Here is a 53,323-nt window from a genome sequence, read left to right as displayed (position 1 = left end):
GCTTCGACCGAGCGCGGCCCGTTCATCCGAACCGGGGGAAGGTTATTTGCCTCCGCCGACATACCGTCTTATCATGCGGTTCGTTATCATTGGTGCTGGACGGGTTGGGCTGCGCACCGCTCGCGTCCTCCGCGAGGAGGGTCACGACATCGTCCTGGTGGAGTTGGACCGCGACCGGGTCAAACGGGCCCGCGAGGCGAACTTCGAGGTGGTCGAAGGCGACGGCTCCCGCGAGGAGGTGCTCGTCGACGCCGGCATCGAGGCGGCCGACGCTCTCGGCGCGCTCACCGCCGACCTCAACGTGAACTTCGCGGCCTGCATGATCGGCAAGCACTTCGGTTGTCGGACGGTGCTCCGGGTCGACGAGGACTACCGCGAGGAGGTGTACCAGAAGTACGCCAAGGAGGTCGACGAAATCGTCTACCCCGAGCGCCTCGGCGCTATCGGCGCGAAGAACGCGCTGCTCGGCGGCTCTATCCGCGCCATCGCGGACATCGCCCAACACTTGCAGGTCATCCTCGTGACGGTGACGGAAGGGTCACCGATGAACGGGTACAGTATCGAAGAGGTTGCGCTCCCGGCGAACGCCCGCATCCTCGCGTTCGGGAAGAAAGACGGGCCGATGGGCATCCCGCTTTCGGACGACTCGCTTGAGACCGGCGACCGCGTGGCCGTCCTCGCGGACTTCGACGTACTCAACGACGTGCGACAACTGCTCGTCGGCGACGAGGTCGTCACCGCGACGGGGGGTGCGTGACGATGGTCTACGCCTACATCATGGTCAAGGCCGCGCCCGTCTCCGACGGCATCGACCAGCTGAAACAGGACCTCTTGGCCGTCTCCGACGGCATCGTCAGCGCGCACATCGTCGCCGGCGACGTGGACTTCATCGTGAAAGTCGAGGTGGACTCGCCCGCCGACGTGAAGGGCATCGCCGGCGGTATCCAGTCGGTGGCGGGCATCGAAGACACCCAGACGTACATCGCGATGGACTGAGTCGGCGCGTCGCCACGCGGCGGTCCGCCCCGACCCGCCCCGACCGACTGTCACCGACTTGTTCTTCAGAACCCAGCGCCGGCGGCGTCTTTCGCGTTCCGAATGAGGCTCGTCACCGGTTCGCCGTAGTCGTAGCCGGGGATGACGCCCTCGACGAACGTGCCTTCGACGTAGTCGATGACCGCGCCGGCGTCGTCGACGCCGCGGCGCTCGTTGATGTCGGCAAAGCTCGCCCGGACGACCGCCTCGTCGCCCGCGCGAGTCACGTCGGGGTCGAGGTCGTGGTCGCCGGCGACGACGCCGCCCACGTCTTCGAGGCGGAGTTCGAACGTCTCGTACCAGCCGTCTTCGACCACGGGGGCCACGTCGTCTGCGACCGCCGAGAGCATCGGGACGCGCACCTCCACGTCGAACTCGACGCGGCCACTGTCCTGCGCCGCGACGCCGACGGTGCCGTCGAACGGCGTCGTCACGGACTCGAAGGTTCGGTCATCGACCCGCTCGAACGACCCGTGGTCGCCGAACGCGCGGCGGACTCGACCGGGGATGTCGTCTTCGCTCATGCCCGGACGAAGGTCCCGACGGGAGAAAAGCCCGTTGCGTCGCGAGCGCCCCCGAATCGCCCGCCTTCGGCGGTTTTGGTCGAATGGCGGCACGTTTAAGTATCTCGCGGCACTCCGTTCAGGTGACGCTTCGCTTTGGAGGGCCGAAGCGTCAGCGGGGACCAATCTAGGGCGGCATTTGCCGCGCGGGCCGCTCCCGTGCGGCTGCCTATCCCTTTCTCGCGAAACTCACACCGGAGAGCCGCCGGCTCGTATTCGCGCGCGCTCGAATCGAACATCGACCCGAGCGACAGCCGACCAACAACAGTTCGACAGCGACGCGACCGCGTCAGTTCTCGTCCGGACTGTCGCCGGCGGCTTTGCGTTCTCCCGGGTCAGGTCCGTCCTCGACAGACTCGTCTCCGCCCGAGCCGTCGGCCGCGAGGTCGGCCACCGTCGGCGACGACCTCGACTCGGAGTTCGTCCCGTCCGCGAGCGCGGTTTCAGTATCCTCGCCCCCGAGTTCCACCGCGTCGCCGACGCCGTCTCGCTCCACCTTTTCGCGCACCTCGAACCGGTCCGCGAGCGCCCGCAGTTCGTCGGTCGCCGACGACAGTTCCTGCATCTGCCCGGCGACGGTGACCATCGCGTCGTTCTGCTCGTGGGCCGCGCCGGCCGCGTCGGCAGCCTCGTCGCGCGTCTCGTCGGCGATGTCGGCCGCCTCGTCCGCGAGGCGCGCGACCGACTGCGCGGCCGACGCCTGCGAGGTGGTCGCCTCGTCGACGGCGGCGACGCCGTGGTCCACCTCCTCCAGTCGGTCGACCGCCTCGTCGATGGCCGTGACGCCGGCTTCGACCGTCTCGGAGCCCTGCGAAACGCGCTCTCGCGCGGCTCTCACCGCAGCGACCGTCTCGTCGGCCGTCCCCTCGACGGACTCGATGGACGACTCGATTTCGGTCGTCGCGTCGGCGGTCTCCTCGGCGAGCGCCTTCACTTCGTCGGCGACGACGGCGAAGCCGGAGCCGGCCTCGCCGGCGCGGGCGGCCTCGATGGAGGCGTTGAGCGCGAGCAGGTCCGTCTGCTCCGCGATATCCTCGATGAGGTCGACCACCTCGCCGATGTCCGCTACCTCCTCGCGGAGCGCTTCGACGCCCTCGGCCGCGGTCGCGACGCGCTCGTCGATGTTCGCCATCTCGTCGTGGACGGCGGCGCTCGCGTCGCGGCCGGCCTCGCCGCGCTCCGCGGCGTCGCCGGCGAGGTCAGCGAGTTCGTCGGCGGAGGCGGCGACCTCCTCGACCGTCGCCGAGAGGTCCTGCATCTCCGCGGAGACCTCCGCGAGGAGCGACGCCTGCTCGGCCGCGCCCTCGGAGATGTCGGCGGTCGCCGTCTCGACCCGCTCGGAGGCGGCGCTGACCTCCTCGGTGCCGGCGGTGACGCGCTCGCCCGCCGCGTCGACGGTCGCCGCGAACGACGCGACCCGCCCGATAGTCGCTTCGAGGTCGGAAAGCATCGCGTCGATGCCGTCGCCGACGGCCGCCATCGCCTCGTCGTCCGATTCGACAGACGTGCGCACCGTCAGGTCGCCCGTCGCCGCGGCGTCCATCGTCTCGCGGTAGTCCTCGGCGGCGCGCGCGAGGTCGCGGCGGGCGTCTTCGGCCGCTTCGATGCGTTCCCGTAGACCGTCTCGCATCTCGGCGAACGCCTCGGTCAGCGCGCCGAACTCGTCGACTCTCCGGGTTTCGAGGTCAACGTCGAGGTCGCCGGCGGCGAGCGCCTCGGCTTTGGCCCGGAGCCGCCGGAGCGACAGCACCGTGTTGCGGCCGATGACGGTGCCGACCAGCGCGAGGCCGGCGAGCGCCACGCCGATGAGGACGGCCACGTCGCGCTCGACGACCTGCGCGACCGCGTAGGCGTTGGTCTGCGGCGCTTCCACGAGGACCGCCCAGTTCGTCCCCGAGACGGGGGCGTAAGCAACGATGTCGCCGCCGGCGTCCCCGTCGCTCTCGCGTTCGACGACGCCCGTCTCACCGTCGACCGCAGCGTCGAGCGCCGGCGTTGCCGCCCCGTCGCGGTACGTCGTGAGGACGTTTTCGCCGTACTTGTCGAAGGCGATGACGCCCGTATCGGTCACCACGCGGGTTTGGGACCCCTCGACCGGTTCGCTCAGCATCTCGGCGTGCTTCGTCGCGTCCACGACCACCATCACCGCACCATCTCGGCCCTCAACGGGACTGAGGAAGGCGAGGCGCTCGCTCCCGCCGTAGCGGTAGACCTCGGAGATGGCCACCGCGTCGGAGTCGGCCAGCGTCAGCGACCCGGTCGTCCACGACAGGTCGAGGGCGGAGACCGATTTGGTCTCTATCACGCCGTCGGTGCTGCGGACGATATCGCGGCTCGACGGGTTCACGTAGTGTATTGCCACCACCTCGGCGGGCAGGGTGCCTTTCTCGCGTTCGAGCGCCTCGTCGATGGCGTCGGGGTCGCCCGTCCGGACGGTCTCGTACTCCGAGAGCATCCGGGCCGTCCGGGCGTAGCCGTCCATCCAACTCGACAGCCCCTCGGCCTCCAGTGAGGCGACCATCTCCAGGTCGCTGTGCGTGTCGGCTCTCACCTCGGTCCCGACCACGTCCGAGACGTACAGGCCGAACCCGCCCATCACCGCGGCCACGAGGAGGATAACGAACAGGAATTTCCGAAGGTAACTCCGCCTGAGCACCCTCGGAACCAGCGTGGCGAACTTCATGTCACTCGGTAGCAAGAGACCGACGTAAAGCGTTGTCCCGCTAGCTATCAGTTCTGATATCAGAGAAAAAACCGATATGCGCCGCTCTCACCGAATTACGAGTTCCGAGAATCGTTACAGTTCGCTCACGGTGACCCCGAGCGCGAGGGCGGCGGCCCCGGTCGCACCGCCGCCCGCGGCCAGCGCCGTCGGCAGCGCGGACAGGACGCCGGCGACGGCCCCGGCGAGGAGGCAGACGGCCATGCCGAGGAGCGTGGCGTCGAAACGCGTGATGAGGAGTCCGGGTGACACGGTCTAATTACATCTCATTATTCGAACTGTCAAAATATTTGCGGGTGCGGCCCTACTCGCCTCCCTCTCTCACGCCCGGGCGTCAGAGGCGTCCGCGTCGCGGGCGCGGTCCGATTCGGGGACCTCCCGCACTTCGGATTCGGGTTCGGCTTCGGGTTCAGATTCGGTCTCGGTCTCGGTCTCGACGGCGTCTTCGAGGAACGCTATCGACCGCTCGCGTTCGCCCCGCACGGAGGCGTCGCGCAGTCCGACCTCGACGAGCGCCGCCGGGTCGACCGCCTCGGGGTCGATTCCCGCCGCGTCCACGAACTCGCTGAGAACGTGGTCGTCCATCGGGTCGACGAGTCGCCCGTTGACCCGATACGTCGGCGGGTCGAGGCCGAACCCGTCGTAGGGGTCTCCGAATCCCTGTCCCTCCGAGTAGCGGTGTCTACGCGTCGAAGCCATTCGTACCAATTGGCGGGGAACCGAGATAACGTGGTCGGCGGTCCCACGACGGGCCGGGCGACAGAGACGAAGCGGGAACGCGTCGCTCGGTTCACTGTCGCTCGGCGACGAAAATGCGGGGGACGAGATTCGAACTCCACTCGCTCCGCTCACGCCGTTCGCTACGCTCCCTAGTTCGAACGCGTCGTTCTGTTCTCACGCCTCGCTGTCGCTCGGCGACGAAAATGCGGGGGACGAGATTCGAACTCGCGAACCCCTACGGGAGCGGATCTTAAGTCCGCCGCTTTTGGCCTGGCTCAGCCACCCCCGCGCACTCTCCCGTTCTTCGAGGGGGAGAAAAGTGCTTTCGCTTTACCAGTCGACCGAGAGCGTCCCGTCGCCGTGGGGGTCCGGCGAGAGCTCCTCGTCGGTTCGCCGGTCGATGACGTGGATGACGCCGCGGCCCTTCTTCGCCGGGCAGACCTCCGCCGCCTCGACGTTTTCGTCGAGTTCGTCCTCACCGACGAAGTACGATTTGGCGCGGGCGAGGCCGGTTTCGAGGTCCATCTCCCAGTTGTCGGCGACCTCCGCGCACCGGCCGGCCCCGAAGCACTTGTTCGCCTCGAAGATTATCTTGTAGGGCTTTTCGTCGACCGGCGGGGCGTTCTCGTCGGTTCCGAAGTCGCTCGGCTTCGGACGGTCGGACTCCTCACTCATCGTCGGCCCTTACCGCGCGGTGGTCTTTGCGCTGTCGGTCGCGCGGCGACGGCGCGCCCCGGAACCCGCGAGACGCCTCGAACTTCTGGTACATCTGTCGAAGCCCGCTCGTCGTGCTTCGAATCCGAAATGCGGCGAGCGGTCGTACCGTATTCTAGCCGTGGCATCACGTAACAGTGGGGCACTCCCGTCACATGAATTATCGACAGACACAGTACCAGTCACGAATTCGTTCTCAGATGTGATACTCGAGAGCGTGGTCTTATCACTCACCAGAAATCTTCTGGACCAATGGACGACGACAGCCAGCTCCGGAGACGAGCGTCGTCGGTTCGCGCCTCCGTCCGGGCCGCGCTCGGCGCACGCGCGACCGACGACGAATCCGAATCGGACGCCGCAGACGAGACGGCGCGCGCCGATGACGCGCGAAGCGATGGCGGGGGCACTCCCTCGGTCGCCGTCGAATCGGGACGCGGGGAGTCTCCCGCCGACGATGTCGCCGCGTCGTCGGCCCCGGACGCCGCCGCGCTCGACGGTCTCGACGACTTCTCCGCGGCCATCGAGCGCTGCATCGAGGGCGACCTGACGGTCCGCGTCGACGTTCCCGACGACCCGGCGCTCGCGCGTCACGGCCGCCTCCTCAACGAACTGTTCGAGGAGTGGCAGACCGCCATGCGGGACGTCGACGCCTTCGCCGACCAGGTCTCGGCGTCGACCCGAATCGTGGCCGACGCCGCCGCAGAGAGCCGCGAGGAGAGCCGGTCTGTCGCGGGCTCCGTCGACGACATCGCCGCGGGCGCGCGCCGGCAAAGCGAGAGCGTCGAGGAGGTCGCAGACGAGATGCGGAACCTGTCTGCGACCATCGAGGAGGTCGCCGCCTCCGCCGACGAAATCAGGCACGCGACCGACGAGGCCGTCGAGCGCGGCGACCGCGGCAAGCGCGCGGCCGAGACCGCTATCGACGAGTTGGCGGTCATCGGCGAGCGGACCGACGCGACCGTCGAGCGCGTCGCGGAACTCGACGACCACATCGACGACATCACCGGCATCGCGACCAAAATCTCCGACATCGCGGAGCAGACGAACATCCTCGCGCTCAACGCCTCCATCGAGGCCGCCCGCGCCGGCGAGGCCGGCTCCGGCTTCGCCGTCGTCGCCGACGAAGTGAAGGCGCTCGCCGAGGAGACGCAGGCCGCGACCGCCGACATCGAATCGACCATCGAGACGGTTCGGACCCGGTCGGCCGCGACGGTCGAAGACATCACCGACACGAGCGAGCGCCTCGACGAGGGCAGCGAGACGATTCAGGAGGCGCTGTCGGCGCTCGACGGCGTCGTCTCCGACCTCGAAGAGACGAACGGGAGCCTCCACGAGATTTCCGACGCCACGGATTCGCAGGCGGCGACCTCCCAAGAGGTCGTGAGTCAGGCCGACGGCGTCGGCGAGATAAGCGACGAGACCGCGGCGCTCGCGGCCGACGCCGCGGGGTCGGCCCGCCGACAGACCGTCTCGCTCTCCGAGGCGGTGACGAAGATAGACGCGCTTTCGGACCAAGCCGACCACCTCCGGGACTCCATCGACGACTACCGCCTCCACGCCGAGACGACCGACTCGGGCCAGACCGTCGTCCAGTTCTGGCACGGCATGTCCGGCGACAAGGCCGAGGTTCTGGAGTCGCTCGTCGACGAGTTCAACGCCGACCACGACGGCGTCCGCGTCGACACCGCGTCGAAGGGGAGCTACCGCGGCACGTTCGACGCGACCCTCGCCGCGGCCCGGTCGGGGACGCCGCCGACCATCGCGCAACTGTACGAGGTCGGCACCCAGCGCGCCCTCGACAGCGGGGCGTTCACCCCCGTCGAATCGGTGCTCCCCGACGGGGCGTCCGCGGGCGAACTCGTCCCCGAAATCGCCAACTACTACCGCCACGACGGCGCGCTCTGGTCGATGCCGTTCAACGCCTCGAACCCCGTGTTGTACTACAACGCCGACGCGTTCGAGCGGGCCGGCCTCGACCCCGACGCCCCGCCGGCGACGTTCGACCAAGTCACCTCGGCCGCGGCGACGCTGAAGACGAGCGGGGCGGTCGACTACGGCGCGACGTGGGCGAATTACAGTTGGTTCGTCGAGCAGTGGTTCGCGGCCGCCGGCGAGTGTCTGTTCGACGCCGACAACGGCCGGAGCGGCACCGCCCGCACCTCGAACCTCGACGGCCCGGTCGGGACGCGCGTGTTCGAGTGGTGGCGCGACCTCGAACGGAACGACTTGCTGTTCGACCCCGGCGTCGAGGCCCGGCGAGACGCCCGCGAGGCGTTCCTCGACGGTCGCGCCGCGATGCTCGTGGACTCCAGTTCGAGCGCCGCGTCGGTCGTTCGCGGTGCCGCCGAACGCGGGTTCACCGCCGAAGTCGGCCGGTTCCCCTCTCCCGGGTCCGCCCGCGAGGGCGTGGTCGTCGGCGGCGCGTCGCTGTGGGTCGCAGACGGCGTCGAATCCCGGAAGCGGGCCGCCGCGGGCGAGTTCATCGCGTGGCTGACCCGCCCTGAACAGCAGCGACGCTGGCACCGGCAGACCGGCTACTTCCCGGTCCACCGCCGGACGAGGGACCTCCTCCGCGACGACGGCTGGTTCGACGAACACCCCGGATTCGCGGTCGCGTTCGACCAACTGGCCGAGACCGACGACACCCCGGCCACCCGCGGCGCTCGCGTCGGCCCCTTCACGACCGTCAGGACCATCGTCTCCGAGGGCCTGTCCGAACTGTTCGACGGCCGCGACCTCGACGCCGTGTTGGCGACGATGGACGAGCAGGTGTCGGCCCGGCTGTCGGAGTACGAGCACTCAGCGAACCGCTGACGCGACGTGACGGAGTCGGTGCGGTGCGGTCTGGTCTGCCGCGGTGCAGTCCGGTGCGGTCCAGCGCCCCGACGAACCTCGTCGCACCGTCGCACGCCCGGTGATTCTTTCGCCATCGAGCCCTAATCCCGAGCGATGCGGCAGTCCCGTCGCTCGCGCTTCGGCGACCTGATTCGCACCGCCGATCCCAGCGACCGCCACCGGTTTCTCGCCGACCTCTGGTTCGCCCGCGGATGGGAGACGACCGTCGAGGGGTCCGTGGTCGTCGCCCGCCGCGGCGACCGAACCGAGCGACTCGCGGTCGTCTCTCGGTCTCGGCTCCGTCTGTCGCCAACGGTCCCCGCCGAGGCGACCGTCGTCGTCGCGCTCGGCGACCCCACGCGAACCCGGCGCGCGGCCCCCGACGACGCCCGGGTTCTCTCGGTTGACGAGTTCTACGACCTCGTCCGGTACGGTCTCCCGGCGGGCCGCGGCGACGACCTCGTCGCAGACCACTTCGGCGTCCGCCTCGACGACCTCCCGGCCGATGACCGCGGCGTCGGTGCGAAGGGTGCGGACGAGGCGGGTGGCGCAGTCGTCGCTCCGCTTTCTCGCTCGCTTTCGTCGCTCCCGGTCGCGCCGCTCGTCTTCATCGCGCTCCTGCTCGCGGCGGTCGTCGTGACCGCCGGGCCGGGCGGCGTACCGGTGCTCGGCGAGGCGCTGGGCGGTCATGGGTCGTCGACACCGACGCCGGCCGCGACGACTCCCGAGCCGACGCCGACGCCCGAACCGCGGGCGGTCGCCCCCGGCGTGACAACCGCGGGCGTCGAGAACGCGACGCGCCTCGCGGCCGCCCATCGCCGGGCCGCGGCGAACCGGTCGTACCGGTGGACGCTCCGATACCGCGAGTCAATCGCCGGCGACGAGACGGGCCGCGAGGTGGAGGTCGTCCGCGTCGAGGCCCCGAACGTCTACGTCTCCGAGGTCGAGCGCGCCGGACAACTCAGGGCGTTCCCGCGCCCGACCGCCTCGGAGGACGCCTACGCCGACGGGACCACGCGCTACGCCCGCCGGCCCGCCGAACCGGACGGCGTCGCCGCCCGCGTCCTCGACCCCGATGTGCGCAATGGACCGGGGCGACAGGCCTCCCGCGCCGCCCGCTATCTCGACTGGTATCTCTCGACCGACGAGACGAGCGTGACGCGCGTAGAGAGCGTGACCAACGCGACCGCCGAAAGCGGGACCGCGCTGTACCGAGTTCAGGGCCGCGGCACCGACTTCCCGCGGTCGCGCGACTATCGGGTCGAAGCAATCGTCGAAGAAGACGGGTTCGTCCGCTCGATGCGCGTCACCTACGAGACCCGCGACGGCCTCGGCGTCGAGGTCTGGTTCGCGTACGACGCGGTCGGCGGGACGACGGTCACGCGACCGGCGTGGCTCGACCGCGCCGACGGCTCGACCGGCGGTCGGACCGTGGTCCCGACGAACGCGACCGGGTAGCGTTCGAGGCGGAGACGGACGTTCGATTCGCCCTGGTGACGGTCGAGGCGCTTACTGCTCGACGTCGACCGATTCGAGGACCACGTCGGACACCGGCTTGTCCTCGCGGTCGGTCGGGACCGAGCCGATGTCCTCGACGACGTCCATGCCGTCCGTGACCTTCCCGAAGACGGCGTGCTTGCCGTCGAGGTGGGGCTGGGCGTCGAGCGTGATGAAGAACTGCGAGCCGTTCGTGTTGGGGCCGCGGTTCGCCATCGAGAGCACGCCGGGGCCGTCGTGGCTGAGGTCCGAGTGGAACTCGTCGTCGAAGGTGTAGCCGGGGCCGCCGCGGCCGGTTCCCGTCGGGTCGCCGCCCTGAATCATGAAGTCCGAGATGATGCGGTGAAAGAGGATGTCCTCGTAGAGGGGTTCGCCTTCCACCGTCTCGTCGGTCTCGGGGTGGACCCACGTCTTTTCGCCCGTCGCGAGGCCGATGAAGTTCTCGACCGTGTTCGGAACCTTGTCCTCGAAGAGTTCGACCGTGATGTCGCCCTTGTTCGTGTGGAGCGTGGCCGTTGGGTTGTCGCTCATACTCGACCCGTCGGGCGGGCGAGTGAAAACCGTGCCGCCTCGGGGTCGGTCGCCGGCGACGCGCCGCTTGGTTCATCCTCGGTGACACGACTCCGTTCGGTCCGCGTCTTTCGGTCGGCACCGCGGACTGTCACACCGACAGACGTTTTTCTCCCCCGCGACCGAGTGGTGTGAGATGACATCACAACTCGACGGAGGGCGGTCGGAATGAACGCCCGCTCGACGCTCGAACGCCTCTCGGAACTCGCAAACACCTACTTCGTCGGCCTCGTGCTCCTCGCATCGGCCGCCGCGTTGGCGCAGCCGGGGCTGTTCACGTGGATTGCGCCCTACATCTCGCCGCTGCTCGGGCTCATCATGCTCGGGATGGGGCTGACGCTCCAGCCCGCGGACTTCCGCCGACTCGCGGAGCGCCCCCGCGACGTGGCCATCGGCGCGCTCGCCCAGTGGCTCGTCATGCCGACCGCCGCCTACGCGCTCACGGCGGTTCTGTCTCTCCCGCCGGAGCTCGCCGTCGGCGTCATCCTCGTCGGCGCGGCCCCCGGCGGCACCGCCTCGAACGTCATGGCCTACCTCGGGAAAGGTGACGTGGCGCTGTCGGTCGCCATCACGACCGTCACCACGCTGGCCGCGCCGCTCGTCATGCCCGCGTGGGTCGTCGCGCTCGCCGGCGAACAGCTTCAAGTCGGCTTCGTGGACCTGTTTCTCAACATCGTCCAAATCGTCTTCATCCCGGTCGTCCTCGGCTTCGCGCTCCGAGTCGTGCTCGACCGCAACGCGCCCGAGGTTGCCGAAGTCGGCCTCGACGTGTTCCCGCTCGTCTCGGTCCTGAGCATCGTCGCCATCGTCGCGGCCGTCGTCGGCCTCAACGTCGAGACCATCCTCGGCGCGGGCGCGGCCGCCATCGGGGCCGTCGTCCTCCACAACGCTATCGGCCTCGGCACCGGCTACGGCACCGGCCGCCTCGCCGGGATGTCCGCGGACCGCGTCCGAACGACCACGTTCGAGGTCGGTCTCCAGAACAGCGGGCTCGCGGCGGCCCTCGCGTTGTCGTTCTTCTCGCCCGCCGCCGCCCTGCCGCCCGCGCTTTTCAGCGTCTGGCACAACATCACCGGGCCGCTCCTCGCGAGCTACTTCGCGCGAACTGCGAGCGACTCCGCCGGTAGCGCGCCGGCTGACGACTGAATCGCTCGTCGCAGTCGCGTCTTTGCGCCCAGTCTCGACGGGCCGGAACCGATTCGGGGTTAAATTATTGTTGAGAATAACCATTACTGTCTGGTTCGAAACGTCGGCACGCTCGACCGGACTGGTCGCCTCGCGCTCGGCCCGCTCCTCGTCGGCGTCGGAAGCTACGCGGGGCTGTTCTCGCTCGGGTTCGGCCCGGTGCCCGCGGCGCTCGGTGCCGCGTTCGTCGCCGTCGTCGGCGTCGTCCTGCTCGTAACCGGGCCCGGCCGGACTTGCCCGCTGTACCTGCCGTTCGGCATCGACACGTTCGACGACCGGGACTGACGCCCGCGACTCGCCTCGCCCCGCCGCGCTCCGCTCCGTCCGCCTTTCTCGCTCCCCTAACTACAAGACACCCCACCGCGATGCGTCGGATATGCACACCGCGGAGACCGTGACGCTCACTCGCCTCCCCTCCGGCGTCCCGGTACAGACGACAGTTCACACCTACGAACCAGCCGACGGGACCGACGGTCCCACGCTCTACGTGCAGGCCGCCCAGCACGGCCGGGAAATCAACGGCACCGAAGTGCTCCGTCGACTCCACAGTCACCTCGAACGCGCCGACCTCTCGGGTCGCGTCGTCGCCGTCCCCGTGGCCGACCCGCTGACGTTCGACCGCGTCTCCTACGTCACGCCCGAGGTGCTCGACTCCGTCAACTCCAACATGAACCGCGTCTGGCCGGGCGACCCCGACGGCTCGCTCCACCAGCGCATGGCCGCGACGCTCTGGGAGTACATCAGCGAGTCCGACGCCATCGTCGACCTCCACACGGGAAGCCCGGATATGCTCACTCACACGGTTTACCTCCGGGGCGACGAGGCCTCCCGCGACCTCGCGCGGGCGTTCGGCGTCGATATCCTCCTCGCGGAGGCCGCTGGCGACGAGGCCGACGACGAGTGGACCGAGCGGAGCTTCGACGGCAAACTCCGCGTCGCGGCCACGAACGCGGGCATCCCCTCCATCACGCCCGAACTCGCCCACAACAAACAGCTCGTCGAGCCGGCCATCGTCGCCGGCGTCGAGGGCGTCCTCAACGTCTGCCGCGACATGGGCATCCTCTCGGGCGCGGTCGAGCCGTGGGACGGCCGCACCTACCGCAACCACCTCGGCCGCGTGCAAGCCGCCGCCTCGGGCCTGTTCGTCGCCCGCGAGGACGTGGCACTCGCCCGCGAGGTCCGCCCCGGCGACCACCTCGGCTGGGTGTACGACCCGACCACCTACGAGGTGCTACAAGAGGTCGAAGCCGAGCGCGCGGGCATCGTCTACTCTATCGCCCGCGAGGCGACCGTCACGGCCGGCGAGACGCTCGTCGGCATCGCGCTCCCGCTGGACGACGGCGAGGGCGACACCGAAGGGGACGACCCCTTCGACGAGGCCGACGGCGACCTCGACATCTAGAAAAAAGCCGGTCGGTCGAACGGGAGGGACCGGCGTGTCGAAGCGAAAGCGTTCGAGTCGACTGCGACTTCAGAAGTCGCGCAGGTCTTCGAGCACGGCTTCCGCGTCGCCGGAGGCGATGGTCTCGCGGGCCATCTCCAGCCCCTCGTCGATGGTTTCCGCGTCCTCGCGGGCGTAGATGCGGAGCGCCGCGTTGAGGGCGACGGCGTCGGCGAAGCGGTCCTCGCGCTCGCCGGCGAGCACGGCTTCGGTGATTTCGGCGGAGTCGCCGGCCACGTCGTCCTCGTCGACGCCGAGGTCGTCGTACTCGAAGTCCATGCCGTACTCGGCGGTCTCGATGTCGAAGTCGTCGAAGGTGGCGTCGCCGTCGTCGCCGGCGGTCCACTCGGCGACCTTCGTGTAGCCGGGGCGGATGTCGTCGTAGCCCTCCATGCCTTGGAACATGAGCACGCGGTCGAGGTCGTGGTGCTCGCTCGCCTCGAAGGTGTTGACCATCTTCTTGGCGAACGCGAGATGGTAGAACGACCCGAGGTGAACCGAGGCGTTCGCGGGGTTGGCGATGGTCTCGATGGTGTTGACGAACGTCCGAACGCCCATGTTGTCGCGGCGCTCCCAGAGCGCGTGGATGGCGGGGTTGAACCGCGGCTGATAGTAGAAGCCGAAGCCGGTGTCGTCGACCATGTCGGCGGACTCCTCGGGGTCGAGTTCCGTGCGGACGCCGAGTTCGTCGAGGACGTGCTTGTAGGCGTCCTGCTTCTGTGTCGGGACGCGGTCGCCGGAGTGGACGACGACGGGCGTGCCGGCCGCGGCGGCGACGACGCCGGCGGCGACGCCGAGGATGGCGGTCGTGCCCTTGCCGTCGTAGTTCGCGCCGCAGTCGACGGGGTCGGCGTCAGGTTCGGCGTACTCGACGTGCTCGGCCATCACGTCGGCGTAGGCGGCGAGTTCCTCGGCGTTGTTGTGCTTCCAGCGGTTGGCGAGCCAGAACGCGCCGAGCGTCGTGTGGTCCGGTTCGCCGGCGAGGATGCGGCGCATCGCCTCGGACGCCTGCTCGCGGGTCATGTCCTCGGCGGACTTCGTGCCCGTGCCGACGACTTCCGTCATCAGACGCTTCAGCGGCCATTCCCCGAACTCGCTTTCGACTACTGCCATGCCCCTGTGTTCGGGCGAGCGGTCAAAAAACGTCCCGTTCGGTCCCGTCGCCCGGGAGCGTCGACACCATCCGAAAGCGATAGGCTTCCCGACTCCTAACGCCGGATAATGAGCGCGTTGTCGGATGATTGGCGGGACGCCATCGACGAGGTCGATGCGGCGCTTATCGACGGCTACCAGAGCGGCTTTCCGGTCGAGCGACGGCCGTTCCGCGTCGTCGCCGCGGAGCTAGGTATCGACGAGGACGACGCCCTCGACCGCGTCCGCCGGCTCCGCGACGACGGCATCTTCCGGCGGTTCGGGCCGGTGCTCAACCCGCCGGTCATCGGGAGTTCGACGCTCGCGGCCGTCGCCGCGCCCGAGGAACGCTTCGACGAGGTCGCGGAGATTATCAACGGTTACCGGCAGGTGAACCACAACTACCGCCGCGCCCACGACTGGAACATGTGGTTCGTCGTCACCGCCGGCTCCCGCGAGACGCGCGACCGCATCCTCGACGAAATCGAGGAGCGCACGGGCTGCGAGGTGCTGAACCTCCCGATGCTCACCGACTACTACATCGACCTCGAATTCCCCATCGTCAACGACGACCGCTTCGCCCGCGAGAGCCTCGGCGCGACCGACGTGAGCGCCACCCGCATCTCCGAGGACGCGACCGGCGACCTCTCGGACCTCGAAGCCCGCCTGCTCGTGGAGATTCAGGGCGGTTTCCCGCTTACGAAGACGCCCTACCACGACGTGGCCGACGCCCTCGACGCCGCGGTCGACGACGTGCTCGTCGCCGTCGAGCGCCTGCTCGCGGACGGCTGTATCAAGCGCATCGGCTGCGTCGTCAACCACATCGTCACCGGCTTTCGGAACAACTGCATGGTCGTCTGGAACGTCCCCGACGACGAACTCGACGCCCGCGGCGAGGCCGTCGGCAGCCTCCCGTACGTCACGCTCTGTTACCACCGGCCGCGCCGCCCCGAGCAGGGCTGGGAGTACAACCTGTTTACCATGATTCACGGCCGGGACGCCGACGCCGTCGACGAGAAGATAGACGAACTCGCCGCCGACCACCTGCCGTTCGACCACGAGCGACTGTACTCGACGGCGAAACTCAAGCAGACCGGCGCGCAGTACGAGAAACTCGTGGGTTCTGACGACTGAGGACAGAACAAAATTCGCGTTTCGACGCCCGCGCCGCCGCGCCGCCGTCCGCGCCGAATCAGGGCGCTACCGCGAGAGCGGCGACAGCCGGTAGAGCATCCGAGCGGCCTGCGCGACGCCCGTCTTCGCCACCGACCCGCTTTTGAGCGCGCCGAGTTTCGCGTAGTAGCCGGACTTGAACGCGCCCTTCTTGGCGAGAAGCGCGCTCCCGAGCGCCCCGCGCTTGGCGTAGTACGCGGACTTCCGGCCGGCCGCGCCGGCGTAGTGTTTGGTACTCGTCGGAATCGGCGTCCGGCGGCCCTGCACCTCGGTCGAGCCGCTTCGGATGGCGGTCAGGATGTCGTCGGCGGTGAGCGAAGCGCGCGACACGTCGGGGATGTCGATTTCCGTGTAGGCGCGGCCGACGTACCCGACCTTGTGGGCGTCGCTGCCGGCGACGCCGGGGTACTGGCGCTTCGCCGCGAACCGGCGGGCGCGGCGGTTCTTGTAGCCCGTGAACAGCCACGAGTTGTACGTCTCGATGGCGTCGAAGGCGTCGCCGCCCGCGGCGTCGTGATACCGGCCGAGCCGACGGCGACCGATGCCGTGTCGGCTCCGCTGGAACGGGTGGGGGACGATGGCGACGCCGCCGCGCTCGCGCACCCAGCGCGCCGTCTCGTCCAGCGGGCGACGCCGCGGCGGTAGCTCCTCCACGCCGAGCGCGAGCAGGTGGCCGTCGGCCGTCGAGACTTCCACGCCGGGGATGCCGACGAGACCGTACATGGGGGCGAGTTGCGCCGCTCGGAGCGACTCGTCGATGACGTCGTGGTCGGTGACGACGACGGCGTCCAACCCGATTTCGGCGGCCTGCTCCAAGATGAGCTCCACCGGGTCGTGCGCGTCGTACGAGCCTTCCGAGTGTACGTGGGGGTCGATGCGGACGGTCAGCGCGGACACGACTCCTCGTTAGGCTTCGGCAACGAAAAAGACACGCCCGAATCGTGCTAGCTCGCGGCACTCCGAGCCGATGGCGTCTCAGCCGGGGCGGCCACGGTACTCCGGCGGCGGAAACGTCGAACTGTGTCCGTCGGGCGCTACTGCTCGGTGATTCGCTCGCCCGCGTCGATACCGCTCCAGAGCGCGGCGTGGACGCGGCCCTCGCCGACCGTCCAGTCGCCCGCGAAGTAGAGGCCGTGGGGCTCCCCGCGGCGGAGTATCTCGCGGTCGGCGACGCCGTCGGGAAGCGCGTACCGCCACCCTTGGTCGTCCACCCAGTCGGGGTCGCGCAGGCGCTCGTCGTCCAAGAGTTCCGCGACCATCCCGGCGACCTCGTCGGCCGCGTCGTCGAGGGGGTCGTCGTAGTGTTCCTCGGACCACTCGGGGCTCGGTTGGACGACGAGCAGGCTCTCTCCGTCGGGGACGTGGCCCTCCTTGCACTCCTCGCGGGCGACCCAGCCGACCGGATGGGTCTTGTCGGGGTTGACGAGCGCGTACCACGGCTCCTCGCGCTCGAAGGGGTAGTGGAGGACCACGGTTCGAACCGTCCGGTACTCGACGCTCCCGATGGCCTCGCGGAGCGCGACCATGCACTGGTCGCCCCAGCCCATCTCGGTGAGAATCCCGGCCGTCTGCGGGGCCGGCGGCGTCAGGAGCACAGAGTCGAACGGGCCGTGGCGCGTCCCCGCCTCGTCGACGACGGACCAGTAGCCGCTGTCGGGGTTGTGGTCGATTGCGACGACGCGCGTCTCCCGCTCGACGGTCGCGTCGGTCTCCGCGAGCAGGCGCTTCGCCAGTTGGGTGATGCCCTCGGTCCACGTCCACTTGTGTTGGTCGCGGTTGTCGCCCTCGGAGATGACGCCGTCGCCGTCGAACGTCCAGATCGGCTCTTCGATGTCGACCAGGCCGTCCGCGCCCAGTCCGCTGACGAGCTGCGCCGTGCGGCGGTCGTAATCTTTCACGTAGTTCGCGCCGTGGTCGTACCGACAGCCGTGTCGGCGGCGCGTCGCGGCGCGCCCGCACACGCCGCGGCTCTTCTCGAGAATCGTGACGTTCGCGTTCGCCTCGCGGAGCGCGTAGGCCGCGCCAGCCCCAGCGGCCCCGGCTCCGACGATGCACACGTCGCGAGTCATCTCGCCACCCCGCGTGTGAGTCCAGCCAGCATCGGTCAGACGTGAGGCTTCGAGGCGCTAAAAGACTCGCAACGCGGCGGGATTGGGGACCGTGTTCGCGCCCGCGGCCGCGGCCGGAGGCGAAAACGATTCACGTCGCGCCGCCGGAGTCCGGGTATGTACGACTCGGTCATCTTCGACCACGACGGCGTGTTGACGACGCTCGTCGAACTCTCGCCCCTCCGCGACGCGACGTGGGACGCCTTCGACGAACTCGGCGTTTCGGACCCCGACCCGGACCACGTCGAGCAGGTGGTCATCCACGTCACGCCCGAGGACGTGCGCGCCGCCGCCGAGCCCTACGACCTCGACCCCGAGACGCTGTTTCGCGTCCGCGACGAACGCCAGTCGGCCGCCCAACAGCGGGCCATCGCCGACGGCCGGAAAGTCCCCTACGACGACTTCGACGCGCTCCGCCGCATCGACGCCCCGATGGGCATCGTCTCCAGCAACCAGCAGGCGACCATCGATTTCGTCGTCGACCACCTCGACGCGGCGGACCTGTTCGGCACCGCCTACGGCCGCGAGCCCTCGATGACGAGCCTCCACCGCAAGAAGCCCGAACCCTACTACCTCGAACGCGCCATGGCCGACCTCGGCGTCGAGTCGCCGCTGTTCGTCGGCGACAGCGACAGCGACATCGCCGCCGCCGAGGCCGCGGGCGTCGATTCCGCGTTCATCCGCCGGGGACACCGCGCCGACCACACGCCGACGCCCGACCCGACCCACGAAATCGCCGGCCTTGACGACCTGCTCGAACTCGATGGCGTCCCGGTCGTGACCGGCGAGGCGGGCGCATCCGCCCCGTCCGGCCCCGCGGCCGACGGCGGCCGCGAGGGCGGAGCGTCGTCCCGATGACCGCCTCGCTCCCCCGCATCGGCCTCGGGACGATGGGCCTCGACACGCCCGACGAGGCCGCCGCCGTGACGACGGCGCTGGAGTTGGGTTACCGACACGTCGACACCGCGCAGATTTACGGGAACGAGGCGGTCGTCGGCGACGCGCTCGCGGCCGCCGACGTGCCCCGCGAGGACGTGACGCTCGCCACCAAGGTCTGGGCGGACAGCCTCGCGCCCGCCGACGTGCGTCGTACGACCCGCGAGAGCCTCGAAAAGCTCGGAACCGACTCCGTCGACCTCCTGTACGTCCACCGCCCCATCGACACTTACGACCCCGAGGCGACGCTTGCGGCCTTCGACGAACTCGTCGACGACGGCCTCGCCCGCGGGGTCGGCGTGAGCAACTTCACCGCCGCCGAGTTGGACGAGGCGCTCGACCTGCTCGACGCGCCACTCGTCGCTCACCAGACGGAGTACCACCCGCTGTTCCAGCGCCCCGAACTCCTCGACCACGCCGAGGAACGCGGCTACGACGTGGTCGCATACGCGCCGCTTTCGGGAGGCCGCGTCCGCGACGTGGACGAAGTCGTCGCGGTCGCGGAGAAACACGACGCGACGCCCGAGGCGGTGACCCTCGCGTGGCTGGCCGCGAAGAGGCTGTGTCCCATCCCGAAGGCGTCGAGCGAGCGCCACCTCCGGGCGAACCTCGACGCCGTCTCGCTGGAACTCGACGCGGCCGACGTGGCGACCATCGACAGTATCGAATCTGAAGTCGAGCTGTTTCCTGAGTGACTATTCGGCCGCTCGGTGCCGTCTCGAAGTCTCAATTTCGATACCAGTCCCGGAACGATTATAACACGGCGGGCGAGTGTCCGACCATGCGGATTCCGAGTGGGGTAAGCGGGTTCGACGAGCTCATTCAGGGTGGCTTCCTTCCGCGCCGACTGTACGTCCTGAGCGGACCGCCGGGGAGCGGAAAGACGACGTTCACGGCGCAGTTCATGGCCGAGGGACTTCGCAACGGCGAGAAGTGTATGTACATCACCATGCACGAGACCGAAGACGAACTCGTCAACGACATGTCGAGCTTCGACTTCGGCTTCGAGACGCTCGCTAGTTCCGAGGGCTTTCGCTTCATCAACCTCGTGAGCCCGAAGGGGAAACACATCCTCAATCAGTTCTCCCAGACCGGGGGGTCGTCGAGCGTCCAGAGCCTCACCGACAAAATCGTCGCGTTCGTCAACTCCCGGCAGATCGACCGCCTCGTCATCGACTCGACGATGCTGCTTCGGCTGTTTTTCGCCAACGGCTCCGAGGAGATGACGCGGTTTCTGACGGCGCTCAAGCAGGGCGACGCCACGACGCTTCTCATCTCCGAGATGACGGACCCCTCGTCGTACTCCGACGAGCACTTCCTCGCCCACGGCGTGGTGTTCTTCCACAACTATCTGGAGGCGACGGGGATGACCCGCGGCATTCAGGTCATCAAGATGCGCGGGACGAACATCGACTGCGACATCCGGTCGCTCGAGTTCACCGACAACGGACTGGTCGTCGACCCCCGGTCGAAGGTCGACCTCTGAGGTAACAACAATGTACGAACGGGTCTTCGGAACGGACTGGCGGACGATTTCGGACGAGGAGGCCATCCGCCGGATGTACGCCCTCGGCGTCTCCAGCGCGCTCGGCCACCCGAACCGCGGGGAGTTCGAGCGCATCCGCCGGCAGGCCGGCACCGCCTACGGTCGGAGCGTCCTCCAGCTCGCCTTCGAGGAGGGCAAACAGCGCGTCGCCCGCAACGAGTCGGAGTACGACTCGAAACAGGACGTGTGGGAGGCGCTCGTCGACGAGGAGACGACGCCCGCCACGACGGGTCGCGCCGACGTGACGATGCAGAAGCCGACGGACAAACAGGGCATCCCCAAAGCCGTCGGTCGGGCGTCCGCCCTCGACGGCGGCGGCGACGACTTCTCTCGGATTCGGCTGCCGGAGTTCCTCCGGCGCGGGTAGCCGGCCACACGGCCGATGCGAGTAGCCGACGAACCTTTGGGCGTCCGAACCCTCTCTTGACGCATGAGCGACAGCGAATTTAGCCTCTCCGAGTCCGAGTGGCGCGAGCGACTCTCGGAGGACGCCTATCGAGTCCTCCGCGAACAGGGGACCGAGCCGCGGTTCTCCGGTGAGCACGTCGACCGGAGCGACGACGGCGTCTACCGGTGTGCCGGCTGCGGGACCGAGCTGTTCGACTCGGAGACGAAGTACGACTCGAACTGCGGGTGGCCGAGCTTCTACGCCGCCGAGGACTCGAACATCGAGCTTCGGCGCGACCTGAGCCACGGCATGGACCGCACCGAGGTCGTCTGTTCGACCTGCGACGGCCATCTCGGTCACGTCTTCGACGACGGACCGGAGCCGACCGGCAAGCGCTTCTGTATCAACTCGGTCGCGCTCGACTTCGAGGCGGACGAGCACTAAGCGCCGACAGAACCAGAACGCCGAACCACCGAACACCACCCCGCCTTCCTCACGCCGAACTCTGGTACGTGAGGAACGTCACGGCGACGGCCGCAAATAGGTCGGGCAGGAACGTGAAGGGACCCAGCCCGCTGCCTCTGAACCCGAGGAGGAGCGATGCAAGCGGGTTCGACGTGAGTGCGTACAGGAGCAGCGCCGCCGTAAAGAGGAGTAAGCTCAGCGTAAAGCGGTTCGGCAGCTCCCGGTAGAGCATCGCGTAGGTGCCCGCGAGGAACCCGAGCGCGACGAGGTTGTACGTCGAGACGAACAGCTTCAACTGGATGAACAGGTCCGGGATGGGCGGACCGCCGTGGCCGCCCGGCTTGTGCGGGCCGAACAGGTCGGGGGCGAACCACGCCACGAGGTCGGGCGTGAACCACGTCACGAGCGCCGCGATGGCGAGCGAGACGCCCACGACGACCGCGGTCCGCCGAACCGGGTCGCGGTTGGACGTGTCGCTCACGCGTCGTCACCTCCGACCGTCACGTCGTCTAAGTCGGCCTTTCGAGCCACCTCGTCGAGTACGTCGAGGTTGGCTTCCATCTGGTCGGTCAGAAAGTACGTCTTTCCGTAGTTGTCACCCATAGTCATCAACACGTTGTTCTCGACGAGGAGTTCCAGGTGGTGCTGTGTGGTCTTGTAGTCGAGGTCGAGTTCGTTCGAGAGTTGGTTGGCGTTCATCGGCATGTCGTCGAGCGCGCGGATAATTCGCAGGCGGTTTCGTCCCCCGCGCGACCCGCCGATAAGCCACCACAGCACACGTCGCATCCGGCTAACTCGTCAAATCCGGACGTAATAAAACGGCAGGCCTCGGCTCCGCGTCTTCGGCGGCCCGCAGTGGCGTCGTGTGTGGCAGGGGGGCAGGGATGCGTTCAGCGGGGTGCGTTGGAAGGCGGTCGAGGGGCGTGGCGTGTTGGGGGGCAGTCGTCAGCGGGGGGCTGCGGGCGTCAGTTACCGCGCGGCCCGAAGCCGCCGGGGCCGCCCGCGTGGTGTGGCACACCACCGTCGTCACAGTCGAGCGTCGACGTACCGACGCCGAACTCGGTGAGTTTCTCGTCGACGGCGGTCCGAACCTCGTCGGCTGTCGCGCCGTCGTCGCGGCGGTCTGCGACGAGCGCCACCCCGAGCGTTGTGAGTCTATTCATGGTTCGTTCCTCGTCTGTCCCGTCGTTGAGCGGTTACAAGAGAGTTTTCCGAACTCGAACACGAGTCGGTCGTGAATCCGCCCGGAGTTAGGCCCAAATTACGCCGAAAACCGCTCGCCCGGCGCGGACGAACTACCGGCGCGCGCGACTCATCGAGAAGCCCGCTTTCGCGGCGGTAGGACGGGTCTAACGCACACGCCTTGTGAGTAGCCGACACGTACCAAACTAGGGTGACGACGTACGTGCTGTATGTCTCGCAGCTACCCGGTCAGCCGTCACCCGACACGGCGGAGCCCGCCGTTCACGCCGTACGCCCTCGTCGTCGCTGGCCTCGTGACGTTCTGTATCGCCGTCCTCGCTCCCGTCTCCGACCTCTCGGCGGGCCTGACGGTGATGAACATCGCCACCAGCGGGGCGACCCCGGCGTTCGACGGCGGCACGCTCGTCCTCAGCGGCGGCCTACTGCTCATCAGCGCCGCCTCGACGTTCTTCGGCGTCCTCCTGTTGCTCCTTCGGCTCTGAATCGCGATTTGAGCCCGGGGCACGCGGCGAGACTCGAAGGTCGGTCGAACTCGGGAAACCGCGGAAGAATACGCGAGACGCGGGACCTCGGAACCCGCTTCGGTGGTGCGACGTGTTCGCCCACCCGGCGCGGCCGGATTACTGTCGTTCGATGGGGGTGGCGAGCACGGGTATCTTCGACTGGACGACGACCGACCGCGAGACGCTTCCGAGGATGTTGTCCTCGAACCGGGCGTGGGTGCCCATCGAGATGAGCGCCGCGTCTATCTCCTCGGCGAACGCGAGAATCTCCTCGGCCGGGTCGCCGCGGCGGAGTTCGGTGGCGGCGTCGACGCCGTACTCGGCCATCGTCTCGGCGGCCTCGGTGAGCGCGGCTTCGCCCTGCGACCTGAGTTCCTCGTACACCTCGTCGACGCGCTCGTCGGCGAGCGTCAGGAAGGCTCGTTCGTCGACGACGTAGAGCAGGGAGACGGCGGCGCCGCGCTCTGCGGCGAGTTCCGCGGCGTCTTCGACGACCGGCTGCATCGAGTCGCTCCCGTCTATCGGCACGAGGATTGTGTCGTACATCAATTGGGGATTAGGCGGGGACAGTATCACCCTCTTCGCCAGTTCCCGCGCGATGGGAACTACGCGGGACGAATCTCGACCGGAGAGACGCGATTCCGGAGACGGGAGCGGTGCAGGCGGCTACCCGTCATCGGTCGCGTCGTCGGCGTCAGTTTCGGACTTGGTGGCCGCGTCGCTTTCCGGTTCGGTATCACCGTTCGTGGCTTGTCGCTCGGCGTACCGCTCGGCCCGCCGTTTCCAGTCGGTGACCCGCCGCGCCGACACGTCCGCGGCGGCGGCGAGTTCCTCGTCCGACGCCTCGCGGAGCGCCGTCACGGTGTCGATGCCCGCCGCCCGGAGCCGGGTCGCGTACGCCTCACCGATACCGCGGATGTTCCGCGGGTCCTCGGGCTCGCGTGCTTCTTCGGCCTCCCCGGCATCGACGCCGCCCGCCGAGACGACCCCCGCGAGCTGTTCGGTCATCGCGTCCACCCCGCCGTCGAGACCGTCAACTCGGCCGTCGATTTCGTCGATGCGCGCCGCGAGGTCTTCGTGGGTGTGTTCGGTCTTCTCGCCGGCGACGCCGGTCACGCCGGCCACGTCCGGGTCGACCCCGGCTTCGACGGTGGTCCGGTCGGAGTCGTCGCTGCCGCTGTCGTCTGTCTCGCCGTCGCCGGCCTCGTGTTCGTCTCCGGCATCGGCGGCTTCGCCCTCGTTTTCGCCTTCGTCATCTTCGGACGCGTCGTCCGCATCGGTGTCGGCGTCGTCGTCTTCGGACTCGTCTCCGTTGCCGTCGTCCGCATCGGCGAGCGAGTCGCCCGGTGCCACGTCGTCGGGGAGGACGTACACCAGCGCGTCCGCCGGTACGTAGCCGACGACCTGTTTGCGCTTCCTGTCTGCGGTGAGGACGACCCCCCCGGAGTCGAGCGCCTTGTAACCGCCGCACTCGAAGCTGGTTCCGTCCGTGAGATGGACTTTCATAATCAACCATTGGATTCAGAACAGAATGAGTGTTGCCGCTCCCGTTGTGTGAGAACGAACGGCGGCTTTTCACCGATTCCGCACCGATATTCGGGTATGCTCCGAGCCCTGTTGGCGGCGTTCGGTCTGGTGGAACTGCTCGTTCCGGATAAACTGGTCGCCGTGATGACGCGCCTCGCCTACGAGGACGGCGGCGAGATGACGGCGAAGCCGTGGGTGGTGACGGCGGCGCGCGTCGAGGGAGCGGTGTTCCTCCTCGTCGCGCTGTTCGGCCTCCGCGGTCGGTGCGGCGGTGAGGCCGGTGAGGGCGGCGAGCCCGGCGAAGACGAATAACTGCGTCTCGCGGGCGTCGCGACGGCGGTAATCCGGCCCGCGAAAGAAGCGACCGCGGCGAGAGAATATGAGACTGTGCGCGGAAGTCGGTCGCCGAGCGACTCGTGGTCCGGCGCGTCGGCGCGGCGCGTGCGACCGATTCAGGCGAGTCGCGCGAACGCGAGCGACCCGCTCGTGTTCTTGATGTAGACGCGGACGGTCTGTCCTTCCTGCGCGCCGGGCACGAAGATGGTGTACTTCCCGCGCTGGGCGACGCCGTCGCCCTTGCGGCCGGTCCCGGTGATTTCGACCTCGTAGGTGCGACCCTCTTCGACGGCCTCGCGCTGGCGCTTGTTGCTCACGCTGGAGCGCTTCTGGACCGGGCGGAAGGCACCGCAGGCCTCACAGCGAAGCATGTCGACGCCGTCCTCGGTGACGAGGCGGGTGTCCGGCAGGCCACACTCCGAGCAGATGACGTACTCCTCGACGTAGCCGTCGATGGCCTCCTCGAAGTCGTTGATGGAGAACGACCCGCTGTATCGGGCGCGGTCGCCTTCCAACTGGCCGCTGGTCCCGAGCGTGCGCTGGATGGCGCTGTGGAGGTGCGCGGGCGTCCGCGAGAGCGCGTCCGCGATTTCCCCGAGGTTGGTGAGGCGGGTGAACGCGCCGTCGGTTTCGCCGGACGGGTCCGGCACCGTGAGGCGTTCCTGTTCGACGTTTCGTTCCGGTAGGACGTTGAGCGCTCGGTCGAGCGCAGTCTGATACTCCATAGGGGTTCGAGTGTCTGGCGACGTATAGCCGTTCCGTGACCGTCTTTGCCGCGGCACCGACGCCCCGACTTCGTTTCAGCATCTCTGACGACGGAACCGAACGCCACGCCTTCGGCGCTGGCTCTCGAACGACCCGTCATGGGCTACACGTGGCAGTACTACGACCTCGTACTTCTCGGCATCCTCGGGAGCCTCGTCGCCGGCGTCGTCGTCGGCCAACTCACGCCGATGGAGCCGCAGACGACGCTCGTCGCCTTCAGCGCCCTCGCCGCGGTCGTGATGGCGCACGGCCTGTTCGTCAACGGCCCCGTGGACGAGCCGACCGACCTCACAGACGAGGTCGAGGCGCTGAACTGAGTCGGGCGATTCGCCGCCTGCCGACCGCTGACCGCCTGCCGTTTCCTTACTCGCCGTCGACGACGCGATTCGTGAGCGTGCCGACGCCCTCGTACCAGATTTCCACGTCGTCGCCGGGTTCGACCAGTCCGGGGTTCGCCGGGCTGCCGAACGAAATCACGTCGCCCGGCTGGAAGGTGTAGCGCTCCGAGAGGAACGACACGACTTCGGCGGGCGAAAAGAGCATCCGCTCGGTGTTGGCTTCCTGCCGGAGTTCGCCGCCGACGTGGGTCGTCATGTCGATGTTCGACGGCTCCACGTCGGTCTCTATCCACGGACCGAGCGGCCCGGAGTCGTCGAACGCCTTTCGAGCCGTTCGGCCGGGCTGGTCGAGCGCGTCGAGGTCGTTGAGAATCGTGTAGCCGCGGACCACCTCGTCCACGTCTTCTTCGGCCACGTCCGAGCACTCGCGGTCGATGACGGCGGCCAGTTCGCCGGCGTACGTCAGCTCGTCGGTCCAGTCGGGGTACTCGATGTCCGCGCCGGGGTCGAGCACCGACACCGGCGGCTTGATGAACCAGTCGGGCTGGTCGGGGATATCGTAGTCCATCTGGTCGACCGTCGCCGCGTAGTTCCGGCCCACGCAGTAGAGCGCGGTCGGCTCGCAGGGCGCGAGCAACTCGGCGTCGACGCCGACTTCGTACTCCTCGCCGTCGGCCGTCACGACGCCGTCATCGTACCGGCCCGAGACCACTCCGCCGTCGGTTCGAATCCGTGCCAATCGCATTACTCCCCCCTGCGTCGGCCACTCACTTCAAGCGACGTGTCTCCGCAAGCGGGTACGAGAAAACCGGACGCGCGGGCCGCCGCCGCGACTCAGTCGGACGCGGACGCCCGGTTCATCCGGGGCATCGACTGGTTCTCGCGGTCAACGAGGTTGTGGATGCGCTCGGTGCGCGTCGATTCGAACTGGCGCTGACACCGGGCGACGCCCGACGCGGAGTCGGCGGGGTCGGCAGGGGCGGCGCGGTCGGGGGTGGTGGTCTCGCGTTCGGCGGACTGTTCGCGGTCGGTTCGCAGGGTCGGTTCGTAGGTTGGGGTGGCGTGTGTGCTCACGATTTCGGGTGTTCGGGTCGGTCGGACGGCTGTGCGGCGACGAGAAGAGTTAGCGACGTACGCGTACGACCGACATGTTGTACCCGGCAGTACAGGCCAGTCTATAATAAATATTCATGTTCGAACAGCGGGCGCGTTCTCGGCCCGCGAACCGTCTGCCCATCCGGAGCCGCGCCTTCACTCCCGCGAGTCGTACTCCTGATAGATGACGTGGCCGCAGGACTTGCAGTGCGAGGCGTCGGCGTCGTGGTAGGCCAGCCCGCAGTTCTGGCAGGTGACGTTGACCTTGTCGCGGTGGCCCCACTCCTTGACGATCTTGCTCGCCTGCCACGGGATGAGGATGACGCCCGCGAGGATGGCTGCGACCGTCACCCACCGCCCCGCCTCGGTCACCGGGACGATGTCACCGAAGCCGACCGTCGAGAGCGCGACGACGACGAAGTAGAAGGCGTCTCCGAACGACCCGATGTTGGGATTCACCCGGTGTTCGAACGAGTAGAACATCCCCGCGGCGACGAAGAAGATGGTGAGCACCGTCAACAGCAGTTTCATGACGCGGAGCGTCCCGACCGAGACGGTGCCGAAGAAGAACTCCTCGTCGCGCGTAAAGCGGTAAAACCGGAGGACGCGGACCACGCGAATCGCCCGCAGGAAGCCGATGTTGGCGGCGACCGACGAGACGGGGAGCACGAGCACCGCCAGCGTCGGCAGGATTGCCAGTAGGTCGACGAACGAGTAGACGTTGAGCAGTTCGGCGGTCCGGTCCCGCGCGCCGTAGAGTCGGAGGAGATACTCCGCGAGGAACACGATGGAGACGGCGGCCTCGACGGACCAGAGCGTCGACTGGACCGACGCCGAAAGCGGGTAGGTCTCTGCGACGAACACCCCGACGAAAAGCAAGTTGAGCCCGAGGAGCGCGATGTCGATGGCCTTGCCGACCGCGGTTCGATGGTCGAGGAGATAGAACCTGACCACGTCCCGCGGCGTCTCGCGGCGCGGCCTCCGCGCGTGACCGTCCATACACCGTCTTCGGGGGTGGGCTACTTATACAGTCGTCTACGGGGTGATGTCCCGACGGCGGCGATGCGGCGGCGACCGCCTCAGAGGACGATAGCGCCCTCGGGGAGTAGCTCACGCTCGGTCCGCCGGGCCTCCTTGCCCTCCTCGACGAGCGTCGGCTGGTCGACCGGCTCCGAAAACCGGTTCGGGTCCGGTTCGACCCGCTTGAGCATCGACGAGAACACCGGCCCCTTCCGGCCGCCGGCGGAGGTGATGCCGCCGTACTGTCGCTCCTCGAACGTCGACTCGTCGGGGCTGGGGAACTCCTCGCGGATGATTTCCGCGGTGTCTCTGATGTACTCGGCGGCCTCCTTCTGCGAGTAGAGGCTCTCGTTGTAGTAGCGCTCGGCGTACTCGTCGTCGAGTTCCTCGGTGGAGTGTTCCGGCGACTCGTAGAGGACGGACTCCGTGGTCGTGTGGCCGCTGGCGAAGCGGATGTTGACGGTGAAGCAGTCGGGATACCGCAGGATGATGGGGAAAAACAGCATATCGGTGACGGTGATTCGCTGTTGCATCCGCCAGAGCCCCTCGAAGTAGTAGGCCGTGAGCGCGCCGACGCGGTCGTCGCGCTCCCCGCGGTTGTACGCCATCGCAATCTCCTCGTAGTCGTCGCCGGCGATGTGTCGACAGCGTCGCTTGTAGCTCTTTGCAATCCCTTCGAGTTGCGTCTCGTAGGCTTCGAGCAGGGAGATGTCGGGGTCAGCGAGCATATCCGCCTTCCGCTCTTGGGCGTCCGCGATGTTCATCATGTTCTCGTGGAACAGCCGCTCGGCGTCTTCGTCCGGCAGGGGCGTTCGAACCGCCTGTCGGTACAACACCCGCGTATCCCCGTTGAACGTGACCCGCTGCTCGCTCATCTCGTACACTGGTAAGGTTGCGGACAGAAATGAACTCGTCGGTAATCCGGACTCTTTCCCGACAGTCGTGAGACACGAACTATAACCCACCCATTGAAACCGGAACCAGTTACCATCTGTTCGATGCGTGTTAGTCGTCGGTTGACGCGCGACCGTCCGTGCCGTCGGCGGCGTCCGCGGCGACCGACTCGTCGGCCGCGTCGAAAAGCGGGCTCTGGTCGCCCGGCGCGAGCGTGTTGAGCACGAGCGCCGTCAGCGCGGTCACGATGACCGGCTCCCCGAAGAACGTCGCGGCGGCCTGCGGGAGCCCCGAGAGCGCGTCGGGTCGCGTGGCGACGCCGAGCCCGAGGCCGAGCGAGGCGGCGACGACGACCATGTTGCGGCGGTCGAGGTTCGTGTGGAGGAAGACGAGGCGGACGCCGCTGGCGGCGACCATGCCGGCCATGAGCAGGACCGCGCCGCCGAAGACGGCGCTCGGGATGGTCGCGACCGCCGCGCCGACTTTCGGGCTGAGGCCGAGAACGGCGAGGACGACGCCCGCGATGCCGACGACGTAGCGGCTCATCACGCCGGTGAAGTTGACGATACCAACGTTCTGCGAGAACGAGGTGACGGGGAACGCGCCGAACACCGATGCGACGGAACTCATGAGACCGTCGGTAAAGAGGCCGCCGCGGAACTCCTCGTCGGTCGGGTTGCGTCCCTCGGCGGCGGTGATGCCGGACATGTCGCCGACGGTCTCCATCGCGGAGACGAGAAACAGGAACGCGAAGGTGACGATGGGGACGGGTTAGAAGGTGACGCCGAACGCTCCGGGGCGGGGAATCGCGAACCACGCCGCGTCGGCGACGGGCGTGAAGTCCACCACGCCGAGCACCCACGCCGCGACGTAGCCGACGGCGATGCCGACGAGCGTGCTCAGGAGTCGCGTGATGCCGTCGGTAAAGAGGTTGAGCGCGACGGCGACCCCGAGGACGAGCGCCGCGAGGCCGATGTTGTGCGCCGCGCCGTAGTCGGCGGCGCCGACCCCGCCGGCGGCGTAGTCCATGCCGACCGGGACGAGGTACAGGCCGATGATGACGACGACGAGCCCCGTCACGAGCGGCGGGAAAAACGGTTTGATGCGGTCGAACTGCCAGCCGATGAGTCCCTCGACGACGAAGCCGGTGACGAGAATCGCGCCGAACACCGCGCTCAGGCCGTAGTCGACGCCGATTGTCGTCGCCGCGCCGACGAAGGTGAAACTCGTCCCCATCACGATGGGGAGCCGCGAGCCGACCGGCCCGACGGCGTACGCCTGGACCACGGTCGCGAGCCCCGAAAACAGGAGCACCATCTGGACGACGTAGGCCGTGTCGGCGACGCCGAGACCGACCGCGCCCGCGACGATGAACGCCACGGCGGTCGCCGGGACGATCATCACCGAGACGTGCTGTATCCCGAGGAGAATCGACTCCAGCAACGGTGGCCGGTCGTCGATTTCGTATTCGAGGCCGAGTTCACCGCTCTCGTCTGACATCTGTACTCGCCACGAGCGACTCCCGTTCAATAATAGTTTCGCGTTCGAGCGTATTTCGATCTACCAATTCTCCAAATTGAGCACATTCGTGCATATCTGTGGAGGGAGGAAAAGCCGGCATCGCCGTCGGGTTCTCCTGTGAGCGTGGCCGCTGTGACTCTGCGTTCTCGCTCAGTGAATCTCGACGCCGTCCTCGTCGACGCTGATGTCAACGAGGCTCGTCGCCTCGTAGTCGGTGTCGTCGAGGGCGGTCTCGCCGACCTTCCGGATAGCGACGACGATGTCGGAGATGTCCGCGCCGATGTCGTCGAGCGCGCCGCAGATGGCCGCGAGCGTCCCGCCGGTCGAAAGCAGGTCGTCCACGATGAGCACGCGGTCCCCGTCTTCGATGTCGTTGATGAACATCTCCGACTCGGAGTAGCCGGTCGTCTGGTGGAGCGCGACTTCGCCGTCGAGGCCGTACTCGCGCTTGCGGATGACGACGAGCGGCACGTCCGTCTGAAGGGAGAGCGCGGTGGCGATGTGGATGCCCATCGCCTCCGGGGCGACGATTTTGTCCACGTCGAGGTCGGCGGCGCGGGTGATGCCGACGACGACCTCGCGCAGGAGTTGCGGGTCGAGCATCGGCACGCCGTTGCTGATTGGATGGACGAGGTAGGAGTAGCCGTCCTTGTCGATGATGGGCGCTTCGTGTAGTGACTCCTCGAGTCGCTGCATGGGGTCCGTTTCACGAATCGGCCCAAAAGTGGTTCGCTCTCTCGGAGACCGGCGTCGCCCGACCGCCTCACCGCCGCCCCACTGTCCTCCCGCCGCCCTCCCGCCGCCTCACCGCCGCCTAGAACACGCCGGGGGCGACGACGTAGACCAGAAGCGACCCGACGGCGCCGGCGAACAGCGCGAAGACGACGGTCGGCACGACCACCTTCCGGAGGATGTCGCCCTCGCGGCCCGCGATACCGATGACGCCGGAGATGGCGGCGATGTTGAGGACCGATATCATGTTCCCGACGCCGCCGCCGACGTTCTGAATAGCGACGACGAGCGCGCGGGAGATACCGACGTCGGCGGCCGCGTTGTACTGCAGGGCGTTGAACAGGATGTCCGACGTGGTGTTGCTCCCGGTGACGAACGTCCCGAGGGCGCCGATCCACGGGGCGACGACGGGAAGCGCCGCCCCCGCCCCTTCGGCCAACACCAACGAGAGGACGTTCATCATCCCGACGGTGCCGGTGGGATTGATGCTCGACTGAATCATGACCTGCGTGAGCGAGACGGCGACGACGAGCGTCACCGCCGCCGTCGCGACCTGCCGCCCGGACTCGACCCAAGCGTCGGCCATCTCGCCGGCGTCCATCCGGTAGAACAGGCCGGTCAGGACGGCGACGGGGAGAAACGGCATCGTCCCCGGGAGGTAGAGATACGCCAGCGACCACTCCATCGTCTCGTACCCGAATATCCGGTAGGGGCCGACCGTGAACCCCTGTAAGACGGACACGAGGTCGAGCGTCGGCCAGCGCGTGACCAGTAACACGAGCGCGACGGCGACGTACGGTGCCCACGCCATCCAGACCGGCATCCGCTTTCGCGGTTCTTCGGTGTCGAGCGACGACGGGTCGAGGCCGCCTAACCACTCGTCGAGCCAGCCCCGCCGGTCGGGGAACGTCCATCGCTCGGACGGGACGAGCACGCCCCGGTCGGCCATCACGACGCCGACGGCGAGGACGGCGAACCCGGCGGCGATATCGGGGAGCGCCGGGCCGATGAACCACGCGACGGCGAGCTGCACCGCGCCGGTCAGCCCGCCGAGGACGAGCGCGAACGGCGCGATGGGCGCGGCGGCTCGCGCGGCCCCGCGAACCGACCGCTCGTCGTCGTCACCGAACCAGTAGACCAGCAGGAACACGCCGAGGAGCCCCCAGAACGCGAACGTCAGCCCGGTCATGACGCCGGTCCACGCCGAGACTAACTGCCGGAACGGCCCGCCCGCCATCGCCGCCGGGAGAATCGACTCGATTTGGCTGACGCCGCCGATAATCGGCGTCCCCGCGGCCCCGAACTGCGGGTTCGGCGCGTTGAAAAACAGCCCGAACACCGCCGCCGCCAGCGGCGGGAAGCCGAGGCCGATAAACAGCGGCGCGGCCAGCGCTCCCGGCGTCCCGAAGCCCGCGACGCCCTCGATAATCGTCTCGAAGCCGAGGCCGATGAGGAGCAACTGGATGCGGCGGTCGCGCTCCAGCCGGCGGAAGTACCACCGAATCGTCTCGATGGAGCCGCTGACCTCCAAGTAGTTCATGAGCAGAATCGCCCCGAAGACGATGAGGACGATGTTGAGCCCCTCAAGCGCGCCGTACACCGCGGCTCCCGCCCACGCTGTCGGCTCCATACCCCACACTGCGAACGCCAGCGCCGTCGCCAACACCCACCCGACCCCCATCGACCGCGCCGCCGACCACCGAAGCCCGGCGAGGAGGACGAACGCGACGACGATTGGGACGCTCGCCGCGAGTGCCAAAATCACGACTGAAGTCATTGTGTCTTTCTGTGTGTTTGTGACCGAGTTTGTTGTAGTACGCGCACCGTTCTCTGTCCCGTCGAACCGAAAGCAGGCTTAAGAGAGTCGAGCGACAAAGTCACCGGGTCGCGTGACACAGGCTACGGGCTGATGGACTTCGAGTGAGAAAGTGGCCTCGGCACTCATAGGGCTCCGCATCACCGAGTGCCTAGTTCGGTTCGGAACGGTGCCGTCGTCATCGGCCACCTCGCTCTCGCCTCGCAACCGAGTAATCACCATCGGTCTCGCCCGCCCCGCAACCGACTCACTCACGACTTCTCTAACACGGACACGTCGATGCGGGGATACTGCACGCCGCCCGAAATCGAGCCTTCGCCGGCGACGACGCCCCAGAACCGGACGCGCTCGTCGGCGAGCAGTCGAAAGCCGATGTCGTCGTCGAAAAACCGGCCGGTCGGCCAGCGAGCGACCACGTCGCCGCTGAGTCGTCCCCGGTCGTCCTCGACGGCGACGAGCGCCAGCCGGAGCTCGTCGCGTTCCATCGTCTCCTCGACGCGGCCGGCGTAGGTGACGGCCGTCCCCGTGTACGTCCCGGGGCGCTCCCGGAGGTCGGCGTAGGGAATCGTCGTCGCGTTCGCCGGCGTCGAGACCGCAGTCGTTCGGTTCGGCAGGGTCGACTCCTCCGAGAGCGGCTGCGGCGTCGGGACCGACCACTCGACGGTCGGGAGGCGCACGTCCGGGAGGCGGGCGTCGAGCCACGCCACACGGCGGGCGACCGCGGCGCGGAGTTTCGGGGACCGCTGGACGAAATCGGAGACGCGCTCGACGGCGAGGTAGGTGACGAGGCCGCCGGCGACGTAGGTACCGGCCTTCGTGAGTGCCTCGCGGCGGGTGAGTCGGTCGGCCTCGTCGTCCTCCGGGGCTTCCGGGTCTTCGGCGTCGCCGTCGCCTTCGGAGCCGAGACCCCCGCTCTCGCCGTCGCTCTCACCGTCTCCCTCGGCGGCGAGGTTGCGGACGAACGACTCGACGCCCGTCTCGCGGATTTCGACGGCGATGGCCGGTGCGTCGAGGACGACGAGCCCGGGGCGGTGGGCGTCGGGTGCGACGCGGCCGCCGCCGACCGCCGCCACGTAGGGTTCGATACCGGCGCGCTCGCACCGCCGGACGAACGCGCTCGCCTTGTCCGCGGTGACGGTTCCCGTCGACGTAATCCAGATTCGGAGCTCGCGTTTCGCGCCCTCGGGCGTCTTCCCGACAGCGTCCACGTGTACGTCAGGACCGCGGAAGCGGACGCGCGTCTGGTAGCCCCGCGCCCCCCAGACGCGCTCGAAGACGGCGGCGAGTTCGACGTCGGTGCGGTCCGAAACGACCGACGTGAGACGCGGCGCTGTCATTGCGTCCGAGGTGCCGGTCCCGACTGTTAGGTGTTTGCGCCCGGTTCTCGGCGTTGAGAACGTGCGGCCTCGGGAGCGGGCACGGACGCCGCCTCAGCCGAGGAATCGGACGGCGGCGTCGGCGACGATGTCGGCCACGTCGACCACGTCGTCGGTGAAGACGAACTCGCCGGCGGCGTGGATGTTCTCGCCGTCGGGGCCGACGATGACCGTCGGAAGGCCGACGCGGTCACCGAGGTAGTTGAAGTCGCCGACGCTGGAGAAGTAGCCGTAGGCGGGGTCGACGCCGGAGACCGCGCGAGTCGAGTCTGAGAGGGCCGAAACGAGCGGATGGTCCTCGTCGGTCACGTAGGGGCCGTAGCGGATGCCCTCGTCGGGCGCTTCGCGGAAGCCCACGTCGACCTCGCTCTCCAAGCCGAGTTCCTCGACGGCGCGCTCGGCGTCGGCGCGGGCGTCTTCGAGGGTCTCACCGACGACGACGTGGCGGTCGACCATGAGGCGAGCGCGCTCGGGGACAGAAAGCGTCTGACTGCCGCCCTCGATTTTCAGCGGGCAGGTCGACCCCGACCCGAGTTTCGGGTGGTCGCCCACGTCGAGGTCGTCGAGCGCGGCCGCGAGTCTACCGGCCTCGACGACCGCGTTGACGCCGGTGTCCGGCTTCGAGCCGTGTGCGGCCTCCCCGCGCACTTCGATATCGTAGAAGTAGCGGCCGCGCGCGCCGAGGAGGAGCGCCGGGTTTTCGATATCCCCCTGTGCGAGAATCGGGCCGGGTTCGGTGACGATGGCGGCGTCGCAGTCGTCGACGACGCCGTCGCGGATGAGGCGGTCGGTGCCGAGTCCGTAGGGTCCTTCCTCGTCCACGACGGCCGTGAGGAGCACGTCGCCGGCGAGGTCACAGCCGGCGAGCGCGTCGAAGGCGGCCATGACGGCCGCGAGGCCGCCTTTCATGTCGCACGCGCCCTGTCCGTACAGTTTTCCGTCCTCGATGCGGCCGGAACAGGGGTCTTCGTCCCAGTCTTCGACCAGTTTCACGGTATCCATGTGGGAGTTCAACAGGAGCGTCGGCGCGTCCGGGTCAGCGCCCGCCAGTCGGGCGACGACGTTGTCGCCCTCGTACGCCGTGATGTCCGGTTCGCTCACGTGGTGGTAGTCGGGGTCGTGTCCGCGGGCGTCCAACCAGTCGTAGACGAACTCGCTTATCTCGGCCTCCTCGAAGTACGGGCTCGGAATCCGCACGAGCTCCTGCAAGAGGTCGATGGTCTCGTCGGGGTCGACGCAGGAGGCGGAATCGAAGTCGGCGTCGGAGTCAGGGTCGGGGTTGGGGTCGGCGTCGGAGTCGTCCGAGCGGTCCCCCCGCGGCGTCGCGTCGTCAGTCATCGCTCACCCCGCGGACCGAGGGGTTGTACTCGTCGGAGGGGACGCCGGGGAGCGTCCCGAGGATGGCCTCCACGTCGTGGTCCTTCTGTTGGCCGCGATACCAGTAGACGCCGAAGACGACGAGGCCGACGGCGACCCACGGGACGTAAATCGACAGCGAGCCCTTGTACGCCTCGGTCAGGAGTCCGACCGCGCCGAGCGAGCCGACGAGTCCCGTCACCGTGAGCAGCGTCGGGCGCGAAAAACCCGCCTCCGCGCGGAGGTCGGTGCGGCTGTACAGCACGTACAGCACCGTTATCGACACCGCGGCGTAGGCGATGAGGTAGCTGAACGTGGCGATGGCGATGGCCTGACTGAGGCCGGTGCTCCAGAAGGTGAGGCCCGAGGCGACGACGTAGAGCGTCAACAGCGACCAGTGGGGCGTCCCGAAGCGGTCGGAGACCGCCGAGAACTGCTTGGGGAACACCTCGTCCCACGCCCACGAGTAGGGCATCTTGATGCCCGCGGCCATGACCGCGTGGACCGACGACGCGGTGGCGAGCAGGCCGCCGATGCCGACGATGGCGGTACCGATATCGCCGAGGAACACCTCCGCGGCAGTCGACAGCGGTCGCGCCGAGTTCGCGAGGACCGTGTAGTCGCCGACGACGCCGTAGATGACGCCGGCGGTCAGCACGTACAGGAAGATGAGGATGGCCGTCCCGCCGGCCATCGCGAGGGGGAGGTTCCGCGAGGGGTTCTTCACCTCCGCGCCCATCTGCCCGGCGACGGCGATGCCGATGTAGGCGTAGAACAGCGGGACCGCGGCGGCGACGAAGCCGTCGAAGCCGCCGGTGAAAAACGGCTGGTAGTTCGCGGCGTCGATGTTCAGCAACCCGGGGCCGACGAGCACGAGTATCGACAGGATGAGGAAGCCGAAGATGGCGTTCTGCGAGACGCTGTAACTCTTCGCGCCGACGAGGTTGACCAGAAAGAGGGCCGTGAGCAGGCCGAACCCGGCGAGCGTCGGGTCGACCGAGGGATAGAACACCTGCAAGTAGCTCCCGAATCCGATGGCGAGGACGGCGTCGGCGGCCATGTAGCCGAGCCACTTCGACCACGTCACGACGAAGCCGGGGAGTCGGCTGTCGAACGCCCGCGAGACGTAGGCGTACGACCCGGCCGCGCCGGGGAAAATCGTCGCCATCCAGCCGTAGTTGAGCGCGATACTCATCGCGAGCAGCCCCGAGAGGACGACGACGAGGATGACGCTCGGTCCCGTCGTCGAACTCGCCGTGCCGAGGGTGACGAACAGCCCCGCGCCGAGGGTGCCCGCGACCACGGTGCTCACCGCGCCGAACAGCCCGATGTCCCGCGAGAGGCTCCGTCCGTCGTTCACGTCCACCGATGACATGCTATCACATGGGTCAGTTGTCGCGTAAAGTACCCCTCCCTCTCATGAGTGGGGTGAGCGCCGACCCGTCGGCTTTCGACCCGGAGAATCGAAAAGCGGGGTCAGTAGTCCCCGAGCAGTTTCGATTCGGCTTTCCGGAGGTGCTCGAGGAGCGTCGCCTTCGAGATATCCAGCTCGGCCGCCAGCGACGCGGCGCTCACCTCGCGGGGCCAGGAGTAGTAGCCGCGGCGGCGGGCCAGTTCGTACACCTCGCGCTGGCGTTCGGAGAGCGCGTCGGTCCGGAACATGCCGCCGCCGTCTTCGGGGGCGGTGATGAGTTCCACGTCGATGTCGGCGTTTCGCTCCGCTCGAATCTCCTCTAGCCGCTCGTGGACGGTCTGGCGCGTCTCGTGGACGAGCACAGTCCAGCGCTCGCGGCCGCCCTGCATCCGAACCGGCTCGTCGGGGATGAACCCGCGGGAGACGAGGGCGTCGTTGATGGAGTTCCCGAGGTCGTAGCGGACGACGATACCGCGGGCCGCGCTCCCCGGCACCCCGGCGTCGCCGTCGTGCTCGTCGGTCTCCCACACCGACTCGGTCAGTGGGGACTCGCGGACGGCCCCGACCAGTTCGTCGACTTCCTCGGCCGTATCGGCGTAGGCGGTGAAACGCCCGTTGGCGAGGCCGTCTATCTCGTGGACGCCGTGACCGAGCAGGCCGCCGCTCGTCTCCGCGGTCACTTGGAGCGTCCAGCAGTCGGGGTGCCAGATGTCGAGACAGACGCGAACGCCCTGCGCACCCTCTCGTGCCATTCGTTGGCATGGAAGGGTGCTCGCCGGGCAAAAAGGTATCCCACCTGACGCGACGGGCCGCGACGGCCGAGAGGGCGGAGCGCCGCGGCAGTCGCGCCCGTCTGCAGCCGGTCGTGGCTCCTCGCGGCGTTACTCGATGCGCTCGCGCGCCGCGGCGACGAGCAGCGGGAGCATGATGGTCGCGTCGCCGAGGATCGTCGTGTTGCGGGCGTCCTTCTCCAGTTTGCCCCACGAGCGCGCCTCGTCGAGCGTCGCGCCCGAGAGCCCGCCGGTCGCGGCGGGGTCCATCGTAATCTGGACGCCGTAGTCGTACGCGCCGGGCGTGACGAGCATCGTCTGGAGCGTGAAGTTCTTCGGGACGCCACCGCCGACGAGGAGACAGCCGGCCGTGTCGGCGTCGTACGCGAGGTCGGTCAGCGGCGTCATGTCGGCCAGCGCGTCCAGCGAGAACGACGAGGTCTGCGAGTACATCCACGCCTGCAAGCCGAGGACGGAGTCCTGCACCGCCGGACAGTAGATGGGCACGTCGGCCTCGTAGGCCGCGGCGGCGACGCCGGCGTCCTCCTCGACTCCCTCGCGGTCGTTGACCTCGCTGTTGGCGCGACCGAGTTCGCGGCAGAGGGCGGCGATGCTGACGGTCCCTTCCTCTTCCAGCGCCGGGAACACCTCGTCGCGCAGGTGGGACTCGAACAGCGCGAAATGCTCCTGCGGGAGGTAGACGTTGTAGATGCGGTCGACCTCCTCGTCGCGGAGCGTCTCGTCGTGCTCGCGTTCGGTCTTCTCGCCGTGGTTCTGAGACCCATGATGATGTTTGCCGCCGATGGCCTCGATGGCGTCGTGGGTGAGGTTCGCGCCCGTCGTCACGAGGGCGTCCACGTGGCCGTCGCGGATGAGGTCGGAGACGACCTTGCGCATCCCGGTCGGAACCATCGCACCGGCCAGCGACATGAACACCGTGCAGTCGTCGTCGGCCAGCATCTCGGCGTAGATGTCGGCGGCCTCGTGTACGTCGGCCGCGCCGATGCCCGCGTGGCCGTACTGCTCGACCAACTCGCCGACGGTCATGCCGCCGCGGACCTCGGCGTGGCCCAGCGGGTCGTGTTGAAACTCCTCGCGGTCCGGCATCTCGTAGCCGTCATCGTCGTGGTCGCTCATGCGAGGGAGTGCGTCGGCCGAGCGTTTGAACGCCCCGGTCCGGCGAGGCCGTGCCGCGGGTTGTCAGACGTTCGGTCGTCCCTACAACCCGGTCGGATGGCTGACGTACTCGGTTTCGAGCCCCCACTCGTCTGCGAGGTCGCGCAGGCTCCGCACCCCGAACGTCTCGGTCGCGTAGTGGCCCGCGAGGAACACCGAGATGCCGGCTTCGCGCGCCTCGTGGTACACCTTCTGTTTGCCCTCGCCGGTGACGAGCGCGTCGACGCCGCGGTCGATGGCCTCGTCCAGCCAATCGACGCCGGAGCCGGTGACGACCCCGACCGACGAAATCTCGTCGGGGCCGAAGTCGAGGACGGTCGTGCCCGCGCTCCCGTCGAGTTCGTCGAGCGCCGCCCGAATCTCGTCGGCCGTCTGCGGCGACTCGAAGGTCCCCGCCTGCCCGATGTGAATCGGGCCGAGCGAGCCGAACGGCTCGGTGTCCCCGAGGCCGAGGTGGTCCGCGACGCCGGCGGCGTTGCCGAGTTCCTGATGGCCGTCAAGCGGGAGGTGCGAGACGTAGAGCGCGAGGTCGCCGCGAACCAGCGGCTCGATGCGGTCGAAGTCGCGGCCGGTCAGTCGGTCGAGGCCGCCCCAGACGAGGCCGTGGTGGACGACGAGCAGGTCGGCGTCGGCGTCGAGCGCGGCGTCGATGGTCGCTTCCGCGGCGTCGACCGCGAAGGCGACGTTCTCGACCGATTTCTCGTCGGGACCGACCTGCAAGCCGTTGGCGCTGGCGTCCACGTCGGCGAAGTCGTCGGTCGCGAGCGTCTCGTCGAGTCGGGCGACGATGTCGGAGAGCTGCATACCGGGGAGTGGTGACTCGGGGACTTGTAAGGAGCGGGACGGTGCGCGGTTCGGTGGTTCGCGATGTCGGCGGCGGCGCGCGTGACCGGCGGTTCGTGGCGACCGTCCAGCGGTCGGCGCTCCGCCCGACCGTCAGTCGCTTACGACCGCCCGCCGGCGTGCGAGAAGACGAACTCCCGGAGGAGCTTCGCCGCCAGCGACGCGGCCTGTCCGTCGTCGCGGTCGTTGACCTCCACCACGTCGAAGCCGTCGGCGTGAGGTGCGACCGCTCGGACTACGTCTCGCATCTCCCGGGAGGTGAGGCCGAACGGCTCTTTGGTGCCCGTGCCGGGCGCGAACGCCGGGTCCGCGGCGTCGATATCGACGCTCAGATAGACGGACTGGTCGCCGTCGAACTCCGGCTCCCAGTCGGGGACGGCCTCGGGTTCGACCACGGTCACGTCGTCGGCCGCGGCGCGCTCCCACTCGTCTGGCGAGCCGGTTCGCGCGCCGAGAATCACGGCCTCGTCGACGCCGAGTTCGTCGAGGACGCGGCGGGTGACGGTGGCGTGGCTCCACTCGTTGCCGTCGTACGCGCGGCGGAGGTCGAGGTGGGCGTCGAGGCAGACGAACACGTCGGGTTCGACGCCGGTGATGCCCGCAGCGGTGACGGTGTGTTCGCCGCCGAGGACGACGGGGACGGCGTCGTCCCAGACGGCGTCGCGGACGCTCCCGGCGAGCCAGTCGACGTACTCAGGTGCGTCGTCCCACGCGCGGATGTCGCCCGCGTCGTGGACGCGCAAGTCGGTGAAAAACTGGTCGGTACGCCGGTCGTAGTCGTCGAACGACTCGGCGAACCGACGGATTCGATTCGGTCCGAAACGGGTTCCGGGTTCGAAGGACGTCGAGATGTCGAGCGGAGCGCCGAGAAGGACGTAGTCAGCGACCTCGCGGTCTGCGGTTGCTCCGGGGAACATCTCTGTGGCCCCCCGTTTAGACGATCTTTCGCTGGCCTTCGTACTCGAGGTACTCGATCTCGTCTTCGGGGTTGAGGTCTTCTTCCTCGGGGATGCGCATCGTGAACGTCTGGTACGTTTCGAGGTCCATGATCTGGGCGTCCTCACCGGTGACGGAGACGACCTGGCCCTGCTTCCGCTCGATGATGGGCACCCACACCTTCGCGTCGACAGGCTGGGAGAGCGAGCGCTTCTTGCTGTCGAAGACGCCGCGGGCTTCGACGCGCGCCTTCGCGCTGCCGTGCTTGCCCGGCTTGGCGGTACTGTAAGCGTTGATTTTGCACGGCTTTTCTTCCATCATGACGTAGCTTCCTTCTTGGAGCTCGCGCACCTGCTTCTGCTCTTTCGCCATGTCTCTCCGTTATCGGATGGAGGGTATAAACGGTTTGGAACCGTCTTCGCACGCGAATCTCTGCCGTGGAATGCGCGGCCGTCGGCCGGTTCGGTCAGGCGTCTTCGACCGCGTCGACCTCGGCCATCTCCGGGTCGAACCACGTCCCCGTCGCGTCGCGTCTGGCGCGGCTCCCGAGCGCCCCGGACGCGACGTTCGGCAGCGCGAGCGCGAGCATGATGGCGGTCGTCAGCTCGCCGGGCGTCTCGACCAGCGGGATGACGTACTGGAACGGAAAGAGAATCGGCGTCCGCTCGAGAAACGTCAAAAGCACCGACAGCGGCATGAGCAGACAGCCCCAGACGACGCCGGCCATGAGGCCGTGCCAGCCGCCGTCGGCGGGGTCGGTGCCGACGACGTAGCCGGCGAGCGCGCTCCCCGTGACCCCGCCGACGAGCGTGAACTGCCCCGTCATCGCGTAGACGAGCGACTCAGTGCACGCGGCGAGACACACCCCCACGGACACCGCTCGCCACTCCGTCATGACCGAGAGTGTGTCCGCGAGAGCCGATAAACTTACGCGCCCGATTCTCAGCTTTGATTACTCTCTGCGGCGCTCTTTGAGGTTCTGCCGGGTGAACTGCGGCGTCGTCCGGATGCCCTTCCGCGAGCGGAACGACCGCCACAGGAGCAGGGCGACGACGCCCGTCGGTACGCCCGCCGCGCCGACCGCGACGAGGTTCTCCGGGTTCAGCGCGTAGATGATGACCGTCGAGACGAAGCCGAACGACAGGAAGATGCCGTAGATGAGTCGCTTCGCCAGCTTGTCGAGGACGCCCCGGTTGTCCTCCAGCCGGACGTTGAGCGTCAGGTTGTCGCGGTCCGCCCGGTCGAGGACGCGTTCGAGTTTGGGCGGCACGCGGAACAGCGACTGGGCGGTCTTTTGGCCCTGCTGGCCGACGCCCTCGATGATTTTCTGGACGCTCTCCTCGCGGTAGCCCTCCTCGGTCAGGTAGTCGGTCGCCACCGAGATGAAGTCGAACTCGGGGTCGAGCGTGACGCAGACGCCCTCGACGACGCCGGCGACCCGGAGCACGAGCGCGAGGTTCCGCGGGAGTCGCAGCGGGAACTCGTAGATGGTCGATTCGACCTGTTCGAGGATTTGGTTGACGCGGTACTGCTCGATGTCGTCGCCGCGGGCGTCGGCGATGGCGAGTTCCATCACGTCGCCCATCACCTGCCGGTCGACGTTCGGGCTGAGCGTCCCCATCTCGATGAGCGTGTCGAGGATGCCGTCGACGTCTTGGTTGGCGACGGCGATGTAGAATTCCACGATTTTGTCCTGGATGAACGGGTCGACCTCGCCGTGCATCCCGAAGTCGTAGAAGATGATGCGCCCGTCGTCGGTCACGGAGAGGTTCCCCGGGTGGGGGTCGGCGTGGAAGACGCCGTCGTCGACGATCATCTGGAGGTAGATTCGCTGGAGGTTCGTCGCCAACTCCGTGCGGTCGATGCCGAGGTCGTCCAGCGCGTCGATATTGTTTATCTTGGTTCCGGGGAGGTACTCCATCGTGAGCACCCGGTCGTCGGAGCGCTCGGGAATCGGCTCGGGGATGACGAGCGTGTCGTCGTCCGCGAAGTTCTCCTGAATCTCGACGAGCGTCTCGGCCTCCTCGGCGTAGTCCATCTCCTCGCGGATGGTCTTGGCGAACTCGTCGGCGAGGTTCTCAAGCGAGAACGCCCGCCCCTCACCAATAAAGCGCATGAGAAGCGGCATCGACCACCGAATCACTCGGAGGTCGGCTTCGACGAGGTCTTCGATGCCGGGGCGGCGGACCTTGACGGCGACCTTCTCGCCTTCGTACTCCGCGACGTACACCTGACCGAGGCTCGCGCCGCTTATCGGGTCGCTGTCGAACGCGTCGAACGCTTCTTCGACGGGGCCGAGTTCGGCTTCGAGGACGGCCTTCGACTCGTCCCACGGCGCGGCCGGCACGTCGTCTTGGAGGCTGCCGAGCACCTCGATGTACTCCGGCGGGAGGATGTCGGGGCGCGTCGACAGGAGCTGTCCGAGCTTGATGAACGTCGGCCCGAGCGTCAGTAGCGACTCCAGGAGGACGTCGGCGCGCTCGACGCGCATCTCGGTCGTGACGCGTCGGCCGCCGCCGAACAGGAGGTACTTCCGCTTGTCACGGGTGTACGCGACGATGAGCGGAAAGAACTGATACAGGACGACGAGGAACCGCCAGTAGGCGCGGAGGTTGACCAGCGTGACCACCCGCCTCGTCAGGCGTCTTCGTCGCCGGTGGTAATGGGGATGGTCCGCTCGGAGGCGGCCTCGCGCTTGGGGAGCCGGATTTCCAGCGTCCCGCGTTCCATCGACGCCTCGGCCTCGTCGGCCACGGCGTCAGGCGGGAGTGGAACTTCGGCGTCGAGGAACAGCGGTCGTTCCTCGCGGACGTAGTCGAACTCGGCGGGAAGCTGTTTGTCGCGTCGCGCTTCGACGACCAATCGGCCTTTCTCGACCCGAAGCTCCGCCGTCTCGGCGGTCACGCCCGGGAGGTCGAGGACCAAGAGGTAGGACGTCTCGGACTCCAACAGGTCGGCGAACACCGCGTCCGGGAGGTCGGACAGCGCGTCGCGCAGTGCTGACATGAACGCTCATAGGGAGCCGGGGTCGAAAAACCCGGCGGTCTCGCGCGCCCGCGCGAGCGCGAGACGCCACCGTCCGGTTCTGGAATCGCCAGCCGCCGCGCCCGAGGCCGACGCTTTTTGCCCCCCGAACCGAAGGGTCGGTATGAACCACGACGACCGACGCACGGCCGGGTTCAAGCAACGAACGCGGCTGTCGGACGCCCGCGAGGAACTTCTCGCGGCGGCGACGCCGCACGACCGAACCGTGCGCCGACCGCTCGCCGAGGCCGACGGCCGGGCGCTGGCCGAGGACGCGGTCGCGCCCGCCGACGTGCCCGGCTACGACCGCGCCGCCATGGACGGCTACGCCGTTCGCGCGTCGGACACTTTCGGCGCGAGCGGCCGGTCGCCGAACGTCCTCCGCATCGTCGACGGCCCGGTCGAACCGGGGACCGCCGCCCGCGTCCACACCGGCAGCGACGTGCCCGACGGGGCCGACGCCGTCGTGATGGTCGAACACACCGAGCGCCTCGGCGACGAACTCGAAGTGTTCGACGCGCTCGCGGAGGGCGAGAACGTCGGGGAGCGCGGCGAAGACGTTCGCGAGGGAACCCCGCTGTTCGAGGCCGGTCACGAGCTTCGCCCGTCGGATATCGGCCTGCTTCGCTCCGTCGGCGTCGAGGAGGTGACGGTGTTCGAGCGCCCCCGCGTCTCCGTCATCCCGACCGGCGAGGAACTCGTCGAGTCCGACCCCGGCCCCGGCGAGGTCATCGAGACCAACGGCCTGACCGTCTCCCGGCTGGTCGAACGCTGGGGCGGCGAAGCGAGCTACCGCGACATCGTCGTCGACGACGCCGACCTGCTCCGCGAGGCCGTCGAGTCCGACCTCGACCACGACGTTGTCGTCACCACCGGCGGGTCGTCGGTCGGTGAACGCGACCTCATCCCCGAGGTCATCGACGATATCGGTGAGGTACTCGTTCACGGCGTCGCCCTCAAACCCGGCCACCCCGTCGCGGTCGGCGTGGTCGAGGGCACGCCCGTCGTCATGCTTCCCGGCTACCCGGTCGCCTGCGTCGTCAACGCCTTCCAGTTCCTGCGGCCGGTGCTGAAGCACGTCGGCTCGCTCCCCGAGCGCCCCCTGCCGACGCAGGAGGCGACGCTCACCAGGAAACTCCCGAGTTCGCCCGGTACGCGGACGTTCGCCCGCGTCAAACTCGACGCGTCGGGCGACGAGGCGACCGCCGAGCCGACCCGGACGAGCGGGTCGGGCATCCTCTCCAGCGTCGCGCTCGCGGACGGCTGGGTCGTCGTCCCCGAGGAGATAGAGGGCTACGACGAGGGCGACACGGTCGCCGTCGAGGGCTGGGAGTGGTCCGCATGAGAAAGCAGTTCCGCGACCTCGCCTCACCCGAGGACGCCCGCGAGGCCATCGCGTCGCTCGACCTGACGCCCGACGCCGAGACCGTGGCGCTCGACGACGCCCGCGGCCGCGTCCTCGCCGAGCGCATCGACGCCGAACTCGACGTGCCCGGCTTCGACCGCGCGAGCATGGACGGCTACGCGGTCCGCGCCCGCGACACCTTCGGCGCGGACGAGGCCGACCCGGTCGAACTCGACCTCGCCGGAGCGGTCCACGCCGGGAACGAACCGGACGTGGCGGTCGACTCCGGAACCGCCGTCGAAATCTCCACCGGTGCGGTGATGCCGCCGGGCGCGGACGCCGTCGTCATCGTGGAACGAACCGAGGAGCGAGACGGCTCGCTCGTCGTCTACTCGTCGGTCGCCCCCGGCGACAGCGTGATGCCCGCCGGGACCGACATCGCCGCCGGCGCGCGCGCCCTCGGCCCCGGGACGCGCCTGACGCCCCGCGAAATCGGCCTGCTGTCGGCGCTCGGCGCCGACGAGGTTCCGGTCCGCGGGAAGCCGACCGTGGGTATCGTCTCGACCGGCGACGAACTCGTCCGGCCGGGCGAGGACCTCCGCCCCGAGGCGGGCGAAATCTACGACGTGAACTCCTATACCATCGCCGCGGGGGTCGAGGAGGCCGGCGGCGTCCCGAAGCTCTACCCCCACGCGGGCGACGACTACGAGGAGCTAGAGCGCCTGCTCCGCCGGGCGGCTGACGAGTGCGACCTCGTACTCTCGTCCGGTTCCACGTCCGCGAGCGCGGTCGACGTCATCTACCGCGTCGTCGACGAGCGCGGCGAACTCCTGCTTCACGGCGTCTCCGTCAAGCCCGGCAAACCCATGCTCGTCGGCACGCTCGGGGAGGGGAGCGCCTACATCGGCCTGCCGGGCTATCCGGTGTCGGCGCTCACCATCTTCCGGACGTTCGTCGCGCCGGCGGTCCGCGACGCCGCGGGCCTCCCGGAGCCCCGGACCGCGACGGTCGAGGGGACGATGGCCGCCCGCGAGCGGTACGCCGAGGGCCGGACGCGGCTCATGCCCGTCGGACTCGTCGCTGACGGCGACGGAGAGACGCTCGTCTACCCCGTCGACAAGGGGTCCGGCGCGACGACGAGCCTCGTCGAGGCCGACGGCGTCGTCGAGGTTTCGGCCGACGTGGAGTACCTCGCGGAAGGCGAGTCGGTAACGGTTCACCTGTTCTCGCCCGACGTTCGCGCGCCGGCACTGCTCGGCGTCGGCGAGGACGACCCCGCGCTCTCGCGCATCCTCGACCGCGTGTCGTCGCCGCGGTATCTCCCGTTCGGCTCCCGCGAGGGCCTGCGGCGGCTCCGAGACGGCATCTCTGACGTGGCCGTCGTCGCGGGCGACCGGGGCGACGCCATCGACGACATCGACGCGGTCGAACTCGGCTCGTGGACCCGCGAGTGGGGACTCGTCGTCCCCGCCGGCAACCCCGACGGCGTGTCCGGCCTCGCGGACCTCGTGGACGACGACCTCCGCTTTATCAACCGGGATTCGAACTCCGGCCTGCGGACCGACCTCGGACACGCGGTCGCCGCCCTCGCCGACGAGCGCGGGACGACCCGCCACGAACTCGAGGAGTCAATCGAAGGGTTCGACCGCGGGACGAAGGCGTTCGAGAGCCCGGCGCGGGCGGTCGCCGCCGGCCGCGCCGACGCGGGACTCGGCCTCCGCGCGACCGCCGACTCGCTCGGACTCGACTTCGTCTCGCTCGGGACACAGCCGGTCGCCGTCCTCGCGAACCCGGCCCGAATCGAGAAACCCGGCGTCGACTCGCTCCGCGACGCGCTCGCGGCGAGCGACGATGTCTTTGCCGACCTCGTAGGGTTCGAGAGGGGCCAAACACCCCGGTAACCCTTTAGAAAGTCGCCGCGGGCGGTTCAGATATTCGCGTTCCGCTGAAGTATAAACTAAGTGGAACGTTTTTATCCACGTAGTGTGTATAACTGGTATATGAACCGCCCGCTGAAGGTCCTACACGTCGACGACGACCCCGAGATGCTCGCCCTCTCGGCCGCCGCGTTCCGCCAACTCGACGCCGTCTCCTTTCTCACCGCCGAGACGGCGACGGAGGCGCTCGACGTCATCGCCGCCGAGTCGGTCGACTGCGTCGTGAGCGACTCGCTCGTCCTCCCAAACGGGGTACCGCTCGTCAAGGCCGTCCGACAGGAGCACGCGGACATCCCCATCCTCCTGTTCACGGCGAAAGAGTGGTCCGAGGTCGCCGACGTCGCCTCGACCGCCGGCGTCACCGAGTACGTCCAGAAGGCCGGCCCGAGTGACCTCGCCACGGTCCTCCAGCGAGTCCGGAGCCTCGTCGATGACGACAGCGTCGACTCCGCGCTCGCCGTCGGCGCCTCCGCAGTCACGCAGGCCCTCGAAGACCACGCCGACGCGGCCGCCGAGGCCACGTTCGGCCTCGACGATAACTGGGAACTCGTCGGGCAATGGATTGGCGACGAAGAACTCGGCATCGTCATCGTGGAGGCCGTCGAGTCTTACAGCGGACTCTCGGCCATCGAGACGCCGCTGTACGAGTACATCGACACCGACGCGCTCGAAGAACTGCTCCGACCCGTCGTCGAGGACGAAGAGCGCCCCGGCATCGAGGTCCGGTTCCCGTACGAAGACGTTCAGGTCGCCGTCACGAGCACCGGCGACATCTTCGCCCGCCCGACGCCCGAACACACGCTGTCCTGAGCGGCGACTTTTCTCGGCCGCTGCCCCCGCGATTCCCGAGGAATCTGTCTCTGTGAGCGGAATCGGCCGACCTATCCGGAGCGAACGAGGTCGTCGAAACTCTCGACGCGGTACTCCCCGAGCACGCAGCGCCCGCGGTGTTCCGGACCGTGGCGCTCGACGTGGATGCCGTCCAAACCGGCGTTCCACGCGGCCCCGATGTCGCTTTCGCCGTCGCCGGCGAGCACGCCCGCGGTGCCGCCGTCGGTCAGGAGTCGGTCGTCCAACCCCAGCCCGCCGATAGCCCGCCGCACCGGCGCGGCGTCGGGTTTCCACCCCGTCTCCTCGGTGCAACAGACGACGGTGTCGAACCAGTCGCGCACGTCGAGATGGTCCAACACGGGGTCGGTCAGGAACTGCTGGCAGTGCGTGACGATGCCGACCGGCCGGCCGGCGGCGTGAATCTCCTCGATGAGGCGCTCGGCGTCGTCGTGGAGGTACGTCACTTCGGCTCGCTTTACGGGGTCTTCCTCGCGGTGGAACGCGGGCCAGAACTCGGCGGGGTCGATGCCCCACTCGCGGAGCATCGGGTCGCGCGCGCCGCCGAGTCCGTGCCAGATGGTCTCGGCTTCGCGGTCCGTGAACTGACGACCCAGTCGGTCACCGACGCGGTCGAACACGTCGCGCGTGTACGACCACTCGGCGTCGACGAGGGTCCCATCGAGGTCGAACAGCCAGAAATCGTAGTCATCGGCGACCATTCGGACAATACAGTACGTCAGGCGTGGATAAATGTCTTGCCCTGCGTCACGAATCGCTCGATTCGACGCGAATCGCGCTCCCGAAGTACTTGTGGAGCACCTCGCGGACCGAGTCGGCGTTGAACGCGTCGAGGTCCGCGGCGACGGCCTCGCGGAAGGCGGCCAGCGACGCCTCGTCGGTCCGGAGTTCGGAGAACGAACACGAGACGACGGGCGCGTCGAGCCACGACGACGCGAGGTCGCGGGCGTGGCGCTCGTCGTTCACCTCGCCCCGCCACAGCGCGTCGCGGAACAGCAGCCAGCCCTCCTCGCCGGGCGGCGGCGGCGTGACGCGGACCGTCGTCTCGAACTCCCGCGGGTCGGTCTCGACGCCCGACGCCGCATCGAGGCGGAAACGAACCCGGAAGACGTAGGTGAGTTCCGCGGTCCCGTCGTCTGTCACAGCTCGTCGTCGAACAGGTCAGCGAGTCGGAGGTCCTTATCCGTGATGCCACCTTCCTCGTGGCTCGTGAGGCGGACTTCGACCTCCTGGTACCGAATCGTTATCTCGGGGTGGTGGAACTCCTCTTCGGCCACCTCGCCCACGCTGGCGGCGAACGCCACGCCGTCGAGGTAGTCGTCGAACTCGTAGACGCGGACGATTTCGTCGCCGTCGCGTTCCCAATCCGACCCGAGCTGTGCGTCGATTTCGTCGTCCGAGAGCAGTTCTGCCATGCCGAATCCGTCGGGTGGCACCCCGATAAGGATTCTGCCGGATTGTCAGGTGTTGCCCGCGCGGACGACGAACCGCGGCCCCGTCAGGAGCCGTCGTCCCCCGCGGTCGCGGCCGCGGACGACGCGTCCCGTCACCGAGACCTCGTCGCCGCGGGCGATGGTTCCCGTCGCCCCGCCGCCGCCGAACGCGACGTGCCCGCCCGGCGGGACGCGGACCCGGACCTCCCCGGTGCGGTCGCGGAGGACGAACGGGCGCGTCGCACGGCCGACGACTGGCCGATCACTCTCCCCTCGTCGGTCGTCGCCGGCGCTCGCCTCGCCCCGCCAGACCTCGACCGCCGGCCCGTCGCCCGCGACGCCCGCGACCGTGCCGACGACGGTCGCCCGAGCGACGCCGTCGAGGTCGTGAACTCGTCGTTCCGGAGTCGCCCCGACGAGGCGGCGACGCGCTCGCGCCCGGAGGCGGTTCACGAGACGCCGGCCGACGGCCGGGAACGCGCGGGCACGGGCACAGCCACGGCTGGCGGTTCCTCGGTGGTCGGCGTCGAAACGGGAGCCACACACGAGGCTCGTCGCTTTCGGTCGGCGTGGTAACATCGTCGCGGAGTGGTCCCGCGTTCGGATAAGAAGGTTCGGTCGTCGTCCGCTTCGGCCGCCGTCAGTCGTCGGAGAGCTGTTCGAGAACGCGCCGCGGGACCTCGCCTTCGAGCGCTTCGCGGTCGAGGTCCTCCGGCGGCTCACCCGAAAACTCGATCGACGGTCCGGACGGCTCGGACGGCCCGGCCGACTCCGACGCCCCGAGGTCGCCGAAGTCGGGGTTGAACAGTTGCATGGCGGTCTGGATGGTCGTCCAGTCGTCGTCGCCGGCGGCGTCGCGGAGGCTCTTGGTCGGCGCGGCGAGGATTTGGCCGACGAGCGCGTCCGCGAGCGACTCGACCGTCTCGCGTTGCTCGTCGGTGAGGTCGCCCTGTGATTCGAGCTTCGACAGCGCCGTCGACACCTCGCGGCGCTTGACGTGCTCTGCGGCCTCGTACATCGAACTGATGGCCTCGTCGGCGCGCTTGCGCTTGTAGGCGGCGAGCAGGCGGTCGAACTCCTCGTCTATCATCGCCTCGACCTCGCTGGCGGCGCGCTCGCGGCGCTCCGCGGTCCGGTCGGTCACCGTCTCCAAATCGTCGATGTCGCGGACGCGGACGCCGCCGAGGTCGTCTGCGGCGGGGTCCACGTCACGCGGTTGGGCGATGTCGATGAGCATCGTCTCGCCGGCGTCGCCCAACTGCTCCGGTGTGACGACGTAGTCGGGACTGCTCGTGGCTGTGATGACGAGGTCGGCGTCGCGGAGGCGACCGCGGAGGTTGCCCAGTCCGGCGGCGGTCGAGACGCCCGGAACCTCCCGGGCGAGGTGGCGGGCGTTGGCGACCGTCCGGTTCGCGACGACGAGGTCGCCCACGTCGACCGACGCGAGCGCCTTCGTCGCGAGCGTCCCCATCTCGCCGGCCCCGACGACGAGGGCGTCCACCTCGCCGATGGGGGCGTCGAGTTCGGCCCGCGCGAGCCGGACGGCGGCGCTCCCGAGGGAGACGGCCCCGTCGTTGATTGCCGTTTCGTTGCGGGCGCGCTCGCCGACGTGAACGGCCTTCATGAGCGCGTCTTCGAGCATCGGGCCGATGGCGTCCTGTTCGCGGGCGGCCTCGATGCCGGCTTTGACCTGTCCGAGAATCTGGTCCTCGCCGAGGACGAGCGATTCGAGCCCCGACGCCACGCGCATGAGGTGGCGCAGGGTCTCTTCGTGGTCCATGTGGCGGACGCTCCCGTCTCGAACGTCGGGAGCGAAATCGTCGAGCGCGCGACGGCCGTCGGCCGCGTCGTCGGTGACGACGTACGCCTCGGCGCGGTTACACGTCTGGAGCGAAAACGCCTCGGAGACGCCGTCGCGGGCGAGGAGTCGCTCGACGACGGTCTGAACGTCGTCGCTCGACGCGGCTTCTATCTCGCGAACGCTGGCCCGGTCGTGGGCGACGCTCACACCGGAGATGACGCCCGAATCTCTCATGAATCACCTCGCTGTGTGTCTCGTATCACGCGCGCTGCCTCTTGGCGGGGATTTGCATCGCCGGTACGTAAAGCCTTCCAAACTGACGGGTCTCGCACGACCGCGCGAATCGCATCACGGCGCTCGGCCGGCGACCGGTCGGACGCCTTGAGCTCCGCCCGAAGCTCCGCGGTCAACGCGGCCATCTCGCCGGCACCCGCCAACTCGGCTTCGACGCGCTCTCGGAGGTGCTTCGAGAGCGCCGGACTCGCCCCGCCGGTCGTAATCGCGACCGACACGTCGCCGTCCTCGACGGTGGCCGGGACGACCACGCTCCCCGCGTCGCGCTCGCCGCTCCGGTCGGCCCGGTTGACGAGTGCGCCGGCGTCTCGGGCGGCTGCGACGACCGCGTCGTTCACGTCGTCGTCGTCGGTCGCCGCGACGACGAGCGCCGGGGCGAACCGTTCGACCCAGTCGGCAACCTCGTCGGGCGCGGGGGCCGCCCGAACGAGTTCTGCGTCGCCGAAGTCGCGGTCAGCGAACGCGGGACTGACGACGACGGTCCGCGCCTCGCGGGCGAACCGGCGGGCCTTCCGCGCGCCGACGGGCCCCCCGCCGAAGACGACGACCGTCTCGTCGGAGAGGTCGTGGACGAGTGGAATCATCTCACTCCGTGTTCGCCTCGGCTCGTTCGTCCAGTCTGATTCCCGTCTTCTTCAGGATGCGCGTCGAAAACAGGGTGTCCCAGTCGTCGTCGCCCACGTCCCAGTAGTCGCTCATGACCTCGCGCACCTGCTCGATGCGGGCCTCGCTTTCCTCCTCGGAGCGGCCGTGGGTCATGGCGAAGAAGTTGTACGGCCAGACGCCCTCGTGTCGCGGCCGGCGGTAGCAGTGTGTGACGAAGTCCAGCGCGGCGATTTCGGGGCCGACCTCCATCACGAGGTCGTCGGGGACGTTCCAGACGGTCATCCCGTTTTCCGAGTAGCCGAGCGCGTAGTGGTTCGGGATGACGCCGACGCGGCGGACCTTCCCCTCCAGATTGAACCGCTTGATGGTCTCGACCACCCACGACGGCTCCTGTCCGATGGCCGCCGCCACGTCGGCGTAGGGCGTCTCCGTAATCGGTAGGCCGCCCTGAATCTCCATGACGAGGTCGCGCTCGTCGGGCGTCAGCGTTCGGGCGTCCGTCGGCTCCACGTCGGGGCCGAGGTTCGAGAGGTCGAGGTCGCCGTCCGAGATGGGACCGTCGAGCAGGAACTTCGCGCCGACGTGGAACTCGTGGCGCTTGGGCATGTTGTACGTCGTTTGGCCCGTCTCGTCTTCGATGTCACCGAGCACCTCCGCGACCCGCGACTCGTCGGCGACCGAGACGACGAACCACATGTTCAGGTGGGGATGCTCGCGCTCGTAGTTGTGCGCGACCTCGCGGTGGGCGTTCACCTGCTCGGCCACCTCGTCGAATCGCTCGGGCGGCGCGTGCATGGCGACGAGCGTCGCCGTGCCGCCGATTTCCTCGGCGTTGACGAGCGCGCCGAACCGCGAGAGAACGCCCTCCTCGTCGAGCGTCCGCACCCGCTCGCAGAGGTCGGTCGCCGCCACGTCCACCCCGCGCTCGCGGAGCGCGGCCGCCGCTGGCTCGAAGGGACGTTCGACGACGGGGAAGCCGCCCTGGAAGGCGTTGACGATGGCGCGGTCGAGACGAGAGAGGTCCGCGTCCGCCTGTATCATGGGCGTCACTCGGGATGCGAGGCGGATAAACACCTCGCTTGTTCTCACCGCGGCGAACAGACCCGAACGCCCGGCGAGCCGTCCGTGAACGCTCGACGCGGGCGGCGCGAGCGCCCGGCCCGTGGGGTAAAAAAGGACGTTCGAGCGTCGACGGGCCGCGGCCCGCCTCAGGGGGCCGACTTAGGGAACCGGCGTGACGCGGTTGACGTCGTCGAGCGCTTCGAGGCCCTCGACGATGGCGTCCTGGTCGGCGATGGCCTCGTAGTAGAACACGAGGTCGAACGTGCCGTCGCGGACGAGCTGTTGGCACTCCCAGACGAACTCGTCGTCCTCGACGGAGAGG

At 68.5% G+C, this 53,323-nt stretch carries 59 protein-coding genes, 1 tRNA gene and 1 pseudogene (1 of these 61 running past the window's edge); 19 read left to right on the top strand and 42 right to left on the bottom strand.

Annotated features, from left to right (window positions below; genetic code table 11):
* Window positions 1-73: 73 nt before the first annotated feature.
* Together ACSR87_RS04635 and ACSR87_RS04630 are read left to right on the top strand one after the other, a co-directional pair.
* A complete protein-coding gene (locus ACSR87_RS04635) occupies window positions 74-757 on the top strand; it encodes a potassium channel family protein (protein WP_498529680.1) in 684 nt (227 codons plus the stop codon).
* Between the two features lie 2 nt (window positions 758-759).
* The gene (locus ACSR87_RS04630) at window positions 760-996 is read left to right on the top strand and encodes an Lrp/AsnC ligand binding domain-containing protein (protein ID WP_004062689.1); all 237 of its coding nucleotides are present in this window, start codon (window positions 760-762) and stop codon (window positions 994-996) included.
* Between the two features lie 65 nt (window positions 997-1,061).
* Here ACSR87_RS04630 and ACSR87_RS04625 read toward each other — a convergent pair whose 3' ends face one another.
* The 6 genes from ACSR87_RS04625 to ACSR87_RS04600 form a co-directional block, all read right to left on the bottom strand.
* Window positions 1,062-1,559 (bottom strand): DUF5813 family protein, encoded by a 498-nt coding sequence (locus tag ACSR87_RS04625; protein WP_498529679.1) that lies wholly within the window; start codon window positions 1,557-1,559, stop codon window positions 1,062-1,064.
* Between the two features lie 328 nt (window positions 1,560-1,887).
* Window positions 1,888-4,281 (bottom strand): methyl-accepting chemotaxis protein, encoded by a 2,394-nt coding sequence (locus ACSR87_RS04620; RefSeq protein WP_498529678.1) that lies wholly within the window; start codon window positions 4,279-4,281, stop codon window positions 1,888-1,890.
* Between the two features lie 114 nt (window positions 4,282-4,395).
* The gene (locus ACSR87_RS04615; RefSeq protein WP_004042107.1) at window positions 4,396-4,572 is read right to left on the bottom strand and encodes a DUF8015 family protein; all 177 of its coding nucleotides are present in this window, start codon (window positions 4,570-4,572) and stop codon (window positions 4,396-4,398) included.
* Window positions 4,573-4,641: 69 nt separating this feature from the next.
* Window positions 4,642-5,019, bottom strand: coding sequence for a hypothetical protein (locus ACSR87_RS04610; protein WP_498529677.1), 378 nt, complete (start codon window positions 5,017-5,019; stop codon window positions 4,642-4,644).
* A 225-nt stretch (window positions 5,020-5,244) separates the two neighbouring features.
* Window positions 5,245-5,329: transfer RNA gene (locus tag ACSR87_RS04605), tRNA-Leu, on the bottom strand.
* Between the two features lie 41 nt (window positions 5,330-5,370).
* Window positions 5,371-5,715 carry a ferredoxin gene (locus ACSR87_RS04600; protein WP_004062684.1) on the bottom strand — a complete coding sequence of 115 codons (345 nt, stop codon included), beginning with the start codon at window positions 5,713-5,715 and terminating at the stop codon, window positions 5,371-5,373.
* Between the two features lie 291 nt (window positions 5,716-6,006).
* On the opposite strand from ACSR87_RS04600, the gene ACSR87_RS04595 reads away from it, so the two are divergent.
* Window positions 6,007-8,568, top strand: coding sequence for an extracellular solute-binding protein (locus tag ACSR87_RS04595; protein WP_498529676.1), 2,562 nt, complete (start codon window positions 6,007-6,009; stop codon window positions 8,566-8,568).
* 135 nt (window positions 8,569-8,703) lie between these two features.
* Window positions 8,704-10,047: a hypothetical protein gene (locus tag ACSR87_RS04590; protein ID WP_498529675.1), complete on the top strand. Its 1,344-nt coding sequence runs from the start codon at window positions 8,704-8,706 to the stop codon at window positions 10,045-10,047.
* A 51-nt stretch (window positions 10,048-10,098) separates the two neighbouring features.
* On the opposite strand, the gene ACSR87_RS04585 is transcribed toward ACSR87_RS04590, so the two are convergent.
* Window positions 10,099-10,617, bottom strand: a complete 519-nt coding sequence (locus ACSR87_RS04585; RefSeq protein ID WP_498529674.1) for a peptidylprolyl isomerase — start codon at window positions 10,615-10,617, stop codon at window positions 10,099-10,101.
* A gap of 207 nt (window positions 10,618-10,824) precedes the next feature.
* Here ACSR87_RS04585 and ACSR87_RS04580 point away from each other — a divergent pair, with 207 nt between their 5' ends.
* From ACSR87_RS04580 to ACSR87_RS04570, 3 genes are all read left to right on the top strand, one after another.
* On the top strand, window positions 10,825-11,802 hold the full coding sequence (locus ACSR87_RS04580; RefSeq protein WP_498529673.1) for a bile acid:sodium symporter family protein: 978 nt from the start codon (window positions 10,825-10,827) through the stop codon (window positions 11,800-11,802).
* 90 nt (window positions 11,803-11,892) lie between these two features.
* On the top strand, window positions 11,893-12,126 hold the full coding sequence (locus tag ACSR87_RS04575) for a YgaP family membrane protein (protein WP_498531030.1): 234 nt from the start codon (window positions 11,893-11,895) through the stop codon (window positions 12,124-12,126).
* 91 nt (window positions 12,127-12,217) lie between these two features.
* Window positions 12,218-13,243: a succinylglutamate desuccinylase/aspartoacylase family protein gene (locus ACSR87_RS04570; protein ID WP_498529672.1), complete on the top strand. Its 1,026-nt coding sequence runs from the start codon at window positions 12,218-12,220 to the stop codon at window positions 13,241-13,243.
* A 69-nt stretch (window positions 13,244-13,312) separates the two neighbouring features.
* Here ACSR87_RS04570 and ACSR87_RS04565 read toward each other — a convergent pair whose 3' ends face one another.
* Window positions 13,313-14,395 carry an anthranilate phosphoribosyltransferase gene (locus tag ACSR87_RS04565; protein ID WP_115860946.1) on the bottom strand — a complete coding sequence of 361 codons (1,083 nt, stop codon included), beginning with the start codon at window positions 14,393-14,395 and terminating at the stop codon, window positions 13,313-13,315.
* A 108-nt stretch (window positions 14,396-14,503) separates the two neighbouring features.
* On the opposite strand from ACSR87_RS04565, the gene ahbB (ACSR87_RS04560) reads away from it, so the two are divergent.
* Window positions 14,504-15,547, top strand: a complete 1,044-nt coding sequence (gene ahbB / locus ACSR87_RS04560; RefSeq protein WP_275879723.1) for a siroheme decarboxylase subunit beta — start codon at window positions 14,504-14,506, stop codon at window positions 15,545-15,547.
* A gap of 66 nt (window positions 15,548-15,613) precedes the next feature.
* Here the strand turns inward: ahbB (ACSR87_RS04560) and ACSR87_RS04555 are convergent, their stop codons facing one another.
* Together ACSR87_RS04555 and ACSR87_RS04550 are read right to left on the bottom strand one after the other, a co-directional pair.
* The gene (locus ACSR87_RS04555) at window positions 15,614-16,483 is read right to left on the bottom strand and encodes a CehA/McbA family metallohydrolase (protein ID WP_498529671.1); all 870 of its coding nucleotides are present in this window, start codon (window positions 16,481-16,483) and stop codon (window positions 15,614-15,616) included.
* Window positions 16,484-16,620: 137 nt separating this feature from the next.
* Window positions 16,621-17,655: an NAD(P)/FAD-dependent oxidoreductase gene (locus ACSR87_RS04550; RefSeq protein ID WP_498529670.1), complete on the bottom strand. Its 1,035-nt coding sequence runs from the start codon at window positions 17,653-17,655 to the stop codon at window positions 16,621-16,623.
* Between the two features lie 156 nt (window positions 17,656-17,811).
* Between ACSR87_RS04550 and ACSR87_RS04545 the strand changes: the two genes are divergently transcribed.
* The 5 genes from ACSR87_RS04545 (at window position 17,812) to msrB (ending at window position 21,008) form a co-directional block, all read left to right on the top strand.
* Window positions 17,812-18,552: an HAD family hydrolase gene (locus ACSR87_RS04545; protein WP_498529669.1), complete on the top strand. Its 741-nt coding sequence runs from the start codon at window positions 17,812-17,814 to the stop codon at window positions 18,550-18,552.
* Window positions 18,549-19,325, top strand: coding sequence for an aldo/keto reductase (locus ACSR87_RS04540; RefSeq protein ID WP_498529668.1), 777 nt, complete (start codon window positions 18,549-18,551; stop codon window positions 19,323-19,325). The genes ACSR87_RS04545 and ACSR87_RS04540 overlap by 4 nt, the downstream gene beginning before the upstream one ends.
* An 86-nt stretch (window positions 19,326-19,411) precedes the next feature.
* Window positions 19,412-20,116: an RAD55 family ATPase gene (locus ACSR87_RS04535; RefSeq protein ID WP_498529667.1), complete on the top strand. Its 705-nt coding sequence runs from the start codon at window positions 19,412-19,414 to the stop codon at window positions 20,114-20,116.
* Between the two features lie 10 nt (window positions 20,117-20,126).
* Window positions 20,127-20,543: a DUF8057 family protein gene (locus tag ACSR87_RS04530; RefSeq protein WP_498529666.1), complete on the top strand. Its 417-nt coding sequence runs from the start codon at window positions 20,127-20,129 to the stop codon at window positions 20,541-20,543.
* Window positions 20,544-20,606: 63 nt separating this feature from the next.
* Window positions 20,607-21,008, top strand: coding sequence for a peptide-methionine (R)-S-oxide reductase MsrB (msrB, locus tag ACSR87_RS04525; protein ID WP_008575361.1), 402 nt, complete (start codon window positions 20,607-20,609; stop codon window positions 21,006-21,008).
* A 49-nt stretch (window positions 21,009-21,057) separates the two neighbouring features.
* Here the strand turns inward: msrB and ACSR87_RS04520 are convergent, their stop codons facing one another.
* From ACSR87_RS04520 to ACSR87_RS04510, 3 genes are all read right to left on the bottom strand, one after another.
* Complete coding sequence (locus ACSR87_RS04520; RefSeq protein ID WP_498529665.1) at window positions 21,058-21,510, bottom strand: DUF8036 family membrane protein; 453 nt, start codon at window positions 21,508-21,510, stop codon at window positions 21,058-21,060.
* Window positions 21,507-21,806, bottom strand: coding sequence for a winged helix-turn-helix domain-containing protein (locus ACSR87_RS04515; RefSeq protein ID WP_004042125.1), 300 nt, complete (start codon window positions 21,804-21,806; stop codon window positions 21,507-21,509). The genes ACSR87_RS04520 and ACSR87_RS04515 overlap by 4 nt, the downstream gene beginning before the upstream one ends.
* 188 nt (window positions 21,807-21,994) lie before the next feature.
* Entirely contained in the window at window positions 21,995-22,192 is a 198-nt protein-coding gene (locus ACSR87_RS04510; protein ID WP_498529664.1) for a hypothetical protein, read from the bottom strand.
* 249 nt (window positions 22,193-22,441) lie between these two features.
* Between ACSR87_RS04510 and ACSR87_RS04505 the strand changes: the two genes are divergently transcribed.
* Complete coding sequence (locus tag ACSR87_RS04505) at window positions 22,442-22,714, top strand: hypothetical protein (protein ID WP_498529663.1); 273 nt, start codon at window positions 22,442-22,444, stop codon at window positions 22,712-22,714.
* Window positions 22,715-22,852: 138 nt separating this feature from the next.
* On the opposite strand, the gene ACSR87_RS04500 is transcribed toward ACSR87_RS04505, so the two are convergent.
* Window positions 22,853-23,281 (bottom strand): universal stress protein, encoded by a 429-nt coding sequence (locus ACSR87_RS04500; protein ID WP_498529662.1) that lies wholly within the window; start codon window positions 23,279-23,281, stop codon window positions 22,853-22,855.
* Between the two features lie 120 nt (window positions 23,282-23,401).
* Window positions 23,402-24,241 (bottom strand): helix-hairpin-helix domain-containing protein, encoded by an 840-nt coding sequence (locus ACSR87_RS04495; protein WP_498529661.1) that lies wholly within the window; start codon window positions 24,239-24,241, stop codon window positions 23,402-23,404.
* A 96-nt stretch (window positions 24,242-24,337) separates the two neighbouring features.
* Between ACSR87_RS04495 and ACSR87_RS04490 the strand changes: the two genes are divergently transcribed.
* The gene (locus ACSR87_RS04490) at window positions 24,338-24,574 is read left to right on the top strand and encodes a hypothetical protein (RefSeq protein WP_498529660.1); all 237 of its coding nucleotides are present in this window, start codon (window positions 24,338-24,340) and stop codon (window positions 24,572-24,574) included.
* A 140-nt stretch (window positions 24,575-24,714) separates the two neighbouring features.
* Here the strand turns inward: ACSR87_RS04490 and ACSR87_RS04485 are convergent, their stop codons facing one another.
* Window positions 24,715-25,323, bottom strand: coding sequence for a translation initiation factor IF-2 subunit beta (locus ACSR87_RS04485; RefSeq protein WP_004062666.1), 609 nt, complete (start codon window positions 25,321-25,323; stop codon window positions 24,715-24,717).
* 138 nt (window positions 25,324-25,461) lie between these two features.
* Between ACSR87_RS04485 and ACSR87_RS04480 the strand changes: the two genes are divergently transcribed.
* Complete coding sequence (locus tag ACSR87_RS04480; RefSeq protein ID WP_405311070.1) at window positions 25,462-25,680, top strand: DUF8015 family protein; 219 nt, start codon at window positions 25,462-25,464, stop codon at window positions 25,678-25,680.
* Between the two features lie 46 nt (window positions 25,681-25,726).
* Here ACSR87_RS04480 and ACSR87_RS04475 read toward each other — a convergent pair whose 3' ends face one another.
* The 18 genes and pseudogenes from ACSR87_RS04475 to ACSR87_RS04390 form a co-directional block, all read right to left on the bottom strand.
* Window positions 25,727-26,446: a fumarylacetoacetate hydrolase family protein gene (locus ACSR87_RS04475; protein WP_498529659.1), complete on the bottom strand. Its 720-nt coding sequence runs from the start codon at window positions 26,444-26,446 to the stop codon at window positions 25,727-25,729.
* Window positions 26,447-26,535: 89 nt separating this feature from the next.
* Entirely contained in the window at window positions 26,536-26,775 is a 240-nt protein-coding gene (locus ACSR87_RS04470; RefSeq protein ID WP_498529658.1) for a hypothetical protein, read from the bottom strand.
* Between the two features lie 177 nt (window positions 26,776-26,952).
* Window positions 26,953-27,795, bottom strand: a complete 843-nt coding sequence (locus ACSR87_RS04465; RefSeq protein ID WP_498529657.1) for an ion transporter — start codon at window positions 27,793-27,795, stop codon at window positions 26,953-26,955.
* Between the two features lie 80 nt (window positions 27,796-27,875).
* Window positions 27,876-28,691, bottom strand: a complete 816-nt coding sequence (locus tag ACSR87_RS04460) for a hypothetical protein (RefSeq protein ID WP_498529656.1) — start codon at window positions 28,689-28,691, stop codon at window positions 27,876-27,878.
* A 130-nt stretch (window positions 28,692-28,821) separates the two neighbouring features.
* Window positions 28,822-30,210: pseudogene (locus ACSR87_RS04455) on the bottom strand (uracil-xanthine permease family protein).
* Window positions 30,211-30,381: 171 nt separating this feature from the next.
* A complete protein-coding gene (gene hpt / locus ACSR87_RS04450) occupies window positions 30,382-30,927 on the bottom strand; it encodes a hypoxanthine/guanine phosphoribosyltransferase (protein ID WP_008575389.1) in 546 nt (181 codons plus the stop codon).
* Between the two features lie 118 nt (window positions 30,928-31,045).
* Window positions 31,046-32,740 (bottom strand): L-lactate permease, encoded by a 1,695-nt coding sequence (locus ACSR87_RS04445; RefSeq protein ID WP_498529655.1) that lies wholly within the window; start codon window positions 32,738-32,740, stop codon window positions 31,046-31,048.
* Between the two features lie 290 nt (window positions 32,741-33,030).
* Complete coding sequence (locus ACSR87_RS04440; RefSeq protein ID WP_498529654.1) at window positions 33,031-34,116, bottom strand: hypothetical protein; 1,086 nt, start codon at window positions 34,114-34,116, stop codon at window positions 33,031-33,033.
* Between the two features lie 93 nt (window positions 34,117-34,209).
* Complete coding sequence (locus tag ACSR87_RS04435) at window positions 34,210-35,493, bottom strand: M20 family metallopeptidase (RefSeq protein WP_498529653.1); 1,284 nt, start codon at window positions 35,491-35,493, stop codon at window positions 34,210-34,212.
* Window positions 35,486-36,886, bottom strand: coding sequence for an APC family permease (locus ACSR87_RS04430; protein ID WP_498529652.1), 1,401 nt, complete (start codon window positions 36,884-36,886; stop codon window positions 35,486-35,488). Before ACSR87_RS04430 ends, ACSR87_RS04435 begins: the two co-directional genes overlap by 8 nt.
* A gap of 101 nt (window positions 36,887-36,987) precedes the next feature.
* Complete coding sequence (locus ACSR87_RS04425) at window positions 36,988-37,677, bottom strand: helix-turn-helix domain-containing protein (RefSeq protein WP_498529651.1); 690 nt, start codon at window positions 37,675-37,677, stop codon at window positions 36,988-36,990.
* Window positions 37,678-37,806: 129 nt separating this feature from the next.
* Window positions 37,807-38,832, bottom strand: a complete 1,026-nt coding sequence (locus tag ACSR87_RS04420) for a deoxyhypusine synthase (protein WP_498529650.1) — start codon at window positions 38,830-38,832, stop codon at window positions 37,807-37,809.
* Between the two features lie 81 nt (window positions 38,833-38,913).
* Window positions 38,914-39,675, bottom strand: coding sequence for a Nif3-like dinuclear metal center hexameric protein (locus ACSR87_RS04415; RefSeq protein ID WP_498529649.1), 762 nt, complete (start codon window positions 39,673-39,675; stop codon window positions 38,914-38,916).
* A 140-nt stretch (window positions 39,676-39,815) separates the two neighbouring features.
* On the bottom strand, window positions 39,816-40,631 hold the full coding sequence (speB, locus tag ACSR87_RS04410) for an agmatinase (RefSeq protein ID WP_498529648.1): 816 nt from the start codon (window positions 40,629-40,631) through the stop codon (window positions 39,816-39,818).
* Window positions 40,632-40,647: 16 nt separating this feature from the next.
* Window positions 40,648-41,022 carry a translation initiation factor IF-5A gene (locus tag ACSR87_RS04405; RefSeq protein WP_004062652.1) on the bottom strand — a complete coding sequence of 125 codons (375 nt, stop codon included), beginning with the start codon at window positions 41,020-41,022 and terminating at the stop codon, window positions 40,648-40,650.
* Between the two features lie 94 nt (window positions 41,023-41,116).
* A complete protein-coding gene (locus ACSR87_RS04400) occupies window positions 41,117-41,545 on the bottom strand; it encodes a DUF5518 domain-containing protein (protein WP_004042194.1) in 429 nt (142 codons plus the stop codon).
* Window positions 41,546-41,602: 57 nt separating this feature from the next.
* Complete coding sequence (locus ACSR87_RS04395; protein WP_498529647.1) at window positions 41,603-43,279, bottom strand: ABC1 kinase family protein; 1,677 nt, start codon at window positions 43,277-43,279, stop codon at window positions 41,603-41,605.
* An 8-nt stretch (window positions 43,280-43,287) separates the two neighbouring features.
* A complete protein-coding gene (locus ACSR87_RS04390; protein WP_004062650.1) occupies window positions 43,288-43,656 on the bottom strand; it encodes an Hsp20/alpha crystallin family protein in 369 nt (122 codons plus the stop codon).
* Window positions 43,657-43,798: 142 nt separating this feature from the next.
* On the opposite strand from ACSR87_RS04390, the gene ACSR87_RS04385 reads away from it, so the two are divergent.
* The 3 genes from ACSR87_RS04385 (at window position 43,799) to ACSR87_RS04375 (ending at window position 47,766) form a co-directional block, all read left to right on the top strand.
* Window positions 43,799-45,019: a molybdopterin molybdotransferase MoeA gene (locus tag ACSR87_RS04385; RefSeq protein WP_498529646.1), complete on the top strand. Its 1,221-nt coding sequence runs from the start codon at window positions 43,799-43,801 to the stop codon at window positions 45,017-45,019.
* Window positions 45,016-46,920: a molybdopterin biosynthesis protein gene (locus ACSR87_RS04380; RefSeq protein ID WP_498529645.1), complete on the top strand. Its 1,905-nt coding sequence runs from the start codon at window positions 45,016-45,018 to the stop codon at window positions 46,918-46,920. Before ACSR87_RS04385 ends, ACSR87_RS04380 begins: the two co-directional genes overlap by 4 nt.
* Window positions 46,921-47,019: 99 nt before the next feature.
* On the top strand, window positions 47,020-47,766 hold the full coding sequence (locus tag ACSR87_RS04375; RefSeq protein ID WP_498529644.1) for a response regulator: 747 nt from the start codon (window positions 47,020-47,022) through the stop codon (window positions 47,764-47,766).
* A gap of 71 nt (window positions 47,767-47,837) precedes the next feature.
* Here ACSR87_RS04375 and ACSR87_RS04370 read toward each other — a convergent pair whose 3' ends face one another.
* The 8 genes from ACSR87_RS04370 to ACSR87_RS04335 form a co-directional block, all read right to left on the bottom strand.
* Window positions 47,838-48,506: an HAD family hydrolase gene (locus tag ACSR87_RS04370; protein ID WP_004062646.1), complete on the bottom strand. Its 669-nt coding sequence runs from the start codon at window positions 48,504-48,506 to the stop codon at window positions 47,838-47,840.
* 46 nt (window positions 48,507-48,552) lie between these two features.
* Window positions 48,553-48,948, bottom strand: coding sequence for an LWR-salt protein (gene lwrS / locus ACSR87_RS04365; RefSeq protein ID WP_498529643.1), 396 nt, complete (start codon window positions 48,946-48,948; stop codon window positions 48,553-48,555).
* Window positions 48,945-49,220, bottom strand: coding sequence for a 4a-hydroxytetrahydrobiopterin dehydratase (locus ACSR87_RS04360; RefSeq protein ID WP_004042202.1), 276 nt, complete (start codon window positions 49,218-49,220; stop codon window positions 48,945-48,947). Before ACSR87_RS04360 ends, lwrS begins: the two co-directional genes overlap by 4 nt.
* A 45-nt stretch (window positions 49,221-49,265) precedes the next feature.
* Window positions 49,266-49,817, bottom strand: coding sequence for a hypothetical protein (locus ACSR87_RS04355; RefSeq protein ID WP_498529642.1), 552 nt, complete (start codon window positions 49,815-49,817; stop codon window positions 49,266-49,268).
* Window positions 49,818-49,878: 61 nt separating this feature from the next.
* The gene (hemA, locus tag ACSR87_RS04350; protein ID WP_498529641.1) at window positions 49,879-51,273 is read right to left on the bottom strand and encodes a glutamyl-tRNA reductase; all 1,395 of its coding nucleotides are present in this window, start codon (window positions 51,271-51,273) and stop codon (window positions 49,879-49,881) included.
* Window positions 51,270-51,917, bottom strand: coding sequence for a precorrin-2 dehydrogenase/sirohydrochlorin ferrochelatase family protein (locus tag ACSR87_RS04345; RefSeq protein ID WP_405311158.1), 648 nt, complete (start codon window positions 51,915-51,917; stop codon window positions 51,270-51,272). The genes hemA and ACSR87_RS04345 overlap by 4 nt, the downstream gene beginning before the upstream one ends.
* A 1-nt stretch (window position 51,918) precedes the next feature.
* On the bottom strand, window positions 51,919-52,980 hold the full coding sequence (ahbB, locus tag ACSR87_RS04340; protein ID WP_498529640.1) for a siroheme decarboxylase subunit beta: 1,062 nt from the start codon (window positions 52,978-52,980) through the stop codon (window positions 51,919-51,921).
* Between the two features lie 180 nt (window positions 52,981-53,160).
* Window positions 53,161-53,323: the end of a DUF5778 family protein gene (locus ACSR87_RS04335; protein WP_498529639.1), read on the bottom strand. Its footprint extends 236 nt past the window's final position; 163 of the gene's 399 nt are visible here — the last part of the coding sequence; the start codon falls outside the window, past its right edge; the stop codon is at window positions 53,161-53,163.

This window comes from Haloferax sp. SDI50, assembly GCF_059802635.1.
This window is presented reverse-complemented; position numbering and strand designations above follow the sequence as displayed.

Excerpts from the sequence above, each read along its gene's own strand:
- ACSR87_RS04635 (WP_498529680.1), top strand. The coding sequence starts at position 74 with ATGCGGTTCGTTATCATTGGTGCTGGACGGGTTGGGCTGCGCACCGCT.
- ACSR87_RS04630 (WP_004062689.1), top strand. The coding sequence starts at position 760 with ATGGTCTACGCCTACATCATGGTCAAGGCCGCGCCCGTCTCCGACGGC.
- ACSR87_RS04625 (WP_498529679.1), bottom strand. The coding sequence starts at position 1,559 with ATGAGCGAAGACGACATCCCCGGTCGAGTCCGCCGCGCGTTCGGCGAC.
- ACSR87_RS04620 (WP_498529678.1), bottom strand. The coding sequence starts at position 4,281 with ATGAAGTTCGCCACGCTGGTTCCGAGGGTGCTCAGGCGGAGTTACCTT.
- ACSR87_RS04610 (WP_498529677.1), bottom strand. The coding sequence starts at position 5,019 with ATGGCTTCGACGCGTAGACACCGCTACTCGGAGGGACAGGGATTCGGA.
- ACSR87_RS04600 (WP_004062684.1), bottom strand. The coding sequence starts at position 5,715 with ATGAGTGAGGAGTCCGACCGTCCGAAGCCGAGCGACTTCGGAACCGAC.
- ACSR87_RS04595 (WP_498529676.1), top strand. The coding sequence starts at position 6,007 with ATGGACGACGACAGCCAGCTCCGGAGACGAGCGTCGTCGGTTCGCGCC.
- ACSR87_RS04590 (WP_498529675.1), top strand. The coding sequence starts at position 8,704 with ATGCGGCAGTCCCGTCGCTCGCGCTTCGGCGACCTGATTCGCACCGCC.
- ACSR87_RS04585 (WP_498529674.1), bottom strand. The coding sequence starts at position 10,617 with ATGAGCGACAACCCAACGGCCACGCTCCACACGAACAAGGGCGACATC.
- ACSR87_RS04580 (WP_498529673.1), top strand. The coding sequence starts at position 10,825 with ATGAACGCCCGCTCGACGCTCGAACGCCTCTCGGAACTCGCAAACACC.
- ACSR87_RS04570 (WP_498529672.1), top strand. The coding sequence starts at position 12,218 with ATGCACACCGCGGAGACCGTGACGCTCACTCGCCTCCCCTCCGGCGTC.
- ACSR87_RS04565 (WP_115860946.1), bottom strand. The coding sequence starts at position 14,395 with ATGGCAGTAGTCGAAAGCGAGTTCGGGGAATGGCCGCTGAAGCGTCTG.
- ahbB (WP_275879723.1), top strand. The coding sequence starts at position 14,504 with ATGAGCGCGTTGTCGGATGATTGGCGGGACGCCATCGACGAGGTCGAT.
- ACSR87_RS04550 (WP_498529670.1), bottom strand. The coding sequence starts at position 17,655 with ATGACTCGCGACGTGTGCATCGTCGGAGCCGGGGCCGCTGGGGCTGGC.
- ACSR87_RS04545 (WP_498529669.1), top strand. The coding sequence starts at position 17,812 with ATGTACGACTCGGTCATCTTCGACCACGACGGCGTGTTGACGACGCTC.
- ACSR87_RS04540 (WP_498529668.1), top strand. The coding sequence starts at position 18,549 with ATGACCGCCTCGCTCCCCCGCATCGGCCTCGGGACGATGGGCCTCGAC.
- ACSR87_RS04535 (WP_498529667.1), top strand. The coding sequence starts at position 19,412 with ATGCGGATTCCGAGTGGGGTAAGCGGGTTCGACGAGCTCATTCAGGGT.
- ACSR87_RS04530 (WP_498529666.1), top strand. The coding sequence starts at position 20,127 with ATGTACGAACGGGTCTTCGGAACGGACTGGCGGACGATTTCGGACGAG.
- msrB (WP_008575361.1), top strand. The coding sequence starts at position 20,607 with ATGAGCGACAGCGAATTTAGCCTCTCCGAGTCCGAGTGGCGCGAGCGA.
- ACSR87_RS04510 (WP_498529664.1), bottom strand. The coding sequence starts at position 22,192 with ATGAATAGACTCACAACGCTCGGGGTGGCGCTCGTCGCAGACCGCCGC.
- ACSR87_RS04505 (WP_498529663.1), top strand. The coding sequence starts at position 22,442 with ATGTCTCGCAGCTACCCGGTCAGCCGTCACCCGACACGGCGGAGCCCG.
- ACSR87_RS04500 (WP_498529662.1), bottom strand. The coding sequence starts at position 23,281 with ATGTACGACACAATCCTCGTGCCGATAGACGGGAGCGACTCGATGCAG.
- ACSR87_RS04495 (WP_498529661.1), bottom strand. The coding sequence starts at position 24,241 with ATGAAAGTCCATCTCACGGACGGAACCAGCTTCGAGTGCGGCGGTTAC.
- ACSR87_RS04490 (WP_498529660.1), top strand. The coding sequence starts at position 24,338 with ATGCTCCGAGCCCTGTTGGCGGCGTTCGGTCTGGTGGAACTGCTCGTT.
- ACSR87_RS04485 (WP_004062666.1), bottom strand. The coding sequence starts at position 25,323 with ATGGAGTATCAGACTGCGCTCGACCGAGCGCTCAACGTCCTACCGGAA.
- ACSR87_RS04480 (WP_405311070.1), top strand. The coding sequence starts at position 25,462 with ATGGGCTACACGTGGCAGTACTACGACCTCGTACTTCTCGGCATCCTC.
- ACSR87_RS04475 (WP_498529659.1), bottom strand. The coding sequence starts at position 26,446 with ATGCGATTGGCACGGATTCGAACCGACGGCGGAGTGGTCTCGGGCCGG.
- ACSR87_RS04465 (WP_498529657.1), bottom strand. The coding sequence starts at position 27,795 with ATGGACGGTCACGCGCGGAGGCCGCGCCGCGAGACGCCGCGGGACGTG.
- ACSR87_RS04460 (WP_498529656.1), bottom strand. The coding sequence starts at position 28,691 with ATGAGCGAGCAGCGGGTCACGTTCAACGGGGATACGCGGGTGTTGTAC.
- hpt (WP_008575389.1), bottom strand. The coding sequence starts at position 30,927 with ATGCAGCGACTCGAGGAGTCACTACACGAAGCGCCCATCATCGACAAG.
- ACSR87_RS04445 (WP_498529655.1), bottom strand. The coding sequence starts at position 32,740 with ATGACTTCAGTCGTGATTTTGGCACTCGCGGCGAGCGTCCCAATCGTC.
- ACSR87_RS04440 (WP_498529654.1), bottom strand. The coding sequence starts at position 34,116 with ATGACAGCGCCGCGTCTCACGTCGGTCGTTTCGGACCGCACCGACGTC.
- ACSR87_RS04435 (WP_498529653.1), bottom strand. The coding sequence starts at position 35,493 with ATGACTGACGACGCGACGCCGCGGGGGGACCGCTCGGACGACTCCGAC.
- ACSR87_RS04430 (WP_498529652.1), bottom strand. The coding sequence starts at position 36,886 with ATGTCATCGGTGGACGTGAACGACGGACGGAGCCTCTCGCGGGACATC.
- ACSR87_RS04425 (WP_498529651.1), bottom strand. The coding sequence starts at position 37,677 with ATGGCACGAGAGGGTGCGCAGGGCGTTCGCGTCTGTCTCGACATCTGG.
- ACSR87_RS04420 (WP_498529650.1), bottom strand. The coding sequence starts at position 38,832 with ATGAGCGACCACGACGATGACGGCTACGAGATGCCGGACCGCGAGGAG.
- ACSR87_RS04415 (WP_498529649.1), bottom strand. The coding sequence starts at position 39,675 with ATGCAGCTCTCCGACATCGTCGCCCGACTCGACGAGACGCTCGCGACC.
- speB (WP_498529648.1), bottom strand. The coding sequence starts at position 40,631 with ATGTTCCCCGGAGCAACCGCAGACCGCGAGGTCGCTGACTACGTCCTT.
- ACSR87_RS04405 (WP_004062652.1), bottom strand. The coding sequence starts at position 41,022 with ATGGCGAAAGAGCAGAAGCAGGTGCGCGAGCTCCAAGAAGGAAGCTAC.
- ACSR87_RS04400 (WP_004042194.1), bottom strand. The coding sequence starts at position 41,545 with ATGACGGAGTGGCGAGCGGTGTCCGTGGGGGTGTGTCTCGCCGCGTGC.
- ACSR87_RS04390 (WP_004062650.1), bottom strand. The coding sequence starts at position 43,656 with ATGTCAGCACTGCGCGACGCGCTGTCCGACCTCCCGGACGCGGTGTTC.
- ACSR87_RS04385 (WP_498529646.1), top strand. The coding sequence starts at position 43,799 with ATGAACCACGACGACCGACGCACGGCCGGGTTCAAGCAACGAACGCGG.
- ACSR87_RS04380 (WP_498529645.1), top strand. The coding sequence starts at position 45,016 with ATGAGAAAGCAGTTCCGCGACCTCGCCTCACCCGAGGACGCCCGCGAG.
- ACSR87_RS04375 (WP_498529644.1), top strand. The coding sequence starts at position 47,020 with ATGAACCGCCCGCTGAAGGTCCTACACGTCGACGACGACCCCGAGATG.
- ACSR87_RS04370 (WP_004062646.1), bottom strand. The coding sequence starts at position 48,506 with ATGGTCGCCGATGACTACGATTTCTGGCTGTTCGACCTCGATGGGACC.
- ACSR87_RS04360 (WP_004042202.1), bottom strand. The coding sequence starts at position 49,220 with ATGGCAGAACTGCTCTCGGACGACGAAATCGACGCACAGCTCGGGTCG.
- ACSR87_RS04355 (WP_498529642.1), bottom strand. The coding sequence starts at position 49,817 with ATGTTACCACGCCGACCGAAAGCGACGAGCCTCGTGTGTGGCTCCCGT.
- hemA (WP_498529641.1), bottom strand. The coding sequence starts at position 51,273 with ATGAGAGATTCGGGCGTCATCTCCGGTGTGAGCGTCGCCCACGACCGG.
- ACSR87_RS04345 (WP_405311158.1), bottom strand. The coding sequence starts at position 51,917 with ATGATTCCACTCGTCCACGACCTCTCCGACGAGACGGTCGTCGTCTTC.
- ahbB (WP_498529640.1), bottom strand. The coding sequence starts at position 52,980 with ATGATACAGGCGGACGCGGACCTCTCTCGTCTCGACCGCGCCATCGTC.